This is a genomic window from Streptomyces sp. SP17BM10 (assembly GCF_036322405.1).
GTDB lineage: Bacteria > Actinomycetota > Actinomycetes > Streptomycetales > Streptomycetaceae > Kitasatospora.
Genome location: NZ_JAQYXB010000422.1, coordinates 1 through 47594, shown reverse-complemented (window position 1 = coordinate 47594; position 47594 = coordinate 1). Strand labels below are relative to the sequence as shown.

Sequence of the window (47594 nt, the reverse complement as noted above, 5' to 3'; positions counted from 1 at the left end):
TCTGGAGCGACTCGCCGCGGTCGTCCGCAACCGCCTCAAACGGCTCCAGTACCGATCCGACGTCCTCGACGGCTTCCTCACCGGGACCGGACTCTCCCTCGACCTCCCACCGCCATCACCTTGAAGCGCCGAAGTCAGTAATCGCCAACCCCCGGCCCCGCGCGCCGGGCGGCCCGAACGGCTCACGCGCCCCCCGGCCCGCGGGCGTCACGCCGCCTGCCGCACCAGCCCCGCCCGCGCGCCCGGCCGCAGCCAGACGAGCCAGGTGAGCGCCGAGCACGCCAGGTAGGCCGCCAGGAAGCCGACGTACGCGGCGTCCCCGTTGTGGCTGGCCTGGAACGACTGCCGGAAGGCGAGGTTGACGAGCACCCCGCCGAACGCCCCGATCGCGCCCGCGAGCCCGATGAGCGCGGCGGAGCGCCGCCGTGCGGCGGCCTCCGCCACCGCCGGGTCGGCGCCCGCGGCGACGGCGGCGCGGGCCCGGCCCTGGTAGTGCGCGGGGATCATCTTGTACGTCGAGCCGTTGCCGATCCCGCTGAGCACGAACAGCGCGACGAACCCGGCCAGGAACAGCGGCAGCGAGCCCGCCCGGGAGGCGGCGAGCACGACGGCCGTCCCGGCGCCCATGGCGGCGAACGTCGCGAGCGTGACGCGCGCCCCGCCCCAGCGGTCGGCCAGCCGCCCGCCGACGGGCCGCAGCAACGAGCCGAGCAGCGGACCGAGGAAGGTGAGCGCGGCGGCCTTGACCGGGGTGTCGAAGCGGTCGTGGAACTGCACCTGGAGCACCTGCCCGAAGGCGAAGCCGAACCCGATGAACGAGCCGAACGTGCCGATGTACAGCACGGACACGGCCCAGCCGTACGGGTCCCGCGCCACCTCGCGCAGCGACCGGCCCTCCTTCCCGCCGGAAGACGGCACCGCCAGGTTGTCCATCTTCCACCACGCCCCCGCCGCCGCGAGCACGATCAGCGGCAGGTAGATCAGCGGCAGCAGCCGCGGGTGGGCCGCCCCCGCCGTGGCGAGGACGAGCAACCCGAGCAGTTGCACGGCCGGCACGCCGAGGTTGCCGCCGCCCGCGTTGATGCCGAGCGCCCAGCCCTTGAGCCGGTGCGGGTAGAAGGCGTTGATGTTGGCCATGGACGAGGCGAAGTTGCCGCCGCCGACGCCGGCCACGCAGGCCACCGCGAGCAGCGTCCCGTACGGGACGCCGGGCCGCAGGACGAGGGCCGCGAGCGCCGTCGGCACGAGCAGCAGCAGGGCGCTGATCACCGTCCAGTTCCGCCCGCCGAACCGCGCGACGGCGAAGGTGTACGGCAGGCGCAGCAGCGCGCCGAGCGCCGTGGGGAGCGCGGTGAGCGTGAACTTGCCCGCCGTGTCGATGTGGTACTCGGGCCCGAGGAAGAGCACGAGGACCGACCACAGGCTCCACACCGAGAAGCCGATGTGCTCGGAGAGGACGGAGAAGACGAGGTTGCGCCGGGCGATGCGGGCGCCGGAGCGCTGCCAGAACTCCTCGTCCTCCGGGTCCCAGGCGTGCGGTCCGGTCGCTCTGGTGTCCACCGCAGTCGTCACCGCGCACCTCCCGCGACCCGGACCGGCCACAGCTTCAGGACGGCCGGGCTGCCGTCGGGGGCGGTCTCCTCGTCGAGGCAGCGGCCGTCGGTGAGGTCGAAGACGTGCTTGTACATGGGCGAGGCGAGGGTCGGGCGGTCGCCGCGGCTGCCGAGCAGGCCGCGGGAGAGCACCTGGGCGCCGCTGAACGGGTCGAGGTTGTCGACGGCGTACAGCGTCCCGGCGCGGTCGACGAACACCGCCACCTGCTGGGCCTCGCCGATCAGCGCGGCGACGCCGCGTCCGGGCTGCAGGTCGTCGAGGGTGCAGACGGCGTGCCAATGGGTGCCGTCGTGGATCTGAACGGTCACGGGGTGAGCACCTCCAGTCGGGCTCCGGCGACGAGCACCGGGGCGTTGGGGCCGGTGAGGGCGGCGAGGGGGTGTCCGTCCTCACCCGGGCGGGCGGGGCGGATCTGGCCGCGTTCGGGGACGAAGGTCACGGTCGGGTCGGGGGTCCCGGGGGCGTTGACGAACGAGGAGAAGCGCCGCAGCCGGTCGGGGTCGGCCAGGGTCTCGGCCCATTCGTCGCGGTAGCCGCCGATGTGACGGGCCATCAGGTCGTCGAGCTCGGCGGCGATGCCGAGCGAGTCGTCGAGGACGACGGCCCGCAGGTGGTCGAGGCCGCCCTCCAGGCGCTCCAGCCAGACCGAGGTGCGTTCGAGGCGGTCGGCGGTGCGGATGTAGAACATCAGGAAGCGGTCGATGGTGCGGATGAGCGTCTCACGGTCGAGGTCGGCGGCGAGCAGGTCGGCATGGCGTGGCGTCATGCCGCCGTTGCCGCCGACGTAGAGGTTCCAGCCGGCCGAGGTGGCGATGATGCCGAAGTCCTTGCTCTGCGCCTCCGCGCACTCGCGGGCGCAGCCGGAGACGGCGGACTTGAGCTTGTGCGGGGAGCGCAACCCCCGGTAGCGGAGCTCCAGTTCGATGGCGAGCGTGGTGGAGTCCTGGACGCCGTAGCGGCACCAGGTCTCGCCGACGCAGGACTTCACGGTGCGCAGTGACTTGCCGTAGGCGTGGCCGGACTCGAAGCCGGCGTCGACCAGCTTGCGCCAGATCACCGGGAGCTCGTCGACGGTGGCGCCGAACATGTCGATCCGCTGGCCGCCGGTGAGCTTGGTGTAGAGGCCGTGGTCGCGGGCGATCTCGCCGATCGCGATGAGGCCCTCGGGGGTGATCTCGCCGCCGGGCACCCGCGGGACGACGGAGTAGGAGCCGTTGCGCTGGAGGTTGGCGAGGAAGTGGTCGTTGGAGTCCTGGAGGGCGGCCTGCTCGCCGTCGAGGATGTGGCCGTTGCCGAGGCTGGCCAGGATGGAGGCGACGGTGGGCTTGCAGACCTCGCAGCCCTCGCCGCTGCCGTGCCGGTCGAGCAGGTCGGAGAAGGCGGTGATGCCGGTGACGCGGACGATCTCGTACAGCTCGGCGCGGGTGTGGGCGAAGTGCTCGCACAGGCCCTTGGCGGTGCTGACCCCGGCCGCCTCCAGCTCCTCGGTGACGACGGCGGCGAGCATCGTGACGCAGCTGCCGCAGCCGGTGCCGGCCCGGGTGCACTTCTTGACGGCGGCGACGCTGTCGCAGCCCTGGTCGCGGACGGCGGTGCGGACGGCGCCCTGCGTCACGTTGTGGCAGGAGCAGAGCACCGCGTCGTCGGGCAGCGCGACCGGCCCCGCGTTCGCGAACCCGGCGGGCAGCACGAGCTGTTCGGGCGGGACGGTGAGCGGCTTGCCGGCCACCGCGAGCGGACGCAGCGTGCCGTAGGCGTCGGTGTCGCCGACCAGGACGCCGCCGAGCAGGGCGCCGTCCGGGCCGATGACGAGCTTGCGGTAGACGCCGCCGCGGCTGTCGCTGTAGAGCACGTCGAGCGCGCCCTCGGCGGTGCCGTGCGGGTCGCCGAAGCTGGCCACGTCGACGCCGAGGAGCTTGAGCTTGGTGGAGGTGTCGGCGCCGGTGAAGCCCTCTCCCGGCAGCTGCGCCAGGGTGCGGGCGGCGGTCTCGGCCATCTGGTAGCCGGGGGCGACGAGGCCGTAGACGCGGCCGTCGGCGGCCTGGGCGCACTCGCCGATGGCGAGGATCGCCGGGTCGGCGGTGCGGCAGTGCTCGTCGACGACGACGCCGCCGCGGGCGCCGACCGGCAGGTCGCAGTCGCGGGCGAGCTGGTCGCGGGCGCGCACGCCGGCCGAGAACACCACGAGGTCGGCGGCGAGTTCGCGGCCGTCGGAGAGCGCGAGCCCGGTGACCCGGCCGTCCTCGCCGGTGACGACACCGCTCGCGCCGGCGCTGGTGTGCACCGTCACGCCGAGATCCTCGATCTTGCGGCGGAGCACGGCGCCGCCGCCGTCGTCGACCTGGACGGCCATCAGGCGGGGCGCGAACTCGACGACGTGGGTGGCCAGTCCGCCGGCCCGCAGCGCGCCGGCGGCCTCCAGGCCGAGCAGTCCGCCGCCGACGACGACGCCGGTGCGGGCCTTCGCCGCGTCCGCGCGGATCGCCTCGACGTCCTCGATGGTGCGGTAGACGTGGCAGCCGGGCGCGTCCTTGCCGGGCACCGGCGGGACGAACGGGACGGAGCCGGTGGCCAGCACGAGGGCGTCGTAGCGGACGTCGGCACCGGACCGGGTGGTGACGGTCCGCCCGGCCCGGTCGATCGCGGTGACCGGGTCGCCGAGGCGCAGGTCGATGCCGTGCTCGGCGGGGAAGCCGGGCGGGCACAGCGAGAGGTCCTCGGCGGTGCGGCCGTCGAACAGCGCGCTCAGGTGGACCCGGTCGTACGCGGGCCGGGGCTCCTCGGCGAGCACGGTGACCCGCCAGCCGGCCGCGGCGGGGTGCGCGGTGAACGCCTCCAGGAAGCGCTGGCCGACCATGCCGTGGCCGACCACGACCAGGTCCCGGATGCTGCGGGGGTCAGGGGTCATCGCGGTACTCCTCGGGTGAGCAGGTGCAGGGGGTGGCCGCCGAGCGGTCCTTCGCTCTCGAAGGCGCCGGCCAGCGCGTCCACGGTGGCCAGGTCGCCGAGCAGGATCGCGCCGACCAGGCGGTCGCCGCGCAGGACGAGCTTCTTGTAGCTGCCGCGGGTCGCGTCGGCGATCCGCAGCACGTCGAGGCCGGGGTCGAGGGTCTCGTCCACGGCTCCGAAGGCCGCGTACTCCAGGTCGCCGGTGCTGAGCCGGGCGCGCTGGAGGCTGCCGGTGTAGCGGGCGTCCGGGTCGGCGCCGGACAGTCGCCGGGCGAGCGCGTCGGCCTGTTCCCAGGCGGGGCCGGCGAGGCCGTGGACGGTGCCGCGGTGCTCGGCGCAGTCGCCGATCGCGGACACGTGCGGGGCGGCGGTGGCGAGCCGGTCGTCCACCAGGATCCCGGTGCCGACCGGCAGCCCGGCGCCGTACGCGAGGGCGGTGCGGGGGCGGGTGCCGCAGGCGAGCACGACCAGCTCGCAGTCGAGCCGGTAGCCGTTGGCCAGCTCCACCGCGCCGACGTTCTCGCCGCCGTGGACGGCGCGGGCGCGGTTGCGGGCGTAGGTCTCGACGCCGAGCGCGAGCAGCCGCTCCCGCAGCACCTCGGCCGCCTCCTGATCGAGCTGGCGCTCGATCAGGTGCGGTCCCTGGTGGACGATTTCGGTACGGACGCCGAGGGTGGCGAGCGCCCGGGCGGCGCTCACGCCGAGCACCCCGCCGCCGATCACCACCGCGCGCTTCGCGGTGACGGCCTCCTCGGCGAGGCGCCCGCAGTCCTCCAGCGTGCGCAGGGTGTGCACGCCCTCGGTCAGGCCCAGCCCGTCGGGCCGGCGCAGCCCGCGCACGGGCGGCAGCACCGGGTTGGAGCCGGTCGCCAGGACGAGCTCGTCCCACGGCTCGACGGTGCCGTCGGCCAGGGCCAGCGTGCGGGCGGCCGGGTCGAGGGCCACCACCTCACAGCCGGGCCGGGCCTCGGCGCCGCCGAGCGGCAGCGCGATCGACTCGGCGTCGTAGCGCCCGGCCAGGACGTCCGCGAGCAGCACCCGGTTGTAGGGCGCGCGCGGCTCGGCGCCGTAGACGGTGACGGTGCCGGGCCCGCCGAGCGCGCCGTAGCGCTCGGCGAAGCGGGCGCCGGCCATGCCGCCGCCGACGACGGCGATCCTCGGGTTCATCGGGCGGCCTCCTCTTGGGCCCGTTCCACCCGGACGGCGCACAGCTTGAACTCCGGCATCCGGGAGACGGGGTCGAGCGCCGGGTTGGTCAGGCTGTTCGCCCGGCCCGCGCCCGGCCAGTGGAAGGGCATGAACACGGTGTCCGCCCGGATCGCGTCGGTGATCCGCGCCGGGGCCACCGCCCGTCCGCGCCGGCTGGTCACCGCCACCGGCTCGCCCTCGGCCACCCCGAGCCGCTCGGCGAGCCGGGGGTTCAGCTCGACGAACGGGCCGGGCGCGGCCTTGGTGAGCTCGGCCACCCGGCGGGTCTGCGCACCGCTCTGGTACTGGGCGAGCACCCGGCCGGTGGTCAGGTACAGCGGGTACTCCTCGTCCGGCTCCTCGCCGGCCGGGCGGTGGGTGACGGCCGCGAAGCGGGCCCGTCCGTCCGGCGTCGCGTACCGGTCGAGGAAGAGGCGCCTGGTGCCCGGGTGGTCCTCGGCCGGGCACGGCCAGAACACGCCGTCCTCCGCCACGATCCGCCGGTAGCTGATGCCCGCGTAGTCGGCGTCGCCGCCGGCCGAGGCGCGGCGCAGCTCGTCGAAGGCCTCCTCGGCGTCCGTCGGGAAGCCGGTCGCGACGCCCAGGCGGGCCGCGAGTTCGCGCAGCACCCACAGCTCGCTGCGGACGCCCTCCGGCGGCTCGAAGGCGCGGCGGCGCAGGATGACCCGGCCCTCCAGGTTCGTGGTGGTGCCGTCCTCCTCCGCCCACTGCGTCACGGGCAGGACGACGTCGGCGAGGCGGGCCGTCTCGGAGAGCACCAGGTCGGCGACGACCAGCAGGTCCAGCGCGCGCAGCCGTTCGGTGACGTGCCGGGCGTTCGGCGCGGACACCGCCGGGTTGGAGCCGGCCAGCAGCAGCGCCCGGACGCCGTCCGGCCGGCCGAGGCCGTCCAGCAGCTCGTACGCCGACTTGCCGGGGCCCGGGAGGCTCTCGGCCGGCACGCCCCACACCCGGGCGACGTGCGCCCGGGCGGCCGGGTCCTCGATCGAGCGGTAGCCGGGCAACTGGTCGGCCTTCTGGCCGTGTTCGCGCCCGCCCTGCCCGTTGCCCTGGCCGGTCAGGCAGCCGTAGCCGCTGAACGGGCGGCCGGAGTGGCCGGTCGCCAGGCACAGGTTGATCCACGCGCCGACGGTGTCGGTGCCCTTGCTCTGCTGCTCGGGGCCGCGCGCGGTGAGCACCATGCCGGTCGTGGCGGTGCCGAACAGCCTTGCTGCCTCGCGCAGTCGGTTGGCGGGGACGCCGGTGATCCGCTCGACGCGGTCCGGCCAGTGCGCCATCGCGGCCTCCCGGGCCGCATCGAAGCCGGTCGTCCGCTCGGCGACGAATTCCTTGTCCACCAGGCCGTCGGCGATCACCAGGTGCAGCAGGCCGAGCGCGAGCGCGAGGTCGCCGCCGGGGCGGGGCTGGAGGTGCAGGTCGGCGAGCTCGGCGGTGCGGGTGCGGCGCGGGTCGACGACGATCAACGTGCCGCCGTTCTCGCGCAGTTCGCGGAAGTAGCGGACGGCCGGCGGCATCGTTTCGGCCGGGTTGGCGCCGACCAGGATCAGGCAGCCGGTGTGCGGGACGTCCTCCAGCGGGAACGGCAGGCCGCGGTCCAGGCCGAAGGCCCTGCGGTGCGCGGCCGCCGCCGAGGACATGCAGAAGCGGCCGTTATAGTCGATGTTCGCGGTGCGCAGCACCACTCGGGCGAACTTGCCCAGCAGGTACGCCTTCTCGTTCGTCAGCCCGCCGCCGCCGAACACCCCCACCGCGTCCGGACCGTACTCCTCCCTCGTACGGGTGAGCCCGTCCGCCACGCGGTCCAGCGCCTCCGGCCAGCCCGCCGCGCGCAGCGGGCCGCCGGGCCGGTCGCGCAGCAGCGGGCCGGTGAGCCGGACGTCCCGGGCGAGCACGGCCGCCGCCGAGCGGCCCTTGCCGCACAGCGCGCCGCGGTTCACCGGGAACTCCGGCCGGTCCAGCACCTCGGGCGCGCCGTCGACACCGCTCAGCCGCATGCCGCACTGCAGCGAGCAGTACGGGCAGTGGGTGTCGGTGGTCGGCGGCGGGGCCGGCGGGCCGGTGAGGTTCATGCCGAGGAATGTCCGCCTCCGCCGTTTCGCCACTGCGTCACCCGTGTTGCGGGCGCGGTACGCCTCCCTCACGGCCTCGGGGCCCCAGAGTGCGTGGGAGGGGACACCGGCCGTAACCGGAGCAGCCGTTTCGCTTACCTGGGGGTGACGGGCGGGCAACGCCCCCGTAACGTGCGCGCCGCACGCTGACCCGCATGGCAAGCATGGCAGCTCCCACCACCCGGCCCGGGCCCCTCACCGGCTTCACCGTCGGGGTCACCGCGGCGCGCCGCCGCGAGGAACTCGTCGCCCTCCTCACCCGGCGCGGCGCGCAGGTGGTCGAGGCGCCCGTGCTGCGCATCCTGCCGCTCGCCGACGACCTCGCCCTGCGCGAGGCCACCGAGCGCTGCCTGGCCGCCCCGCTCGACTACGTCGTCGCCACCACCGGCGTCGGCTGGCGCGGCTGGATGAGCGCCGCCGAGGGATGGGGCCGCGGGGCCGCCCTCGCGGAGGCCTGCCGGGGCGCGGTCGTGCTCAGCCGGGGCCCCAAGGCCACCGGCGCGGTCCGGGCCAGCGGCCTCGGCGAGGGGTTCTCCCCCAGCACCGAAGCCACCGACGAACTCCTCACGTGGCTGCTCGCCCGCCCGCTCGACGGTTGCCGGATCGCCGTCCAGGAGCACGGCGTACGGCTCGACGCCTTCGCGGCGGCCCTGCGCGAGCGCGGCGCCGAGGTCATCTCCGTCCCCGTCTACCGCTGGGCACCGCCGGACGACATGGCCCCGGTGCGGCGGCTGGTCGATCAGACCGCCCGGCGCCAGGTGCACGCGCTGACCTTCACCAGCGCGCCCGCCGTCGCCGCCTTCCTCGCCACGGCGGAGGCCGAGGGCCTGCGCTCACAGGTGCTCGACGCCCTGCGCGGGGACGTCCTGCCGGTGTGCGTGGGCGCGTTGTGCGCCCGCCCGTTCGCGGACCTCGGCCTGCCGACGGTCCATCCGGAACGCGGTCGCCTCGGCTCGCTCGTCCGGCTGCTGGCGGAGACCCTTCCCACCCTCGGCCGCCGCGAAATCCCTCTGGCTGACGCGGTGTTGACCCTCCAGGGCAACGCGGCCCTGGTCGACGGCGAGAGCCACCTCCTCAGCCCCCGCGGCGCCGCCGTCCTCCGCGCCCTCGCCGAACGCCCCGGCCGGGTACTGAGCCGCGCCGAACTCCTGCGCGCGGCCTGGCCGGACGCGAGCGCGGACGAACACGCGGTGGAGGCGGCCGTCGGGCGGCTGCGGGCGGCGCTCGGGCCGCACGCGGGGCTCATCCGGACGGTACCCAAGCGGGGCTACCGATTGGCGGCGGGCTGATGCTGCTGGCCGTGGCCCACGGGAGCCGGGACGTCTCCTCCTCCGCCACAATTCACGCCCTGCTACGCCGTGTTCGTCTCCTGCGTCCCGAACTTCCCATCCGCTGTTGCTTCCTGGACCTGAACAGCCCGTCCCTCGCGGACGCCCTGGTCCGACTGCGCCGCGAGAGGCCCGTCCTGGTCCCCCTGCTCCTGAGCACCGGCTACCACGTGCGCGTCGACATCCCGGCCGCGGTGGCCGCGGCCGGCCTCCCCACCTCCCGGATCGCCCGCGCACTCGGCCCGCACCCCCTGCTCGCCGAAGCCCTGGCAGCGAGGCTGGCGGAAACCGGCGCCGCCCCCGAAGCCCCGGTGGTCCTGGCCGGCGCGGGATCCTGCGACCCGACAGCCATCGCCGAGACGACCCGGATGGCACACCTCCTGGCCACCCGCCTGGGCCGCCCGGTCACCCCGGCCCACCTGTCCGCCGCGGCCCCCACCCCGCACGAGGCCGTGTCCGCCCTCCGCAAGGCCGGCCACCCCGACGTCGCCGTGGCCACCTACCTCCTGGCCCCCGGCTTCTTCGCCCGCCGAGCCGCCACGACGGAGGCGCGGTGGACGAGCCCCCCACTGGCAGCCCACGACGCCCTGGCCCGCCTGATCCTCCACCGCCACGACGAGGCACGCGCGGCGACGGCACTCCCCCTGGCCGCCTGAACCAGAGAGCGTCCGTGTTGTACCCGAACACCCTCAGGGATCTCCTCATGCGCGTCTCACTAGGGGGACTTGCGCGCGCGGTGGCCGCCTCGCGCCTCGGACGGGTCACCGAAGAGACCTGGAGCGGGGTTCTTCACCCCAGAGGGCGACGAGCCCGCCGCGCGGCACGGGCGGCGGGCCCTCGCCAGTGCGTTACCGCCTCCCGGCGGCCGCTCGGCGGGCGGCGTGGTCGTCCTCGTCCTGGGAGTCGTCGTCGCCCCAGCCGTCGCTGCGGTCGCGGTACAGCGTGAACCGGTCGTACAGCGCCGGGGTCGGGAGCGGGTCGGCCGCGGTGGCCGGGGCGGAGTGGTAGTAGCTCACGGTGATGCTGGTGCGGCCGCCCGGCAGCAGGCCCGGGTCGACGTCGAAGACCGCCACGCCGTAGGGGTACTTGGTGTCGGGGTCGGTCACCGCCGACCAGCGGGCCTTCTCCTTGGCGTCCGGGTCGGCCTTGAAGGTGAGGCGCTGGGCGCGGACGAAGGCCTCCCGGACGCCGTCGCCGCCGGCCGGGAGGTAGACGTCGTCGTGGCCCGCGGTGCCGCCGCCACCCAGGATGAGGTGGACGGTGCCCTGGGAGGTGTCGATCTGCCGCAGGTCGTCGTCGGCGACGGCCGGGGTGAGGAGGCCGCCCGGTTCGGTGCCGCGGACGGGGTGGGTGCGCTCGTAGTCGTGGTCGTGGCCGGCCAGGACGAGGTCGACGGAGTACCGGTCGAACAGCGGCAGCAGCTTCTCGCGGATGCCCATGTCGCCGCCATGGCTGGCCGAGGACGTGGACATCGCGAACTGGTGCATGCTGACGACGATCCAGTCGACCGCGCTGCCGCTCCGGGCACGGGACAACGTGCGCTCGATCCACCGCAGTTGGGCGCCGTCGCTGTAGTCGCTGATGTAGAGGGAATGCCCGGTGGCGGGGTCGATGCTGGCATCGTCCTCGACCGCGATCTCGTTGCCGTCGAGGCTCAGGAAGAGCACCGAACCGACCTGGAACGCGTACCAGTTGCCGCAGTGGTCACGGGTGCCGTTGTCGGGCAGCTCGAAGCGCGTCAGGTAGGAGGCGTAGCCGAGGTCGCCGCCGCCCGCCTCGACCTCGTGGTTGCCGGGCGCGGGCATCCACGGGCGGCCGGCGGCCGACGTGGACATGTTGTTCATGAAGGCGTTCCAGCACTGCGGCTGGAGCTGGTCGTTGTTGTTCGCGTAGGCGAGGTCGCCGTTGAGCAGGTGGAAGAGCGGGGCGAACTGCTCGACCTGGTGGACGGCGGCGGCGCCGTGGATCGAGGACTTCTTGAAGACGTTGTCGCCGGTGCCGAGGTCGCCGAAGCTGGTGAAGCGGAACGCGGCCCGGCCGCGCCCGGGGGCCGTGCGGAAGGTGCCGCGCACGGGCTGGGCGCCGTCGTGCAGGACGTCGTAGACGTACGTGGTGTCGGGCTTCAGGCCGCGCAGGCGGACGTGGTGGGTGAAGGTCTCGACCTTGTTCAGCCCGTCGACGTACGTCCGCGTCTCGGCGTCGACGCTGTGCCCGGCCCCGCCGCGCGGCATCCCGAGCCGTACGCGTGGGCGGCTCACGCTCGCGGCCGTCGCCCAGGAGACGGTCATCTCGGTGGACGGCTCGTGGCCCCACTGGAGGTGGACCTGCTCGGGGCCGGGCGTGCCGGCGACGGCGGGCTGCGTCCAGAGCAGCGTGGACGCCGGGATCGCCGCGAGGGCGCCGACGGCCGTACCCGTCCGAAGGACCGTTCTGCGCGAGGGATGTGACACTGCCGCCTCCATGGGCTCCGAGAAACGCCCAGGAGACTCCCACGGCGGGCGGTACCGGCGAACCACTTCGGACAGTGCGTCCGGCGAACGCCAGGTGAACGAACCGGTTACCGTGGCCCTCGTCCGACGGCGGCAACGCGATCGAGAGGTCCCGCACGTGTCCACAGCACCGGATTCCCCCGCAGCACCGGCCTGGTACGCCGTCCGGTGCTTCTTCCGCTGGACCAACTGGAGCGACGCGCCCTACGAGGAACGGATCACCCTCTGGCGCGCCGGCTCCTTCGACGAGGCGACGGCCCTCGGCGAGCGCGAGGCGGCGGCGTACGCGGAGGACGGCGGCTTCGAACTGCTGCCGCTCACCCAGGTGTTCGTCCTCGACGCGGACGGCGGCCCGGCGCACGGCAGCGAGGTGTTCTCCCTGCTGCACCGTACGGACATGGCACCGGAGACGTACCTGGACCAGTTCGACCGCGACGGCGGCACCGACCAGCCGTGAGCCGGCGGGCTCCTACACGCCGTAACGGTGGGCGAACGGACGCCCGGGGCAGCTGCGGCACTCGAACAGGCGTATGCCGTCCAGGTCGCCGAGGCTCAGGCCGGCGCCCTCCCCCGTGACGTCGCGGTCCTCGACCGGGGTCCACGCCTGCCGGTCGTCGTGCTCCTCGGTGCTGTCCACCGTCAGCAGGTGGTCCATCGGCGTCGAGCAGCGTGGGCAGACCGGCCACCTCGGCTCCTGCGACCAGCCGGGGTAGCCGCCCAGCTTGGTGCCCGGCGCGGTGGACAGGTGGTACTGGTAGTCCCAGCCCGTCTCCTCCGCCACCTGGTCGAAGCGGGCGTCCAGGGCGTCCCAGAGCTCGTCCGGCAGATCCCAGCTCGGGTACTCCGTCACCGTCTCCGGATGCACGACACAAGGACGCGGCACCCGTCCGTACGGGACGTCCGCAGGCGCCGGCGGGGCCTCCCGCACCTCCCCCACCTCCTCCGCGGACCGCCAGCGGACCAGCGGGACGACCCACTGGCGCGCGTGGCGGCGCGGACACCACAGCACCTGGAGCAGGTCCCGCCCCGCGGGGAAGCCGACGGTGTCCGGCACGTCGGCGTGGTGGATCTGGACGACCGCGACCATCGGCGACCCCGGGTGCTCGGGGCACTGCGGCCACGGCTCCCGCGCCGGCCAGAGCAGCGGCCCGCCGACCGAGCTGTCACGGCACGTCGGCCGGCCCGAGCGCGGGTGCAGCCGCACGGTCTCCCTGCGGAAGGGGGCGAGCTCGGGAAACAGCTCTTCGACGTCCAAGGGGCGCGGTGGAGTTCGACGGGTCACCCGCGGAATGTACCGGCGGCCGAGGCCCGGGCGCACCAGGGATTCGGCCGGAGCCGCACAGGAAGTCGGACCCGCCGAGTTCCTGCACACGGAGGCCTCACCCGAACGGATTACCGAATCCTGACGTCCCCTCCCTGTCCGCCCACCTCGCCGGGCTGCCCGGTTAGCGTCGGCGGCATGGAGATTCTCGTCACCGGCGGTGCCGGGTTCATCGGCTCCGCCGTCGTGCACGCCCTCGTCGCGGCGGGCCACGGCGTGCGGGTGCTGGACGCGCTGCTGCCCGCCGTCCACCCGTCCGGTCTGGCGCCCCGGCTGCCGCCCGGCGTGCCCTTCCTGCACGGGGACGTCCGCGATGCCGTCGTCGTGGAGCAGGCGCTCGACGGAGTGGACGCCGTCTGTCACCAGGCCGCGATGGTCGGTCTCGGCCTGGACCTCGACGACGCGCCCGCCTACGCCGGTTGCAACGACCTCGGCACCGCCGTCCTGCTCGCCGCGATGGCCCGCACCGGCGTCCACCGCCTCGTGCTGGCCGGTTCGATGGTCGTCTACGGCGAGGGCCGCTACCGCTGCCCGGTCCACGGCGACGTCGCACCGGGCCCGCGCCGGCCGGCCGACCTGGACGCGGGCCGGTTCGAGCCGCCGTGCCCGGCCTGCGGCACCTCCCTCGTGCCGGGCCTGGTCGGCGAGGACGCCCCCGCCGACCCGCGCAACGTCTACGCCGCCACCAAGCTCGCCCAGGAGCACCTCGCCTCGGCATGGGCCCGCGCCTGCGGGGGCCGCGTCCTGACGCTCCGCTACCACAACGTGTACGGCCCCGGGATGCCGCGCGACACCCCGTACGCGGGGGTCGCGTCGCTGTTCCGGTCGGCCCTCGCGCGGGGCGAGGCGCCGCGCGTGTTCGAGGACGGCGGCCAGCGACGGGACTTCGTCCACGTCGAGGACGTGGCGGCGGCCAACCTGGCGGCCCTGACCGCGCTCGACGGACGCCCGCCGGGCAGCGCCCGCGCGTACAACGTGGGCAGCGGCGACGTGCGGACGGTCGGCGAGATGGCCCACGCACTGGCGCAGGCCCACGGCGGCCCGGCCCCGGTGGTGACGGGCGACTACCGTCTGGGCGACGTCCGCCACATCACCGCCGACTCCACCCGTCTGCGCGGCGAACTCGGCTGGCGCCCACGGGTGCCGTTCGCCGACGGGATGGCCGAGTTCGCCGCGGCACCGCTGCGGGTCTAGAGCCCCCGCGCGGCCGGGGCCGGGAGGGCGATCTCGAAGCAGCAGCCCCCGTCGACGTTGCGCACGCCCGCCCTCCCGGCGTGGGCCTCGACGATGCCGCGCACGATGGCGAGCCCCAGGCCGCCGCCGCTGTCGCCGCCCTCGCCGGGGTCGCGGCGCGGGGTGCGGGCGGCGCCGCCGCGCCAGCCGGTCTCGAAGACGCGCGACAGGTCCTGCTCCGGGATGCCGCCGCAGCCGTCGGTGACGGAGAGCACGACCTCGTCCGCCTCGCGCCGAGCGGCGACCGCGACGAGGCCGTCCTCGGGGGTGGCCCGGATCGCGTTGACCAGCAGGTTGCCGAGGACGCGGGTGATCTCCCGGCTGTCCACCTCGACGGGCTCGGCGAGCACCTCCCGGCCCTCCAGGCGCACGCCGCGGCGGCGGGCCAGCGGGTAGGCGCCCGCGAGCGCGTCGTCGACCAGGTCGTAGACGCAGACGCGGTCGATGGAGAGCGAGAGGGCGCCGGCCTGGATCCGCGACAGCTCGAACAGGTCGTCGACCATGCCGGTGAGCCGCTCGACCTCGGTGCGGATCCGGACGAGGTAACGCTCCGGCTCGTCGGCGACGCCGTCCTCCAGCGCCTCGGCCATGGCCCGCAGGCCGGCCAGCGGGGTGCGCAGGTCGTGCGAGATCCAGGCGATGAGCTCCCGGCGGGAGCGTTCCAAGGCCTGCTCGCGCGTCCTGGACTCGGCGAGCCGGGCACTGGTAGCGGCCAACTCCTCGCTCAGTGCGGCCAGTTCGGCGCCGAGCGGACGGTCCGGCGCGGCGAACCCGGCGTCGCTGCCGACCGTCCGGGCCGCGGCGGCCAGCGCCCGGCTTCCGGCCACCACCTGGCGCCCGAGCAGGGCGGCGGTGAGGAGCGAGACGACGGCGGCCATGCCGAGCACGGTGATGACGACGCCGAAGTCGTGACGGGAGAGGAACATCTTCCATGCCACCGCGAAGGTGCCCGAGGTCACGGCGACGACGGTCACCACGGCGACCGCGAACAGCGACAGGGCGACGGAGCGCCGGCGCAGCAGCCGGATCGCGGCCCAGCCGAGCAGTCCGGCGCCGCCCGCGCCGAGGGCGGCGTACAGGGCGATCAGCAGGAGGTCCTTCACGCCGCCGCACCCCCGGCCGGGTCGTAGCGGTAGCCGACGCCCCACACGGTGGTGATGAGTGCGGGCGCGGCGGGGTCGTCCTCGATCTTCTCGCGCAGGCGCCGGACGTGAACGGTGACGGTGGAGAGGTCGCCGAAGTCCCAGCCCCAGACGCGCCGCATGAGGTCCTGCCGGGAGAAGACCGTGCCGGGGTGCCGGAGCAGGAACGCGAGCAGGTCGAACTCCCGCAGGGTCAAGGAGAGTTCGCACTCACCGCGCTGCGCCCTCCGGGCCTTGGGGTCGAGGGCGATGTCCCCCGACCGGAGCAGGCCACCGCCCGAGGACGTGGAGCCCGCCCGGGCGCGGCGCAGCACCGACTGCACCCGCAGCACCAGTTCGCGCGGACTGAACGGCTTGGTGACGTAGTCGTCCGCGCCGAGCTCCAGGCCGAGGATCCGGTCGGCCTCGTCCCCCTTGGCGGTGAGCAGCACGACCGGCAGCCCGGCGCCCTCGGCGCAGGCGCGCAGGCGGCGCAGCACCTCCAGGCCGTCGAGGCCGGGGAGCATGAGGTCCAGCACCAGGAGGTCCGGCGGCGCGCTGCGGGCGAGGGCGAGCCCCTCGGCGCCGTCGGCGGCGCGGTCCACACGGTGGCCGGCGCGGGTGAGGTAGCCGGCGACGACCTCGGCCACGGTCGGGTCGTCGTCGATCACCAGGATGCGGGAGGCACCGTTCGCCCCGCCGAGGATGTCGTTCACCCCGCCGAGGATAGGAGGTGGCGGCGCCGGGCGCGGACCGCACGGCCAGACGTTCACCTTCCGTAAGATCCCCCGTCCGGCTCACCCGTAGGGAGCACGTCCGCCACGACGTCCGCGTTCCGTAAGGCGCCGGTGCCCCCGCACGCGGCCCGTCCGCGCCTAGCGTGGCCCGCGTGACCTCACCCACCCCCCATTCCCTTCCCGCCGTCGTCGACGTCGTCCTGCCCTGCCTGGACGAGGCCGCCGCGCTGCCCTGGGTGCTCGGGCGGATCCCGTCCGGCTGGCGCGCGATCGTCGTCGACAACGGCTCCACGGACGGCTCGGCCGAGCTGGCCCGCTCGCTCGGCGCGACGGTGGTGGCCGAGCCGCGGCGCGGCTTCGGCGCCGCCTGCCACGCCGGGCTGCTCGCGGCCACCGCCGAGCTGGTGTGCTTCCTGGACTGCGACGGCTCGCTGGATCCGGCCCAGTTGCCGCGCGTCACCGGCCCGGTGCTGGCGGGCGCGGCGGACCTCGTCCTCGGGCGGCGTCGCCCGTCGACGGCCGGGGCCTGGCCGGTGCACGCCCGGCTCGCCAACGCCGTCCTCGCCCGCCGCCTGCGCGCCCGCACGGGGGCGGCGCTGCACGACCTCGGCCCGATGCGGGCCGCCCGCCGGGAGCGGCTGCTCGCGCTCGGGCTGGGCGACCGGCGCTCCGGCTACCCGCTGGAGATGGTGCTCACGGCCGCCGCGGCCGGGATGCGGATCGCCGAGACGCCCGTCGACTACCTGCCGCGCGCGGGCCGCTCCAAGGTGACGGGCACCTTGCGCGGGACCCGCCAAGCCGTCCTCGACATGCGGGCGGTGCTGGCCGCGCCGCCGCCCACGCTGCTGGTGATCGCCAAGGCGCCGGTTCCGGGCCGGGTGAAGACGCGGCTCACGCCGCCGTTCACGCCCCAGCAGGCCGCCGGCCTGGCCGAGGCGGCGCTCGGCGACACCCTGCACACCCTGTCCACCGTCCCGGCCGGGCTGCGCCTGCTGGTGCTGGACGGCGAGCCGGGCGACTGGCTGCCGCCGGGCTGGCAGGTCGTGCCGCAGTCCGGCGTCGGGCTGGACGAGCGGCTGGCGGCGGCCTTCGCCCACGCCGCCCGCCTCGCCCCGGGCGCGCCCGCGCTGCTCGTCGGCATGGACACCCCGCAGCTGAGCGCGGCCGCGCTGGCCGAGCCGCTGTCCGCCGCCCGGCGCGCGGGCGTCGACGCGTGGTACGGCCCGGCGGCGGACGGCGGCTTCTGGGCCCTCGGCCTGGCCCGGCCGACGCCCGAACTCGCCGCCCGACTCCTGCACGGCGTACCGATGTCCACGCCGCACACCGGCCGGAGCCTCCTCGAACGCATCACCGAAGCGGGTCTGACGATTCATCAGCTCGACGAACTCGCGGACGTGGACACCGCCGAGGACGCCCGCCGCGTCGCCGCCGAAGCCCCGCACAGCCGCTTCGCGGCCCGCCTCCACGGCGCCGAACTCGCCCCGGGGGTGACGGGTTGACGATCACCGCCACCACCCCCTGGGTCGACGACCCCTTCGCCGAGGCCGTCCGCACCGGCCGCGGCCCGCTCTGGCTCCGCCGCGCCGACGGCCACCGCCAACGGCTCGACGTCGAACGCTGGTGCGCGCCGGCCGCCGGGGCCGACCACAGCCTGCTGCTGCGCTGCACCCCGCTCTCCGCCCCCGTGCTCGACCTCGGCTGCGGGCCCGGCCGCCTGGTCGCCGCGCTGCTCGAACTCGGCGTCCCGGCACTCGGGGTGGACGTGACCGGCGCGGCCGTCGCCCGCACGCTCGGCCTCGGCGGCCCGGCGCTGTGCCGCTCGGTCTTCGACCGGCTGCCCGCCGAGGGCCGCTGGGGCGCCGCGCTGCTGGCCGACGGCAACCTCGGGATCGGCGGCGACCCGGTCGCCCTGCTCCGCCGGGGTGCCGAACTCATCGCGCCGGACGGCCTGTTGCTCGTCGAAGTGGAGGCGGCGGAGACGGACGAGCGCACCGTCGTCCGGGTCGAGGGGCCGGACGGCCGGCTCGGCCCGCCGTTCCCGTGGGCCCGACTCGGCACCCGGGCCGCCCTGCACCGCGCCCGCGCGGCCGGCCTCGCCGAGGCCGAGCGCTGGACCTCGCACGGCCGGCGCTTCCTCGCCCTGCGCAAGGCCTGACCGCGCAGGGGCGTACGTTTGGGCCGGGGTCCAGGGAGCCTTGCAGGACGCCGTTCGTGCGTCACGCGTGCGGCTGTCGCCCAACCGCCTCTCGGCCCCTCGGTCAGGGGTGCCCCGGCGGCACCCTTCGCGGCGTCGCGGCCGAGCCTGCCAGATGCCCAGGGCGGGGACAAGACCCTCGGAGCGACGCCTACCCGGCGTCCCCCGCCCGCCACGGCGGGTGCCCGGACCTGCACGTCAAGGGCACCCGCCCCCTGCCGTCCGCGCACCGGATCCACCGGACGGACACCCTCTTCACACCGCCCGCGCGACCGCCCACCGAACACCCCACCGCCGTACGGCAGCACCCGCCACGACGCACACCAGTGCGGCCCCGTACGCGGTCTGCTGCGCCTCGATCCCGCCCGTCAGGTAGAGCACCTGCCCGGCCGCCGGGACGGCCAGCCACTCCCACCGCCCGTCCAGCGCCACGAGCGCCACCACCAGCAGCCCGTACCACGGGTAGGACGGCGCCACGACGAGCAGCGCCGTCCCGGTGACCAGCAGCGCGCCCGACCACGGCCGCGCCGGGTCCCCGCGCCGCAGCACCCACAGCGCCACCCCGGCCAGCACGGCCCCCGCCGCCCACGGCAGCAGCGCCTCCGGCAGAACCAGCGCCAGCAGGCCGAACCGGTCGATGTGCCCCTGCTCGTAGCCCTCCTCCCGCAGGTATCCCGGCAGGTAGCCGAGCACCCCGGCCCCGGAGGCCGCGACGTACGGGAGGTACGAGAGCGCGAACGAGCCGACCGTCCACGCCACCAGCACCGCGCTCTCCCGGACGGACCGGCGGGCGAGCGCCCCGGGCAGCGCCAGACCCGGCAGCAGCTTCACCGCGATGGCCGCGCCCAGCAACGCGCCGCCTCCCGCCGTCCGCCGCCGCGCCACACACCCCAGTCCGGCCACGAGGAGCAGCGCACCCAGCGTGTCCACGTGTGCGTCGTTGACGGCCCACAGGGAGACACCCGGACACCACCCCCACAGCGCCGCACGCCGCCTCCCCCGCCCGACCACGAGCAGCGCCCCCGTCGTCGCGACCGCGAGGAGCGCTCCGGCCGCCTGCGCCCCGCGCACGCCGCCGCCGAACGGGTGCACGGCGAGGAACCAGGCCTCCGCGACGGGCGGGTAAATCGTGTGCACGGCAGGCCGGTTGATGTGGGTGCAGTCCCCGGCCGCCGACCGCCGCTCGTCCCAGCCGGCGCACTCCCCGCCCGTCGGCCAGAGCCCCGGATCACGCAGCCGCGCGAGCGCCGGGTCGTCCGGGGTGTGCGCGTACGGGGAGATTCCGGCGGCCTGCACCCGGCCGTCCCACACGTACCGGTAGGCGTCGTCGCTGGTGCGCGGCGGCGCGAGGAGGCCGACGGCGGCGACGGCGATGCTGCCCGCGAGCACCAGCGGAACCACCTGGCGATCAGTCACCTTGCGCAGCAGCACGAGCGCCAGTGCGAACACCCCGACGTCGACGGCGTACCAGACGAACAGGGGCGCGCGGTGGCCGAGCGTCCCGCCGCCCGTGACGGTCACGGCGAGGGCTCCGACCAGGGAGGCGAGGGCGAGGAGGGCACGAGTGAGCACGGCGCCCACCCTCCCACCGCCCGGCCGCGCCGGGCCCCCGCGACGTGGCGCCGTTCGGATTCCGTAAGCACGTCGGAGCGCCTCACCGGCCCCTCGAAACGGTTCCATGGGCACGTGACCCCGAACTCCGCCGACACACCCGACGCCCCGAACTCCCCCGGCGCACCTCGCAGCTACGACCTCCCGCTCCCACCACCCCCCGACGCCCTGCGCCGCGGCCCCTTCCGCGAGGGGACGTTCCGCTCACGGCTGCACGAACCGCGCACCGCCGTCGTGCTCGGCCGGTGGCTCGGCGCCGCGCTGCTGGTCTGCTTCCTCACCGGCCTGGTCAGCCACGCCCTCCAGAACCCGCCCGGCTGGCTCGTCCCGTACCTCCAGAGCCGGCCGGTGAACGGCTACCGGTTCACCCAGGGGCTGCACGTCATCAGCGGCCTGGCCGCGATCCCGCTGCTCGGGGCGAAGCTGTGGACGGTCTACCCGAGGCTCTTCGAGTGGCCGCCGGCGCGCAGCGTGCTGCACGCGCTGGAGCGGCTCGGCATCCTCGTCCTCGTGGCGGCGATGCTGCTGGAGGTGTTCACCGGCCTGTTCAACACCCTCCAGTGGTACCCGTGGCCGTTCCCCTTCCGTCAAACCCACTTCTGGCTGGCCTGGTTGGCCACCGGCGGCCTCCTCGTCCACATCGCCGCCAAGGGCACGCTCATCGCCCGGCACTGGCGTCGCCCGACCGTCGGGCTCCCGCAGCGCCGCGCCTTCCTGACCGCGGTGACGGCCGCCGCCGGCGTCGTCACGCTGACCACCGCCGGCCAGAGCGTGCCGTTCCTCGGCCGCCTGGACCTGCTCGCCCCGCGCCGCCCGGACCTCGGCTCGCAGGGCCTGCCGGTCAACCGGACCGCCGCCCAGGCCGGCGCCGTCACCGCCCCCGCCGGCTGGCGACTGCGCGTGGACGGCCCCCGCCCGTACACCCTCACCCTCGCCGAACTCGAGCAACTCCCGCAACAGGAGGTCGAGTTGCCGATCGCCTGCGTCGAGGGCTGGAGCGCGTCGGCCCGCTGGGGCGGGGTCCGGATCGCCGACCTGATGGAGCGCGCCGGGGCACCGGCCGGGTCCGCGCTGCGCTTCACGTCCTTCGAGGCCGACGGGCCCTACCGGGTCATGGAGATGCCCGCCGAGTACGCCGTAGACCCGCTCTCGCTGCTCGCCCTGCGCGTCAACGGCCACATCCTGGACGCCGATCACGGGTACCCGGCGAGGGTCATCGCGCCCAACCGGCCCGGCGTCCTGCAAACCAAGTGGGTCCAGCGGATCGAGGTCGTCTGATGCCCCGTTGGCTACGCGCCGTCCTCCTGCTCGGCGGCCTCGCCCTGCTCGGCTTCGGCCTCAGCGGCCTGCTCGCCGACTCCTACATCACCGACCCGCTCGACGTCCTGGTCTGGGCGGTCGGAGCGGTCGTCCTGCACGACGGCCTGTGGCTGCCGCTGCTCTGCCTGGTCGGCGCCCGCTACGCCCGCGGCCCGGTGCTGCGCGCGTGGCTGGTCGTCGCGGCGGCGGTGACGGCCGTCGGGCTCCCGGCCGTCTTGCGGGACGGCACGAACCACGGCAACCCCTCGGTGCTGCCGCTGCCTTACGGCCGCAACCTGCTGCTCGTCCTGACCGCCACCGCCGCCGTGGCGCTGCTGGTCGCGCTCGTCAGGCGGTGGCGCACCCAGGGACTCAGCCTGCGGAGGAGACGCCCGGCAGACCCGTCGTGAGCCCGTCCAGCGCGTGCGAGCAGCAGCAGTCGCGATCGGCCGGCAGGCTCTCCAGCGCCTTGAACAACACCGTGCGCAGCCGGTCGACGTTCCCCGCGAAGGCCTTCAGCACGTCGGCGTGGGTGACGCCCTCACCCGCCTCCACCCCGGCGTCGAGGTCGGTCACCAGGGCCAACGACGTGTAGCAGAGGCCGAGTTCGCGCGCCAGCACGGCCTCGGGGTGGCCGGTCATGCCGACCACCGACCAGCCGTTCGCGGAGAACCAGCGCGACTCGGCGCGGGTGGAGAATCGCGGGCCCTCGATCACCACGAGCGTCCCGCCGTCCACCGGCTCCCAGGCCGCATCGCGCGCCGCCTCCACCGCGGCCCGGCGCCCAGCGGGGCAGTACGGGTCGGCCATCGAGACGTGCACGACCTCGGGGAGCGAACCGTCCGGCAGCGCCAGCCCGTCGTAGTAGGTCTGCACCCGGCCGGAGGTGCGGTCGACGAACTGGTCCGGCACCAGCAGCGTGCCCGGCCCGTACTCCGCCCGCAGCCCGCCCACCGCGCACGGCCCGAGCACCTGGCGCACGCCGAGCGCGTGCAGCGCCCACAGGTTGGCCCGGTAGTTGATCCGGTGAGGTGGCAGCCCGTGGCCGCGCCCGTGCCGGGGCACGAACGCCACCCGGCGGCCGGCCACCTCACCGAGGAACAGCGCGTCGCTCGGCGGTCCGTAGGGCGTGTCGACGCGCACCTCGGTCACGTCGTCCAGCAGCGCGTACAGCCCCGATCCGCCGATCACGCCCAGTTCGGCGCGCGGGAGTTCCTGATCGATCGTCATCGTTCGTGCCCTTCCTCGGAGACGTCCCGGCCACTGTAGGAGGCGGCACACGGGGTCGAGAGGGGAACCCGGCTTACGTCGGTCTTACGGACGGCGAGGGCCGGAAGGCCGCTGCGGCCGAATGGCCGCGGGCCGCCGGGGTGGCACCGGGCGGCCAGGCGGGTGACTTCCCGGACGCGTCGGCAACCGTCCGCCCCACCCGGCTTGCGTGGGTGGAAGGGCGCCGTCCGCGGACGGCGCACGCCTTGTCCCCGAACCTGAGAGCCGCCCATGCCTCCCACCGCGCATCTCCGACGTCTCGTCCCCACCGCCCTCTGCGCCCTGGCCGTCGCCCTCGCGGCCCCCGCGGCGCAGGCCGCGCCCCCGGGCGGCGGCCACGGCGCCGACCCCGGCGGGAGGTACGACTGGGAGAACGTGGCGGCCTGCGAGAGCGGCGGCGACTGGCACGTCAACACCGGCAACGGCTACTTCGGCGGCCTCCAGTTCGACAACCCCACCTGGCGTGAGAACGGCGGCCTGCGCTACGCCCCGCGCGCCGACCTCGCCACCCGCGACCAGCAGATCGCCGTCGCCACCGTGCTCGCCGAACACCGGGGCCTCAGCCCCTGGCCGGTCTGCGGCGCCCGCGCGACCCGCGGCCGCGAGCGGGGGCACGAGCACGGCACCGCCCTCCCGCCGCCGGCCGCCCCGGCTCCCCCGGCCGCCCCGGCTACCCCGCTCTCGGCGGGCGAGCGGCGGGTCAGCAGGGGCGACACCCTGGCCGACCTCGCCGACACCCTCCGCATCCCCGGCGGCTGGCCCGCTCTCTACGAGGCCAACCGCGACGTCGTGGGCGACGACCCCGACCTCATCCAGCCCGGCATGGTCCTGCGCCTGCCGTCCTGAGTGCCCACGCACCGCCGCCCACACGCACCGCCGCCCACGCCCCCGCCGAGGGGGACGTGGGCGGCGGTGTTCTCGGGCGGTGTTCTCATGCCCGCTCGACGGGCCGACGGACGGCGCGTTACCCGACGTGGACGCGCGGGCGGCGGGTCCGGTCCGGCTCCGCCTCGCGCAGCACCTCGCGGGTGACCGGGGCCACCTCGCCCTGGCCGAACAGGAAGAACCGCAGGAACTGGGCGAACGGATTGCCCTCGGTCCACTCGAAGTACAGGTGCGGCCGCTGGCCCGTGCGGTCCCGGACGGTGAGCGCCAGGGCGGCGATCGCGTTCGGGACGCTGGAGCTCTCCAGCGTCAGCACCCGGTAGCGCCCGTGCAGGACCTCGCCGCGGACGGTCAGCTCGGACTCGAAGTCCGAGGCGTCGCGGACCGTCACCTCGACGAAGACCAGGTCGTCCTCGCCCGGGATGTCGTTGTCGGCGCGGATCTGGCGGATCTTGTCGCGGTACTCGGCGACGTCCCGGCGGGTCGGCTCGTTGGCGATCAGGCGCAGCGGGCGGTGCGCGTAGTCGCGGATGAAGCGCTCGGCGACGTCGTCCAGGGCGACGTTGGTGACGCGCAGCTCGAAGGCGCGCTTGAGCCGGGAGAGCAGCGACACCAGGATGATGCCGGCGATGAAGCAGGCACCGATCTTGACGCCGTCCGGACGCTCCATCGTGTTGATCACGGTGGTGTACAGGAAGACGGCCGAGATGATCCCGAAGGCCGTCGTCCAGCCGCGCTGGCGCTTCTTGTACGCGGCGATGGTCACCGCGATGGCCGCCGAGCTGATCAGCACGAGCACGCCGGTCGCGTAGGCGCCGCCCTGGGCGTCGACGTTGGCGTCGAAGAGCCAGGTGATCAGGAAGCCGACGAGGGTCAGGACGATCACCATCGGGCGGACGGCGCGCGCCCAGTGCGGGGCCATGCCGTAGCGCGGCAGGTAGCGGGGCAGCAGGTTGAGCATGCCCGCCATGGCCGAGGCGCCGGCGAACCACAGGATCGCGATCGTGGACAGGTCGTAGACGCTGCCGAAGGCGCCGCCAAGGTACTGGTGCGCGAGGAAGGCCAGGGCGCGGCCGTTGGCCTCGCCGCCGGCCTCGAACTCCTTGGCCGGGATGAGCAGCGTGCAGATGAAGCTGGTGGCGATCAGGAAGCTGCTCATGATCACGGCGGCGGTGGTCAGCAGCTTGCGGGTGCCGCGGATCCGGCCGGTCGGCTTCTCCTCGGTGTCGTCCGGGTCGCCCTCGATGTGGGGCATGACGGCGACGCCCGTCTCGAAGCCGGACATGCCGAGCGCGAGCTTGGGGAACACGACCAGCGCGACGCCGATCATGACGAACACGTTGCCGTGCTGGACGGTCAGCGCGTTCGACCAGTCGGTGACGACGTGCGGGGCCTGGATGATCTTCCAGACGCCGACCGCGACGACCACCACGTTGAGCGCCAGGTAGACCACGACCAGGCCGACGGCCAGGCCGATCGCCTCGCTGAAGCCCTTCAGGAACACCGCGCCGAGCAGCGCCACCAGGATCAGCGTGATCAGCATCTGCTTGCCGCCGAGGACGCTGCTCAGGTGCGGGTTCTCGACCAGGTGCGCGCTGGCGTCGGCGGCCGAGAGCGTGATGGTGATGATGAAGTCCGTGGCCGCGAAGCCGAGCAGGGCGAGCACGAAGAGCTTGCCCTTCCAGAACGACAGCAGCCGCTCCAGCATCGCGATCGAGCCCTCGCCGCGCGGGCTCTCCTGGGCCACCCGCCGGTAGACCGGCAGCGCGCCCAGCAGGGTCACGATCACCAGCACGATCGTCGCGATCGGCGACAGCAGGCCGGCCGCGAGGGCGGCGATGCCCGGCTGGTAGCCGAGCGTCGAGAAGTAGTCCAGGCCGGTCAGGCACATCACCCGCCACCAGCGCTGGCCCTGGTGACCGCCGTGCGCGTCCCCGCCGCCGTGCCCGCTCTCGTCACCCTGCGTGTCCTTGGCCACCGACGCGTCGGCCAGCAGCCAGTTGCGGAGGCGTATTCGCGCCGACGGCGCGGCCACCGCCGGGGGCGCCGCCACCTCCGCCGTCCCCGTCTCCGTCGAACCCGACGAAACCACCTTGCACCTCTTGTTTAAAGACCCCGTAAAAGCGCCGTCGGGCGACGGCAGTGCGCCAGGCTATTCGACCGTCGTTAAGGAGTCGTCATCGGCCCGCGTTAAGAAAACGTCATGGTGGTGGACGTCTCGGCACCGTCGGGGGCGCGCCGGACCGGGGAGCGCGCCCCGGCCCGGCGCCCCGCAGGCGTTACGCCTGGTAACCGAGGACCGTCATCATGCCCGTCTCGGCGTGGTAGACGTTGTGGCAGTGGACCATCCACAGACCCGGGTTGTCGGCGTCGAAGTCCACGGCGAGCGTCGTGCCGGGCAGCACGATCGCGGTGTCCTTGCGCGCGCCGCCGCTCGCGCCGACTCCGCTCGCCAGGGCGAAGCTGTGCCCGTGCAGGTGGACCGGGTGCCACATGCCCGTCGAGTTCCGCAACTCCAGCCGCACCCGCTCCCCCGCCGTCACCGGGTAGCGCTGCGAGGAGTCGTACCGGCGGCCGTTGAAGGCCCAGTCGGCCTTCGCCATGCCGCCGGTCAGCTCCAGCCGCACCGTCCGGTCCGGCACCTTCGCCGGCAGCCGGACGCCCGCGGCGGCCGTGAGCTGCGCGGCGGTCACCAGCCGGCCGTCCAGCTCGGCCGGGCGCACCGAGGCGTCGGGCGCGGCGCCGCCGCCGGTGCGCAGCAGCGCGAGCGCGGAGGCGCCCTTGCCCTCGGCGAGGGCGGTGAGCGGGAAGACGCCGTCCTTGACGGTCACCAGGACGTCATAGCGCTCGCCCATGCCGAGCAGCAGGGCCTGGGTGGCGGCCGGCTCGACCGGGAAGCCGTCGGTGTGGGTGACGGTCAGCTCGTGACCGCCGAGGGCGACCCGGTAGGCGGTGTCGCCGCCCGCGTTGATCAGCCGGATCCGGACCCGGTCGCCGGGCTTGGCGCTGAACGTCTCGGGCGCGGTCGCGAGCCGGCCGTTGACCAGGTGGAACGGGTACGCGACGTCGCCCGCGTCGCCGCCGAGCAGGTCGCTGCGGGCGCCCATGAGCATGCGCGAGGGGCCGGTGGAGCCGGCGGTCATCCCGGACATGTCGTGGCCGCCCGTGCCGCCCGTGCCCCCCATGCCGCCCATGCCCTTGGACAGTTCGGCCAGGACGGCATCGGGGGTGCTCCCGTCCACCCCGTCCACCCAGTCGTCCAGGACGACGACCCACTCCTTGTCGTAGGCCAGCGGCTCCTTCGGGTCATCGACGATCAGCGGCGCGTACAGCCCGCGGTCCTGCTGGACACCCGAGTGCGGGTGGAGCCAGTACGTGCCCGGCCGGGTGAGCGCGAACCGGTAGTCGAACGCGGCCCCGGGCCGGACCGGTTCCTGCGTCACCCCCGGGACACCGTCCATGTCGTTGCGCAGCGCGAGGCCGTGCCAGTGCAACGACGTCGGCTGCGGGAGGTGGTTGGCGAAGGTGAGCGCGAGCGTCTCGCCCGCGGTGGCGCGGACCTCGCGGCCGGGCAGCGCGTCGCCGTACGCCCAGCTGCGGACGGTGCGCCCGCCGAGGTCGAGGGTGGTCTCGGTGGCGGTGAGCGCGACCTCGCGCTCCGCCCCCGGGCTGCGCCGCGCCTCGGCGGCGGCGACCTCGGGGCCGTCGGGACGGACGAAGCCGGCCGGCGCCGGGGCCTGCTTGCCGTGGTCCATGCCGTTCATGGAGTCCGAACAGGCGGCCAGGAGCCCGGTCCCGGCAGCGGCGAGCGCCGCGCCGAGCACGGCGCGTCGAGAGGGTGTGCGCATGACGAAGTGCACCTCGTGTGTGGGTGGGGGTCGGTGGACGTGCGAGGCAACCGCCGCACGTCTACTGACGCAGCACCGACACTTCGGCGAGGACGGACCGCCCGCCCCTGGGCGGCGGAAGCCCTCGGGCTGCGGCCGGCAACAACGCCCGTGCGGCAGCGGCCGCATCCCCGGCCCGCCGCAGCAGGTACCCGCCGACGGCGAGCAGCACGAGCCCCCAACTCGCGGGCACGGCAAGGCAGACCGCCATGGGGTCCATCCCGCCCGGCATGGCGGGGTCGGCCGTCACGTCGTGCACGTCATGCACGTCATGCACGCCGTGCACCCGGGCGGCGACGTGCTCAGCCGCCGGATGGCCGCCCGAAGGATGCCCGAGCGTGTGCATGGTCAGCACACCGAGCAGCAGACCGGCGAGCACGACCCCGCGCAGGATCCGCACCACGCCGTCCCGCACCGCCCACCTCCACTCCCGCCTTTTACCCCCACAGGGTATACCGCCTCACAGCCCCCGGCCCCGGACCGGCCCCTGAGGTCCACCCCTTAGGGGCGTAGACACGCGGGCGCCCGGGCATGGCAGGTCGTAGAACCGACCGGTACGCCATGAGAAGGTGCCCCCCATGAAGGTGATCGATCTCGTCCTGAACGTCCTATGGCTGATCTTCTGCGGCATCTGGATGGCGATCGGCTATGTCATCGCCGGAATCATCTGCTGCGTACTGATCATCACGATCCCATTCGGCATCGCCTCGTTCCGCATCGCCGGGTACGTGCTGTGGCCCTTCGGGCGGACGACGGTCGAGCGGCGGGACGCCGGGGCGGGATCGTGCGTGGGGAACGTGATCTGGCTGGTGTTCGCGGGGTGGTGGCTGGCCGTCGCGCACTTCCTCACCAGCATCCCGCTGTTCCTGTCGATCATCGGAATCCCCTTCGGGTGGGCCAACCTGAAGATGATCCCGATCTCCCTCACCCCGCTCGGGCGCGAGATCGTGTCGACGGACCAGCGCTTCGCCGGCTGGTGAAGCCGCCGGAGACGGACGTGCGACGGCCGACGAGGAGAGATCCCCGTCGGCCGTCGCGTGTTTCTAGAGGTCCAGGATGCCGATGGCCATCTCGCGCATCTCGACCTTACGGATCTTGCCGGTGACGGTCATCGGGAACTCGTCGACGACGTGGACGTAGCGCGGGATCTTGAAGTGGGCCAGGCGGCCGGTGCAGTAGGCGCGGACGGCATCGGGGGTGAGGGGTGCGGCGCCCTCGCGCATGCGGATCCAGGCCATCAACTCCTCGCCGTACTTGGGATCGGGGACGCCGATCACCTGGACGTCGAGGATGTCGGGGTGGGTGTAGAGGAACTCCTCGATCTCGCGCGGGTAGAGGTTCTCGCCGCCGCGGATGACCATGTCCTTGATGCGGCCGGTGATGGCGAGGTAGCCGTCCTCGTCCATGACGGCGAGGTCGCCGGTGTGCATCCAGCGGGCGGCGTCGACGGCCTCGGCGGTGCGCTCGGGCTCGCCCCAGTAGCCGAGCATGACGGAGTAGCCGCGGGTGCAGAGCTCGCCGGGTTCGCCGCGCGGGACGGTGCGGCCGGTGACGGGGTCGATGACCTTGACCTCCAGGTGCGGGCCGACCCGGCCGACGGTGGAGACGCGGCGCTCGACGGAGTCGTCGGCGCGGGTCTGGGTGGAGACGGGCGAGGTCTCGGTCATGCCGTAGCAGATGGAGACCTCCGCCATGCCCATCCGGTCGATGACGTCCTTCATGACCTCGGTCGGGCAGGGGGCCCCGGCCATGATGCCGGTGCGCAGGCTGGAGAGGTCGTGGCGCTCGAAGTCGGGGTCGGCGAGCTCGGCGATGAACATCGTGGGCACCCCGTAGAGGGAGGTGCAGCGTTCGGCGGCGACGGCGGCGAGGGTCGCGCCGGGCTCGAAGGAGGGGGCCGGGATGACCATGCAGGCGCCGTGGGAGGTGGCGGCGAGGTTGCCCATGACCATGCCGAAGCAGTGGTAGAAGGGCACCGGGATGCAGATCCGGTCCTGCTCGGTGTAGTCGAGCAACTCGCCGACGAAGTACCCGTTGTTGAGGATGTTGTGGTGCGACAGGGTCGCGCCCTTGGGGAAGCCGGTCGTGCCGGAGGTGTACTGGATGTTGATCGGGTCGTCCGGCGCCAGTTCGGCCTGGCGGGCGGCGAGCGGCGCGGGGTCGGCCTCGCGGCCGACGGCCAGCAGGTCGTCCCAGGCGGCGCTGCCGGTGAGCACGACGCGCTCCAACTCCGGGCAGCGCGGCCGGACTTCGTCGATCATCGCCGCGTAGTCCGAGGTCTTGAAGGACGGCGCCGCCACCAGGAGCCGGATGCCGGCCTGGTTGAGCACGTACTCCAACTCGTGCGAGCGGTACGCCGGGTTGACGGTCACCAGGATCGCGCCGAGCCTGGCGGTGGCGTACTGGGTGAGCGTCCACTCCGCGCAGTTGGGGGCCCAGATGCCGACGCGGTCACCCTTGGCGATGCCGAGGGCGAGCAGGCCGAGGGCCAGCGCGTCGACGTCGGCGGCGAGTTCGGCGTAGGTCCAGCGGCGGGCGGTGGCGCGGTCCACCAGGGCGTCGCGGCCGGGGAAGGCGCGGACGGCGCGGTCGAGGTTCTCGCCGATCGTGTCGCCGAGCAGCGGCACCTCCGCGGTGCCGGACGAGTAGCTGCGACTGGTCGACGTGGTCCGCACGTGCTGCCTCCTGGCTGGGGATCGCGAGGGTCGGGGACCATGGTCCCGATCCGGTGCGCCCGCATCAAGGGCCGGACACGGCGAAGGGCCGCCCGCCGGAGTCGACGGACGGCCCGGGGCCGCTATCAGGCGTTGATGCAGGTGTTGCCGAACGCCGGGTTGAGGATCGAGATCACGCCGATCGAGTTGCCACAGACGTTGGCCTCGATGTTCACCGGGATCTGGATCTGGTTGCCGGACAGCACACCCGGCGAGCCGAAGGCGACACCGTTGGCGGTGGCGTCGCCGGCCGCAGCGGTGCCGGCCCCGGCGACGACGCACATCGCGGCGAGGCCGGTGGCGGCGAGGGCGGTGCGAATACGCATTGCGTCACTCCTTGTGAGGGTGGCGAAAAACCGTGTGACGATCACACTCGCACCCGATCTCACTCGATCCCATGCCCGGAATGCCGGTATTGCTCGCTACGACGGCGTGTCGCCCGACCACACCGCGTCACCGCTGCCCAGAGCCACGCGGACGCGCGGGAGCATCGGCCCGTCCCCGCGCCGGGAGAGCAGCGTCAGCTCTCCGACCTGCGCGGACAGGCTGCCGAGCCGGGCCGCGCACTCGGCGGCGAGCTCCTTCGGATGCCGCGTGCGGCCGAGCGACAGGTGCGGCGTGAAGCCGCCGGCGCGGCCCCGGCAGCGCGGGAAGCGCTCCAGGAGGTCCGCGTACAACCGGGCCCAGGGGGCGGGCCCGGCGGCCGCCGGATCCAGCCAGACGGTCGCGTACGCGCGGTGCCGGAAGCTGCGCACCCCGCTCAGGCGGGCCGGGAACGGCGGGGTACGGGCCGCGGCGGCCGAGAGCAGCGGGAGGGCGCGGGCGAATTCACTCTCCGGGACGAATCCGAAGAGCACATTGACATGTGGCGGCCAACGTCGGACCTGCGGGTCGTGCACCAGCCGGATCGCCTGGACCGCCGGCCACAGCTCCGGAGGCAGCAGCCAGGCGACGGCCGTGCGCGGCGTCGGCGGGACGTCGAGCAGGGCCGCCGCGGCGGCGGGCCCCGGCTCCCCCGGGCCCGCCGCCGTACCGTCCGTCCTGCCGTCCACGGGACCAGGCTACGGACCCAGCCGCGCCTCCACCGCGTCCAGCAGCTCCCTGGCCGGGTGCAGGCCCGGCTCGGCCCGCAGGGCCCGGCGCAGCAGCACACGCGCCGTCGGGTCGTCGCCCTCGCGGACGGCGTCGAGCGCCTCGTTGTAGTCGATCCGGCCCGCGTAGCGCAGCCGGACCAGGGCGACCAGGTCCTCCCGGCAGGACGGGCAGCGCAGGCTCTGCGGGTCCGCCGGGACGGCGCACTGCGGGCAGGGCACCTCGATCGGCGGAACGGCGTCGTCGGGGGTCATCGGGGACCGGCCTCCTCGGGGCGCACCGGGCCGAGCGCCTCCGGCGTCGGGTCGTTGCCCAGCTCCCGCTGCGCCTGGGCGTAGAGCACCAGGAGCGCCGAGTTGTGCCGGTTGGCGGCCTCCATGTTGGCGGACTCGACGGCCGCGTCCAGGCCGCGCAGCTCGGCGATGATCTGCTGGGCGAGGCCGGGCGAGACCAGGTTCTGGCTGACGTAGACGTTGCACATGGTGAGCATGCGGAAGGTGTGCCCGAGCGAGTCGCACAGCTCGTCGGCGCGCTGGGCGGCGCGCATCGCGCCCTCCCAGTCGGCCGCCTCGCGGCGCAGCCTCAGGTCGGCGGCGACCGCGCGCAGGCGGTCGAGGTCGCTCGGGTCGAGGTGCTTCTCGCAGTAGTGGATGAACAGGCTCAGGTACGCCTCCGAACCGCGCACCCAGCGCTGGGCCTTGAGCTGGCGCTGGGCCCGCTCCAGGGCCTCGTCGACCGAGCGGCCCTTGGTCTGGCCGGCCGCGAGGTCGTCGAGGGTGTCCATGAGGCGCTGGGCCTCGCGGAGTTCGGCTTCGGTGAGCTCGCCGCCCCAGCGGTCGGTGAAGGTCTCGATCTGCCGCTGCTGCTCCTCCACCTGGACCTTCAACTCGGGGTCGAGGGTGACCCGTTCGAGCTTGACGGTCTTCTCCCCGCCGCCCTGGACGCGCACCGACAGGGTGATGGTGCGGTCCCGGTCGAGGCCGAAGGAGACCTCCACGGGGATGCGGCCGCCGAGGCCGGCGGGCAGGCGCAGGGTGAGGTGGCCGATCAGCTCGTTCTGCTGGGCGATCTCGTGTTCGCCCTCGTAGACGGCGACCTCGAGGCGCTGGCGGCCGCTGCCGGAGACGACGAACTCCCGGCTGACCGGCGAACTCGTCGGGTAACTGGTGTTCTTGGGGATGATGACGGCGAGCCGGCCGTCGTTGAGCTCGATACCGAGGTTCTTCGGGGTGATGTCGAACGGGTTGGTGACCTGCATCAACTCGCCGCAGCCGGGGCAGACTTCGCTGCCCGGCGGATTGACCACCCCGCAGGAGGCGCAGCGCAGGCCGACGTCCTCGGCGGCGTTGGAGGCGACCCTGGTCTGCCCGGGGGCGGCCGAGTTGAGCCGTTCGCCGCACAGTTCGCAGGCGGTGACGCCGGGGGCGGCCGGGGTGCCGCAGCGCGGGCAGTTGTCGGCGTGGGCGACGGTGGGCGCCTGGGACGGGGGCGTCACGGCGCCCGACCCGTCCAGCGCCTGGCTGCACTTGGGGCACGCGGAGGCCTCGGCTTCGACCGGGACGTGGCACGTGGGGCAGGAGACCCGGGGGCCGCCGAGCAGCGAGGTGGCGCAGTTGGCGCAGGCCGAGGCGGAGAGGTCGCCGGGCGCCCGGCACTCGGGGCACTCCACCTCGCCGACCAGGGCGGACTGCACGGCCGCGCCGAGCGCGACACACTGCATCGGGTTGACGCCGCGGCGGATCCGGCGCGGCCCGAAGACCTCACCCAGGCGCCGCGCCACCAGCGGGATCGCGGTGGATCCGCCGACCAGCACGACCTCGTCGATGTCCCCGACGGTGAGGTTGGCCTGCATGATGGCCTTGTGCGTCAGCTCGATGGTGCGCTCGATGTGGCCCTCGATGAGCTCCTCGAAGCGGGTGCGCTCGAACTCCGTCTCCAGCACCAGCTGGCCGGCGCCGAGGCCGGGGAGGATGACCTCGGAGGACTCCTGGTGGGAGAGCTCGATCTTGACGGTCTCGGCGGTGGAGGCGATCTTCGGGCGGTCGCGCAGGTCGGGCTGGTAGTCCGAGCCGTACTCCTCGCGGATGTCGTCGAGCAGCGCGGTGGTGATCGCCCGGTCGAAGTCGTCGCCGCCGAGCAGGTTGTCGCCCTCGATGCCCAGCACCGAGACCGAGCCGGGCACCAGCAGCAGGATCGAGATGTCGAAGGTGCCGCCGCCGAGGTCGTAGACCAGGACGGTGCGGCCCTCCTCGCCCGCCTCCGAGGTGATGCCGTAGGCGAGGGCGGCGGCGGTCGGCTCGTTGATGATCCGCAGCACGTGCAGGCCGGCCATCCGGCCCGCCTCCTGGGTGGCCGCGACCTGCCGCTCGCCGAAGTACGCCGGGACGGTGATGACGGCCCGGTGGAACGGCTCGCCGAAGCGCTGCTCGGCGTCCTCCTTGAGGCGGTGCAGAATGATCGCGGAGATCTCGATCGGGGTGTAGGAACGGCCGTTGAACCAGACGTTGACGTCGCCGTCGGTGCCGGCGGTGACCTTGTAGTCGACCTCCTTGAGGGCCGCCTGGACCTGCGGGTCCTTGAACTTGCGGCCCATGAAGCGCTTGACGGAGCGGATCACGTTCGCGCCGTCGATCGCGGTGCGGCTGCGCGCGGTGGAGCCGACCAGCAGCTCGCCCTTGCGGCCGGTGCCGACGACGGAGGGCGTGGCCTCCTGGTTCTGCCGGTTGAAGACGATCTCCGGCTCGCCCCGGCGCAGGTGGGCCACCACCGAGTTGGTGGTGCCCAGGTCGATGCCGAGTGTGCGGTACATGGCGTTCCCCTCTAGTTCTTTTTCCGCTTGCGGCGCGTACCGGAGCCCGTGCGGGCCCGCCGGGGCCTGGTGGGCGGCGTCTTCGGGCGGCCCGCGGCCGGGCCGGGGGCGGGTTCGACGGGCTCCGCGGCGTCCACGGGCTCGACTGCGGCGTCCCCGGTGCCCTCGGCCTCGACGCCCCCCTCGGGCTTCGCTTCCGGGGCGAGCACCGCCTCCACGTACCCCGCGCCGAGCTCGTACACGGACTCCTCCTCCGGCTCCGGCGCCGACTCCTGGACGGGCACGGGCACCGGCTCGGGCTCCGGTGCCGCGACCACGACCTGGGCCCGGCGCAGCACCTCGTCCCCCCAGAAGAACCCGGTGACGACCGTCTGCACGACCGTCTCCGGCGCCACCCCCCGCCTCGGCTCGGTGCCGACGATCTCGGCCAGCACCGGGTCCGCCGTCAGCCCTTCGAGCCGCATCGGCCGCACCCCGGCCTTGGCCAGCCGCCCGAGCAGGCGCCGCCGGGTGGCTTCGATGCCGGCGCCGCGGCCGAGGTGGACGAGCTCCGGGTCGAGGCCGAGCGAGGCGAGCGCGTCGTCCACCTCGACGAGCGCGCCGAGCAGTTCCTGCTGCGCGGCCCGGGCGGCCTGCGCCTCCTCCTCGCGCTTGCGCGTCAGCATCGAGGCGCGGAAGAGCAGTTGGGTGAAGCTCTGCCCGAGGTCGAGCGCCCGGGCGCGCTCCGGCACCGGCAGCGGCGCCGGCAGGGACGCGGACGGTTCGGGGCTCGGGGCGTGGTGGGTGGTCATTCGGGGACCTCGATCTGCGGCAGCACGGACAGGTCGGCGGCGAAGCGGGCCGGGACGGGCGGTTCGGGGGCGGTGCCGGACGGGGCCGGCTCGGCGAAGTCGGCGGCCAGCTCGGCCCGATGGAGCGCGAGGAAGGAGGCGGCGGGCGGCGGCTGGGGCCGCTCGACGACGAGCAGCGGGTCGGCGAGGGCCGGCGCCAGCAGCCCGGCGGCGCGGTCGACCGGCTCCGGCGGGAGGGGCTGCTGGAGGTCCAGTTCCAGCCGCTTGTCCGGGTTGCGCAGCAGGGCCGCGGCCTCCTGGACCTCCACCCGGGTGTACCGGCCGGCCCGCATCGCCGGGCCGACGGCGAGGAGGATCTCGCGCGCGCTCGCGGTCGGCGGGACGCCCAGGATCTCGTACGGCGACGGTTCTTCCAGTGGCATGGCGCGGGCTGTTCTCCTTCGACTGCGGGGTCCGGCCGTCGCCGGAACGGCGGCCCGGGGCGACGGCCGGGTCAGTACAGCGAGTTGATCTTGCGCTGGAGAGCGCGCAGCTCGGCATCCTGCGGGCTGTGCTCGACGGCCTGTTTGATCAGTTGCCGGGCCTCCCGGTAGGCGCGGGCGTTGGCCCTGGCCACCGCGTGGGCGCTGAGGACGATCCCGAGCTCGGTGTGCAGCTTCGCCGTGTCCTGCGCCGAGGCGGACAGCCGCAGCGCCTCCTCCAGCAGCCGGACGGCCTCGGGGTAGCGCCGCGCCTCGTACTGCTCGACGGCCTCGCTGCGCCACACGCTGACGGCCAGCTTGCGGACGTCGGCGCCCTCGCCGTCGTACTCCATCGCCTTGCGCAGCATCGCGGCGCGCTCGGCGAAGGGGGCGTCCTGGAGGGTGTCCAGCATGTGGTTGGCCAGCATGACGGCGACCCTGCGCGAGGCCTCGGTCTCGGGCCGGCCGGTGAACTCCGGGTCGGCACGCAGGGCTTCGGCCATCCGGGACACCGCCACCGCGCTGCGGCCGGCCAGCGCGGCGAGGAGCGCGAGGCGGCGCAGCGCGAAGGCGAGGCCGAGCCGGTGGTCCGGGTCGGGGCTGAGGTCGATCAGCTCGCGCCACTGCTCCACGGCCTCTTCCAGGTCGCGGGCCGGGGCGTCGGGCTGGGTGAGCTGGCTGGCCCGGTTGCCGAGCGCGGCGGAGAGGAACTGCTTGGCGGTCTGGTCACCGGGGTTGAGGGCGAGGCTCTTGCGCAGCAGGGTGAGGGCGCGGGGGTAGTCCTTGGTCTCGTTGTTGATCTTCCGGGCCCACTGGGCGTAGGTCGCGCCGAGGTCACTGCGCACGTCGGCGTGGTCGGGGGCCAGCACCAGGGCGCGTTCGAGGAGTTCGGCCGCGCCCTGCTGGTCGTCGTCGCTGCTCTTGAGCAGGGCGCGGGCCGCGCGCAGACCGGACTCGGCAGCGATGCCGGACGCGTCGGCGGGCAGCGCGGCCCCGGGGACGGCGTGGGCCCGGGTGAGGCAGTCGAGGGCCTCGCGCCAGTTCTGGTTGCGCCGGTGCCCGCGGGCCTCGTCGACCAGGGTCGTCACGAGCAGGCCGCGCCAGGCGTCATCGCGCTGCGCCTCGGGGACGGCGTCCAGCGCCTCGACGGCGGCGGACTGGCGGCCCTGGATGAGGAGGAAGTGCTGCGGCCCGAGGGGTCCGAACAGGTCGAGGGCCCGGTCGAGCGGGTGCGGCTCGGGGCGCGACGCCCGCTGCCAGCCCTGCACCGCCCGGTCGAACTGGTCGCCCCACCAGGGGAGTTCCGGTGCGGAGCGGAGGAGCCCGGCCAGCGTCGGACCGTGCACGAGGCGGCCGGCGGTGGCCCGTCCGGGCTGCCGGAGCGTCAGGTCGGCCCGGACGAAAGCGTCGGCGCAGTACGACTCCATGGCGAGGCGGAGCGTCCAGCTCGCCACGTCCTCGCCGGTGCGGCCCTCGGCCTCGTCGAGCGCGCGCAGGTCGACGCGCAGCCGGTCGACGAGCGCGGCGCGGGCGGCGGCGACGCGCGCCGGCTCGGCCGGGCGGCCGGTGATCCGGGCGGACTCGGCCCACAGCGCGGGCAGGTGCAGGGCTGCGGCCAGGCAGCCGATCGTCCAGCGCCAGACCTGCGGGTCGGCCGTCCCGCCCTCCGCCCCGCCCTCCGCACCGGGCGCGGTCGCCAGCCGGTAGCCGGCGAGGCCGGCGGCGTGCAGGAGGCGGGCGTCGGTCGGGTCGGCGAGCAGCAGCGCGTGGTAGGCCTGCCACGCCTCCCGGCGCCGGCCCTCCAGGGCGTGCCGGTGGGCCTCGTGCTCGGCCAGCATGCCGAGGGTGGCGGCGGCCTGCGAGTGGCCCGGCGACAGCCGCAGGACCTCGCGGAGGTCACCGGCGGCCGCACCGGGCTCGCCCGCATCCAGGCGGCCCGCGGCCCGGCGGACCAGGACGGCGGCGCGCTCCCGGGCGGCCGTCTCCGGCAGCTCGGCCAACGCCTCGTCCAGGCGGCCCAGTTCGGCGCGGAGCAGGGCGAGGTCGAGCCGCACGGGCGCGGCGGGGGCGCCGTCGCCGAACGCGTCGGCCCAGGCGGCGAGCACCGGCTCGGCCTGCTCGGGCACACCGGCGCGGCGCGCGCAGTCCAGGACGGCCCGCAGGGCGGGTCCGGCGCAGCGGACGCAGCGCGGCGAGGCGGCGTCGGCGGGCCGGTGGAGGTGTGCGCCGCACGCCTCGCGACCGCAGCCGCCGCACGAGCCGGTGGCGGGGGCGGTGGTGCAGAAGGCGCACACGGTGTCGGCGGGCGGGGCGGCGACGGGCGCCGGCCCGGAGGCGGGCATGGGTGCGGGTGCGGAGGCGGAGGCGGAAGCGGGTGCCGGCACCGGGCCGGTGGTGTACGGGTTCGGCGACGCATCCTGCGCCGGGCCACCGGCACCGACCGGCCCGGTGACGTAGGGGTGCGGAGGGGCGCCAGGCACCGGGCCCGGAACGACGGGCCCCGTGACCGCGCCGCGTGCGGCACCCGCCGCCGGGACCGCGCCCCGTGCGGCTCCCGACGCCGGTGGCGCGTCCGGGCCCGCACAGCCCGTGCACCGGGGCGCCTCGGCCGCGCCCGCGCGCTCGGAGTGGACGCCGCACGTCTCCCGCCCGCAGCCGCCGCACACCCCGGACGCCGGACGCCCGCAGACCGCGCACCCGACGGACGGCACCACCGGGACGGCTCCCGAAGCGGCGCGCGGCACCGGGACGGCTCCCGCACCGGCGGCGGGCGCGGCAACACGCGGCGCCGGCGCCGCCAGGAAGTGCCGGTGCCACTCCAGCGCCGTCGCCCAGTTCCCGGCGCGCTCGGCGAGGGCGGCCCGCAGACGGGCGACGGCCGGGTCTCCCGCCGGGTCCGGCTCCAGCGGCGCGAGCAGGGCGACGGTCTGCACCGGGCGGCCGGCCAGGAGCGCCGCGGCGGCCAGGTGGTAGCGGTCGCGCGGGCCCGCGTGGGCGTCGAGCAGGCCGGGCAGGCCCTCCGTCGAGCCCCCGGCCAGGGCGAGCGCGGCCCGCAGCCGCCCCTGCCGGGCGCCGACCGTGCCCGGCAGGCCGTCCGCGAGGGCGAGCGCCTCGGCCGCGCGCGTCCGCGCCTCGGGGCGGTCGCGGCCGGTGACGAGCAGGTGGGCCGCCTCGCGCAGCGCGGCCTCCCGCAGGGCGGGCCGGTAGCCGGGCGCGTGCGGGTCGTCGGCGGCGGCCCGCTGCCACAGCTCGCGCGCCTCAGCGGGGTCGGTGGCCAGGCTCTTCCGGGCCAGCCGGTCGCGGACGACGGCGAGCCACGTGCGCAGGTCGTCGTCACGCAACCGCTCGAAGGCGGTCAGCGCACCCGTCGGGTCGCCCGACCGGAAGCAGGCCAGCCCGTGGTGGAAGCCGGCGATCCGTCCCCACCGGGAGTCGTCGCCCGTCTCGGCGCGCAGCAACGGCTCGGCCTCGGCCGTCCGCCCGGCGGCGAGCAGAGCGGCGCCGAGCCGGACCCGGGCCGGGCGCCAGTCGGGGGCGAGGTCGAGGCCGGCGCGGTAGTCGGCGGCGGCCTCGGCGGCGCGGGCGGCCCGCTCGTGAACCAGGGCCAGGCCGAACCGGGCCGGGGCGAAGGCGGGTTGGGCGGCGAGCGCGGCGCCGAACTGCTCCTGGGCCTGGTCGTCGGCGCCGAGCAGCAGCGCGAGGCGGCCGAGCGCGTAGCGGGGGCGCGGGTCCCAGGAGGCCTCGCCCGCGGCGGCCTGGAAGTCGGCCCACGCGGCGTCGGTCTCGCCGAGCCGCTGGCGGGCCAGGCCGCGGAACAGCAGGCTCTCGGCCCGCAGGGCGGGCCCGCGCGACCACCGGTACGCCTCGCCCGGCGCGCGCCGCAGCGCCTCGTCGAAGGCGGCCACGGCCGGGGCGTCCCGGCGCAGGGCGAAGAGCTGCGCGCCCCAGCGGAACCACAGTTCACCGCCGCCGCCCGGCGCAGCCGCCGCGAGCAGGGACTCGGCCTCCTCGGCGCGCTCGGTGCCGCGCAGGACGGCCGCCCGGGCCAGCACCGGCCAGTCCCGGCCCGGCAGGGCGGCGAGGGCCTCCGTGGTCGCGGTGTCGCGCTGCTCGGGCGGGCCGTCGTGGCACAGGCGCTGGAGCCAGTCCAGGGCGCGGGCCGCCGCCTGGGCCTCGGTGCCCGCCTCGGCGCCGCCGGCCGTCGCCCGCAGGAAGGCGAGCAGCGGCGCGAGGGGCCCGGCCGGTGCCGCCATCCGCTCCTCGGCGAGGCGTTGCAGGCTCCACCGGGGCAACTGCCGGGCCGGGTCGGCGAGCAGCGGGAAGGCCTCGTGGTGCAGGGCGAGGGCGGCCTGCGGGTCACCGGCGGCGACCGTGGCCTCCGCCTGGCCGAGCAGGGCGAGGCCGCGCTGCTCGGCGAGCGCCCCGGTCGCCCCGGCGAGCCGGCCGGCCAGCTTCGCGTAGCGGCGCCGGGCCTGCTGGGCCTTGCCCGCCGCGAGCCGCTCGGCCGCCCCGGCCAGGGCCTTCGCCACCGCCTGCGGGTCGAGCGCCCGCCTGTGGCGGACCACCAGGGCGCCCGCCACAGCGGCCAGTGCCACCACGATCAGCACCACCGCGAGCTGCGCCATGCACCGTCCCCCTGTGCTTCCGAACCGCCCCCATCATGATCAAATACGCATGGTCGATCATGAGTTGACGCTATTTCATGATGTTGCTCGGCGAGCATCAGGATAGGCCCTCCGCGGGGCCGCCGAACAGGAACGAGCACTATCCTGGGCACCGCGAACAGCCGGGCCGTCGTCGACGGCCCGGCGTCAGGCAGCAGACGGGGGTGGCGTGTCCGAGTCGCGTTGGGTACCCGGGCTGCGGTTCGGGCCGGAGTTCGACCCCGAGCAGTACGAACTCCTCGCCTTCCACCACCGGGGCGGGGAGGCCGAGGTGTGGCGGGCCGTTCGTACCGGCCACAACGGGCGCAAGGAGCTCGTCGCCGCCAAGATCATGCTCGAACGGGACCCGTCCGAGGTCCGCCGCTGGCTCGGCCGCTGGGACGACGTCTCGCACAACGCCCACCGGCTCGGCATCACCGACCTCGTCGTGCCGAGCTTCCTCCTCGGCCCCTCCCCGCACCGGCCCGGCGCCGCGCCCACCGGCGGGCTGCTCGGCTACCAGATCTCCCCCTGGGTCGACGGCGTCCCGCTGCACACCTGGGCCCGCGCCAACCGGTCCGGGCCCGCGGCGGCGGCCGAGGTGCTGCTGCGGCTGTGCCGCATCGTCGACGAACTGCACCGCAAGCGCTGGGTGCACCGCGACATCTCCCCCGCCAACGTCCTCGTCGACGCGGGTGGCCAGGTCAAGCTCATCGACCTCACCTTCCTCGCCCCGCTCGACCACACCCTCACCGTCGCCGTGTTCACCCCCGGGCACGTGCCGCCCGAGGCCGAGCAGGTCGGCGGCTTCCCGACCACCGCCAAGGACCTGTTCGCCGTCGGCACCCTGGCCCGCGCCCTCCTGCTGCCCGAACACGGCCGCCTCGACCACCGGCTGGCCGTCGAGCAGGCCCGCGCCGAACTCCTCGCCGCCGGCTACGGCGAGGAACTCGCCGACTGGGCCTGCGAACCGCTCGCCCGCGACCCCGACCGCCGGCCCGCCCCGCTCGGCCCCTGGGCCGCCCGCGGCCGCGAACTCCTGCGCGCGCACCGCCCCTTGCCCCGCACGACCGGCCTCGCCGTCCTCCCGGACGCGGGCGGCACACCGCTGGTCGCCGCGGCCGCGCCGGACGGCGGCGTCGTCCTGGCCGGCACCGCGGGGCGCCGGCCGCCCGGACAGGGGCCCGGCGCGGTAAGGGAGTTGGTGTGCGGACGGGCCGGGCGGCACGGCGAGATCGTGCTCTGCGCCGAGGACGGCACCGGCACCCTGTGGGTCGGCACCACGACCGGCTGGTGGGAGGCCGCGCGCGGCGTCACCGGCCTCGCGGGCGGCGTCGACGCCACCGGCGAACTGACCGTCTGGACGGCCGCCGGCGGCACGCTGCACTCCTTCCGCTGGGCCCCCGGGCGCACCCTCACCGGCCGCGAACTGCCCGACTGCCCCGCCGACCGCGTCCTCGCCGCCGTCGAGGAGCGGCCCGGCGCGTGGCTCGTCCTCGTCCAGCACCGGGACCGCGTCCTGTGGTGGCGGACCGGCAGCACCCCCACCCCGCTCGGCCCGCCCGGACCGCTCCGCGCCGCCGCCCTCGCCCGCACCTCGGCGGGACCGCAGGCCGCCACGCTGCGCACCGACGGCTCCGTCCAGTTGCACACCCTCGGCGCGGCCGGCCCCGCCCCCGAGGTCGGCGACGGCGAACCCGCCCACGCGCTCGCCCTGGCCGGCCACCGCGGCGGCCCGACCCTCGCCCTGGCCGGCGAGGGCGGCGTCCGGCTGCGCACGGCCACCCCGGCCCGCCACCCGCGCTGGTGGCGCCCCACCCTGCGCCCGGCCACCCGCGTCGCGCTGGCCGTCGGGGACGACTGGCGGCTGTGCCTGGCGGCCGTCGTCGAGGGCGAGTTGCAGTGCTGGCAGGAGGACACGGCCTACCGCTGGCAGGCGGTGGCGCTGCCGCCTCAGTGACTCCCGCGGGCCACGGCGGGGGGTGGAATCCCGGCCGTCGAGACGCCGTGCGCCCGCAGTTCCTCGACCACGACCCGGAGCACGGCGGCCCCCGGGCGCGAACGCCGACTCGGCACCGTTGGTCTCCATGCCGGACGTTCTGTCACGCCCCGCCGACACCAACGGCAGACGTCGAACAGACCGTGGCCCCGGAGTCACGCCGCGAAAGCCGTGGGAGGCAGATCCCGGCCAGGACCGTCCTCACTCTTCCACCACGCACGTTGCTTCTCCGGGGAGAGGGTGAGTCCGAACTCGTCGCGGGCCGGAGCGGCACGGAACCGGCAGTCGGAGCACAAGCTCACGGGTGCGCAGGAGGCTCGGGGTGGAGTGGCAGACCTATGGCCGGCGCCAAATCTACGCCTACTGCCTCGGCCCGTACCGGCTCTCCAGGAGTCAGCCGTCGGCCGGGAGCACGTGGACCGGGCCCGATGTGGTCACGTAGGCCTCGCCCTGGCGCCAGGGGCGGGTGGTGTAGGCGATCAGGGTGGGCGGGAGAGTGTCGGACTCGGGACGGAGTTCCACGCGGTGATCGTGGCCGCGGAAGTCCGAGCCGAGCACGTGGGCGCGCACCGCGCCGGGAGCGGGCTCGGCGGTGAGGTGGAGTTGGTGGGGGCGCACGAGGGCCAGACCGCGGGAGGCCGTAGGGGCGGACTCGGCCAGCGGGAGCGCGCCGAAGGGCGTGTCGGCGCGGCCGTCGACGAGAGTGGCGGGCACGAGGTTGGCCTCGCCGAGGACGCGGGCCACGGCGGCGTCGGCCGGGCGGTGGTAGAGGGTGTCGGGCGGGCCGGCCTGGGCGATGCGGCCGTCGCGCAGCACGGCGACGGTGTCGGCGAAGGCCAGGGCCTCGTCCTGGTCGTGGGTGACCAGGATCGCCGTGGTCCCGGCCTTCCGCAGGGTCGCGGCGACCTCCCGGCGAAGTTCGGCCCGCAGAGCCGCGTCGAGCGCCGCGAACGGCTCGTCCAGCAGGAGCAGCCCCGGCCGGGGCGCCAGGGCGCGCGCGAGCGCGACGCGCTGCTGCTGGCCGCCCGAGAGCTGGTGCGGGCGGCGGTCGCCGAACCCGGCCAGGCCGACCAGCTCCAGCAGTTCGGCGACCCGCGCCCGCCGCTCCGCGCGCGGCAGCCCGAAGCCGATGTTGCCGGCCACCGTGAGGTGCGGGAACAGCGCGCCGTCCTGCGGGACGAGGCCGATGTTGCGGCGCTCGGCGGCGACCCGGGCCCGCCCGTCGTCCAGCGTCCGCCCGTGCAGCACGACGCTGCCGGAGGCGGCCGGGTGGAAGCCTGCGACGACCCGCAGCAACGTCGACTTGCCGCAGCCCGAGGGCCCGAGGATGCAGGCGAGCGCACCCTCCTCGACGGTCAGGTCGATACCGGAGAGGACGGGGCTGCGCCCGTGGGTGGCGTGCAGATCGACAACAGAGAGACCGGTCATGAGTTCTTCCCTGGGCGGCCGAGGGTGCGGTGGGTCAGCAGGAGCACGGACGGGACGGACAGCACCACCATGAGGGCCGCGTACGGCGCGGCGGCCCCGTACGCGAGTCCGCTGGTGTACACCCAGAACTGGGTGGCCAGGGTCTGGGTACCGGTGGGGCGCAGCAGCAGGGTCGCGGTCAGCTCGGTGGAGGCGGTGAGGCCGACCATCGCGACGGCCGCGCCGAGTCCGGGCAGGACGAGCGGCAGGGTGACGCGCCCGAGCACGGCGAGCGGCCGGGTGCCGAGCGAACGGGCGGCCTCCTCCACTCCGGGCGGCACCTGGGCGAGGGCCGCGCGGACGGCGGTGAGGGCGAGCGGGAAGAACAGCACGACGTACCCGGCCACGAGCATCGGCGGCCGCTGGTACAGGGGTTGGGCGTAGCGGACGGCGAAGTACACCACCGACAGGGCCACCGCGATGCCGGGCAGCGCCCGGGTCAGGTAGGCGACCCGCTCGACGGCCCTGGCCGGGCGGCTGCCGCGCCGCCACGCGTACAGGGCGACCGGCACGGCCGCCGCGGTGGCGACGAGGGCGGCGCCGAGCGCGTACCCGAGGGTGGCGAGGGTCGCGCCGAGGACGGAGGCCGAGGGCAGCGTCGTCGAACTGCCCTTGACCAGCCAGTACCCGAGCGCGTACACCGGCACGCCGAGCGCGACCCCGACCAGCGCCGCGAGGCCGGCCAGCGCGGGCGCCGTCCAGTGGCCGAGGCGCACCGGGCGCGCGGCGCGGGCGAGGGCGCCGTGGCGGGTGACGCGGGCGTTGCGTCCGGCCCAGGCCTCCAGGCCGACGAGCAGCAGCGCGAGCGCCACCAGCACGAGGGTGAGCAGGGAGGCGGAGGCGGCGTCGAAGCCGAGCTTGTACTGGGTGAACACGGCGGTGGCGAAGGTGGTGTAGCGCAGCATCGCGAACGCGCCGTACTCGCCGAGCAGGTAGAGCGAGACGAGCAGGACGCCGCCGGCCAGCGCGGGCCGGGTGAGCGGCAGGGTGACGCGCCACAGGGTGGCGAGGCGGCCGCGGCCGAGCGAGCGGGAGACCTCCTCGGCGGCGGCGTCGCCGTGCCGCAGGGCCGCCGCGACGGGCAGGAACACGAGCGGGTAGAGCGAGCAGGTCATCACGAGCACCGCGCCCCAGTAGCCGTGCACGGAGCGGAACAGCGAGACCCACGAGTAGCCGCGGACGAACTCCGGTACGGCGAGCGGCAGGGCGAGCGCGACGGTCCAGGCGCGGCGCCCCGGCAGGGTGGTGCGTTCGACCAGGTAGGCGGCGGCGAAGCCGAGCACGGCGGTGAGCAGGGTGACGGCGGCGGCCAGGGTGACGGTGTGCCACAGCAGCGTCGCGATCAGCGGGCGGCCGAGGAGGCGCCGGGCCTGGTCCCACCCGCCCTGCGCGGCCTGGGCGATGACGAAGCCGAGCGGCGAGGCGACGACGGCGACGACCGCCACCGCGACGGGTGCGAGCAGGCCGGTGGCCCGCCACCGCCGGAGCGGGGACGGGCCTCGGACGAGGTCCGGACTGCTCACTGGAGCAGTCCGGCGTCCTGGAGCAGCCCCAGTGCCTGCTTGCCGTCGCCGAGCCGGGCCGGGTCGGCGACGGTGCCGATGCCGTCCAGGGCGGGCAGTTCGGGCTTGCCCTGGACGCCGGTGACCAGCGGGTACTCGTAGCTCGCGGAGTTCGCGATGACGGTCTGCGCCGGGGCGCTCGCGAGGTAGGCGAGGAGGGCCTGCGCGGCGGCCTGGTGCTTGCCGCTCTTCAGCACGGCGGCGCCGGAGACGTCGACGAGGGAGCCCGGGTCGCCCTTGGGGAAGTAGTGCAGGGTGCTGTGGGTGGCGCCCGCGCCCTTCTCGTCGCGCATCCGGTAGAAGTAGTAGTGGTCGATGACGCCGCCCTCGACCTCGCCGCTGTTGATCGCGGCGGCGAGCGTCTCGTTGCTGTCGTAGACCTTGGCGTTGTCCTTGAGGCCCTTGAGCCACTGCTTGGCGGCGTCCTCGCCCCCGGCCTTGAGGACCTGGGTGACGACCGGCGCGAAGTCGGTCTCGCTGGGGGCGATGCCGAGCCGGCCCTTCCACTCGGGCTTGGCGAGGTCCAGGACGGAGGCGGGCGGCGCGGTGTCGGCGCCCTTGCCGGTGGCGGCCAGGAAGGCGGAGGTGCGGGCCGAGACGCCGACCCAGTCGCCCTTCGGCGAACTGTCCGCGGCCGGGACCGACGTGAGGGTGTCGGCGGCGACCGGGGCGAGCAGGCCCTTGTCGTCGAGGACGGTCAGGGCGGGCGGGTTCTCGGCGTAGAAGACGTCCGCCGGGGAGGCAGCGCCCTCCTGGAGGATCTGGTTGGCGAGCTCGGCCTCGTCGCCGGAGCGCAGCTCGACCTTGATCCCGGTGCGCTTGGTGAAGTCGTCGGTCAGCGCCTTGACGGTCTGCTCGTGCTGACCGCTGTAGAGGGTGACGGTCTGGCCCGCGAGGGCGGCGCCGGAGGGGGCGGGAGAGCCGTCGGTGCCACCGGAGCCGGAGCCGGCGCACGCCGCGAGGGCGAGGGCGCAGGCGGCGACGAGGGACATGGCCGCGAGGGGCCGGACGGTTCCGGGCATGGTGAGGCTCCTCCGAGGTGGCGGGGGTTCGGCCGGCCGAGCGCTCCCGCGACCGCCGTTCGGGCCGTGCGGGCGCGTTTCGGCGGCCTGACGGCACGAGAACTTAGGCCAGGGAAGGCTTGCCTAACAAGTTTCGGAGCGTCACATCTCGACCCGGTCTCGCCCGGGTCGCGCTTCGGTGGACAAACCGCCAAGGCCGGGCAAACCGGCCTTCAAGCGCAGGTCAGAGCGAGGGTGTACGACGGATCGCCGGCCGGGGCTTTCGGAGAGTGACTACTTTGCGTAACCGATGGCGGGTCGTACCAGGACGGCCCGGCACCACCAAGGGCCCCGGAACCGCGTGGCGGTTCCGGGGCCTCTCCTGCGGGCGGGCCGGGTCGGTGCGCGGGTCAGCGGAAGCGGCGGAGCCGGAGGCTGTTGCCGACCACGAAGACCGAGGAGAAGGCCATCGCGGCGCCCGCGATCATCGGGTTGAGCATCCCGGCCGCCGCGAGCGGCAGGGCGGCGACGTTGTAGCCGAAGGCCCAGAACAGGTTGCTCTTGATGGTCGCCAGGGTCCGGCGGGAGAGCCGGATCGCGTCGGCGGCGGCCATCAGGTCCCCGCGGACCAGGGTCAGGTCGCCGGCCTCGATGGCGGCGTCGGTGCCGGTGCCCATCGCGAGGCCGAGGTCGGCCTGGGCCAGCGCGGCCGCGTCGTTGACACCGTCGCCGACCATCGCGACGACCTTGCCCTCGGCCTGGAGCCGCTTGACGGTGTCCACCTTGTCCTGCGGCATGACCTCGGCGATCACGTGCTCCGGCGCTATCCCCACCTCGGCCGCGACGGCCTCGGCCACCGCCCGGTTGTCACCGGTGAGCAGCACCGGGGTCAGCCCCAGGCGGCGCAGCTCCGCGATGGCGGCCGCACTGGTCGGCTTGACCGCGTCGGCGACCTCCAGGACGGCCCGCGCCTCGCCGTCCCAGCCGACCGCGATCGCGGTGCGGCCGGCCGCCTCGGCGCTCCGCTTGGCCTCGGCGAGGCGCTCGGGCAGGTACTGCGCCCACTCGTTGAGCAGCGCCTCCCGCCCGGCGACCACGGCGTGGCCGTCGACGACGCCCTGGACGCCGAGGCCGGGGACGTTCTCGAAGTCCTCGACCGGCGGCAGTCCGCCCGCCTTCGCGGCGGCTGCGGCGATGGCGGCGGCGATCGGGTGCTCGGAGGCGTGCTCCACCGCGCCGGCGAGGCGCAGCGCTTCCGCCTCGGTGACGCCGTCGGCGGTGTGGACGGCGAGCAGGGTCATCCGGCCGGTGGTGACGGTGCCGGTCTTGTCCAGGACGATGGTGTCGACCTTGCGGGTGGACTCCAGCACCTCCGGCCCCTTGATCAGCACGCCGAGCTGGGCGCCGCGGCCGGTGCCGACCAGCAGCGCGGTCGGGGTGGCGAGGCCCAGGGCGCACGGGCAGGCGATGATCAGCACGGCGACGGCGGCGGTGAAGGCGGCGGTCCAGCCCTCGCCGGTGCCCAGCCAGTAGCCGAGCGTGGCGATCGCGAGGGTGATCACGACCGGCACGAAGACCGCCGAGATCCGGTCGGCGAGGCGCTGCGCTGCGGCCTTGCCGTTCTGGGCGTCCTCGACGAGCGCGGCCATGCGGGAGAGCTGGGTGTCGGCGCCGACCCTGGTGGCCTCGACGACGAGCCGGCCGCCCGCGTTGACGGTGGCCCCGGTGACGGCGTCGCCGACGCCGACCTCGACCGGGACGGACTCGCCGGTGAGCATCGAGGCGTCGACGGCGGAGGTGC

Annotated in this window: 37 protein-coding genes and 2 pseudogenes; 13 read left to right on the top strand and 26 right to left on the bottom strand. The window is 75.1% G+C overall.

Going from position 1 to position 47594, the window contains the following annotated elements:
* Window positions 1-124: pseudogene (locus tag PUR71_RS41075) on the top strand (IS630 family transposase); the annotation flags it as partial.
* An 83-nt stretch (window positions 125-207) separates the two neighbouring features.
* Here PUR71_RS41075 and PUR71_RS03960 read toward each other — a convergent pair.
* The 5 genes from PUR71_RS03960 to PUR71_RS03940 are packed head-to-tail and all read right to left on the bottom strand — an operon-like array spanning window position 208 to window position 7841.
* Window positions 208-1572: a nitrate/nitrite transporter gene (locus PUR71_RS03960; RefSeq protein WP_329924901.1), complete on the bottom strand. Its 1365-nt coding sequence runs from the start codon at window positions 1570-1572 to the stop codon at window positions 208-210.
* Entirely contained in the window at window positions 1569-1922 is a 354-nt protein-coding gene (nirD, locus tag PUR71_RS03955) for a nitrite reductase small subunit NirD (protein WP_329924900.1), read from the bottom strand. The genes PUR71_RS03960 and nirD overlap by 4 nt, the downstream gene beginning before the upstream one ends.
* On the bottom strand, window positions 1919-4522 hold the full coding sequence (gene nirB, locus PUR71_RS03950) for a nitrite reductase large subunit NirB (RefSeq protein ID WP_329924899.1): 2604 nt from the start codon (window positions 4520-4522) through the stop codon (window positions 1919-1921). Before nirB ends, nirD begins: the two co-directional genes overlap by 4 nt.
* Window positions 4519-5730 (bottom strand): NAD(P)/FAD-dependent oxidoreductase, encoded by a 1212-nt coding sequence (locus PUR71_RS03945; protein WP_329924898.1) that lies wholly within the window; start codon window positions 5728-5730, stop codon window positions 4519-4521. The genes nirB and PUR71_RS03945 overlap by 4 nt, the downstream gene beginning before the upstream one ends.
* The gene (locus PUR71_RS03940) at window positions 5727-7841 is read right to left on the bottom strand and encodes a molybdopterin oxidoreductase family protein (RefSeq protein ID WP_329924897.1); all 2115 of its coding nucleotides are present in this window, start codon (window positions 7839-7841) and stop codon (window positions 5727-5729) included. Before PUR71_RS03940 ends, PUR71_RS03945 begins: the two co-directional genes overlap by 4 nt.
* A gap of 203 nt (window positions 7842-8044) precedes the next feature.
* Here PUR71_RS03940 and PUR71_RS03935 point away from each other — a divergent pair, with 203 nt between their 5' ends.
* Window positions 8045-9169, top strand: coding sequence for a uroporphyrinogen-III synthase (locus PUR71_RS03935; RefSeq protein WP_443077339.1), 1125 nt, complete (start codon window positions 8045-8047; stop codon window positions 9167-9169).
* A complete protein-coding gene (locus tag PUR71_RS03930; protein WP_329924895.1) occupies window positions 9169-9864 on the top strand; it encodes a sirohydrochlorin chelatase in 696 nt (231 codons plus the stop codon). Before PUR71_RS03935 ends, PUR71_RS03930 begins: the two co-directional genes overlap by 1 nt.
* Window positions 9865-10056: 192 nt before the next feature.
* On the opposite strand, the gene PUR71_RS03925 is transcribed toward PUR71_RS03930, so the two are convergent.
* Window positions 10057-11658, bottom strand: a complete 1602-nt coding sequence (locus tag PUR71_RS03925; RefSeq protein ID WP_329924894.1) for a purple acid phosphatase family protein — start codon at window positions 11656-11658, stop codon at window positions 10057-10059.
* 157 nt (window positions 11659-11815) lie between these two features.
* On the opposite strand from PUR71_RS03925, the gene PUR71_RS03920 reads away from it, so the two are divergent.
* Window positions 11816-12154 carry a hypothetical protein gene (locus PUR71_RS03920; protein ID WP_329924893.1) on the top strand — a complete coding sequence of 113 codons (339 nt, stop codon included), beginning with the start codon at window positions 11816-11818 and terminating at the stop codon, window positions 12152-12154.
* Between the two features lie 12 nt (window positions 12155-12166).
* On the opposite strand, the gene PUR71_RS03915 is transcribed toward PUR71_RS03920, so the two are convergent.
* Window positions 12167-12952, bottom strand: coding sequence for a DUF1963 domain-containing protein (locus PUR71_RS03915; protein WP_329924892.1), 786 nt, complete (start codon window positions 12950-12952; stop codon window positions 12167-12169).
* A gap of 204 nt (window positions 12953-13156) precedes the next feature.
* Here PUR71_RS03915 and PUR71_RS03910 point away from each other — a divergent pair, with 204 nt between their 5' ends.
* Complete coding sequence (locus tag PUR71_RS03910) at window positions 13157-14212, top strand: NAD-dependent epimerase/dehydratase family protein (protein ID WP_329924891.1); 1056 nt, start codon at window positions 13157-13159, stop codon at window positions 14210-14212.
* On the opposite strand, the gene PUR71_RS03905 is transcribed toward PUR71_RS03910, so the two are convergent.
* On the bottom strand, window positions 14209-15354 hold the full coding sequence (locus tag PUR71_RS03905) for a sensor histidine kinase (protein WP_329924890.1): 1146 nt from the start codon (window positions 15352-15354) through the stop codon (window positions 14209-14211). The two genes, PUR71_RS03910 and PUR71_RS03905, sit on opposite strands and share 4 nt — an antisense overlap.
* Window positions 15351-16088, bottom strand: coding sequence for a response regulator transcription factor (locus PUR71_RS03900; RefSeq protein WP_329924889.1), 738 nt, complete (start codon window positions 16086-16088; stop codon window positions 15351-15353). The genes PUR71_RS03905 and PUR71_RS03900 overlap by 4 nt, the downstream gene beginning before the upstream one ends.
* 164 nt (window positions 16089-16252) lie before the next feature.
* Here PUR71_RS03900 and PUR71_RS03895 point away from each other — a divergent pair.
* From PUR71_RS03895 to PUR71_RS03885, 3 genes and pseudogenes are all read left to right on the top strand, one after another.
* Window positions 16253-16978: pseudogene (locus PUR71_RS03895) on the top strand (glycosyltransferase family 2 protein); the annotation flags it as partial.
* Window positions 16958-17608, top strand: coding sequence for a TIGR04282 family arsenosugar biosynthesis glycosyltransferase (locus PUR71_RS03890; protein ID WP_443077338.1), 651 nt, complete (start codon window positions 16958-16960; stop codon window positions 17606-17608). The pseudogene PUR71_RS03895 and the gene PUR71_RS03890, both read left to right, overlap by 21 nt.
* Window positions 17605-18264, top strand: coding sequence for a class I SAM-dependent methyltransferase (locus PUR71_RS03885; RefSeq protein WP_329924888.1), 660 nt, complete (start codon window positions 17605-17607; stop codon window positions 18262-18264). The genes PUR71_RS03890 and PUR71_RS03885 overlap by 4 nt, the downstream gene beginning before the upstream one ends.
* 294 nt (window positions 18265-18558) lie before the next feature.
* On the opposite strand, the gene PUR71_RS03880 is transcribed toward PUR71_RS03885, so the two are convergent.
* The gene (locus PUR71_RS03880; RefSeq protein ID WP_329924887.1) at window positions 18559-19875 is read right to left on the bottom strand and encodes a glycosyltransferase 87 family protein; all 1317 of its coding nucleotides are present in this window, start codon (window positions 19873-19875) and stop codon (window positions 18559-18561) included.
* A gap of 207 nt (window positions 19876-20082) precedes the next feature.
* Here PUR71_RS03880 and PUR71_RS03875 point away from each other — a divergent pair, with 207 nt between their 5' ends.
* On the top strand, window positions 20083-21192 hold the full coding sequence (locus PUR71_RS03875) for a molybdopterin-dependent oxidoreductase (protein WP_329924903.1): 1110 nt from the start codon (window positions 20083-20085) through the stop codon (window positions 21190-21192).
* Window positions 21192-21623 carry a hypothetical protein gene (locus PUR71_RS03870; RefSeq protein ID WP_329924886.1) on the top strand — a complete coding sequence of 144 codons (432 nt, stop codon included), beginning with the start codon at window positions 21192-21194 and terminating at the stop codon, window positions 21621-21623. The genes PUR71_RS03875 and PUR71_RS03870 overlap by 1 nt, the downstream gene beginning before the upstream one ends.
* Here PUR71_RS03870 and PUR71_RS03865 read toward each other — a convergent pair.
* Window positions 21586-22443, bottom strand: coding sequence for an S-methyl-5'-thioadenosine phosphorylase (locus PUR71_RS03865; RefSeq protein WP_329924885.1), 858 nt, complete (start codon window positions 22441-22443; stop codon window positions 21586-21588). The genes PUR71_RS03870 and PUR71_RS03865 overlap by 38 nt on opposite strands.
* A 270-nt stretch (window positions 22444-22713) precedes the next feature.
* Between PUR71_RS03865 and PUR71_RS03860 the strand changes: the two genes are divergently transcribed.
* Window positions 22714-23328 (top strand): transglycosylase family protein, encoded by a 615-nt coding sequence (locus PUR71_RS03860; protein WP_329924884.1) that lies wholly within the window; start codon window positions 22714-22716, stop codon window positions 23326-23328.
* Window positions 23329-23446: 118 nt separating this feature from the next.
* Here the strand turns inward: PUR71_RS03860 and PUR71_RS03855 are convergent, their stop codons facing one another.
* The 3 genes from PUR71_RS03855 to PUR71_RS03845 form a co-directional block, all read right to left on the bottom strand.
* Window positions 23447-25345, bottom strand: a complete 1899-nt coding sequence (locus tag PUR71_RS03855; RefSeq protein ID WP_329924902.1) for an amino acid transporter — start codon at window positions 25343-25345, stop codon at window positions 23447-23449.
* A gap of 301 nt (window positions 25346-25646) precedes the next feature.
* Window positions 25647-27215 carry a multicopper oxidase family protein gene (locus PUR71_RS03850; RefSeq protein WP_329924883.1) on the bottom strand — a complete coding sequence of 523 codons (1569 nt, stop codon included), beginning with the start codon at window positions 27213-27215 and terminating at the stop codon, window positions 25647-25649.
* Between the two features lie 61 nt (window positions 27216-27276).
* Window positions 27277-27669 (bottom strand): DUF6153 family protein, encoded by a 393-nt coding sequence (locus PUR71_RS03845; RefSeq protein WP_329924882.1) that lies wholly within the window; start codon window positions 27667-27669, stop codon window positions 27277-27279.
* Between the two features lie 163 nt (window positions 27670-27832).
* On the opposite strand from PUR71_RS03845, the gene PUR71_RS03840 reads away from it, so the two are divergent.
* A complete protein-coding gene (locus tag PUR71_RS03840; RefSeq protein ID WP_329924881.1) occupies window positions 27833-28234 on the top strand; it encodes a YccF domain-containing protein in 402 nt (133 codons plus the stop codon).
* A 63-nt stretch (window positions 28235-28297) separates the two neighbouring features.
* Here PUR71_RS03840 and PUR71_RS03835 read toward each other — a convergent pair whose 3' ends face one another.
* From PUR71_RS03835 to PUR71_RS03800, 8 genes are all read right to left on the bottom strand, one after another.
* Complete coding sequence (locus PUR71_RS03835; protein WP_329924880.1) at window positions 28298-29929, bottom strand: AMP-binding protein; 1632 nt, start codon at window positions 29927-29929, stop codon at window positions 28298-28300.
* Between the two features lie 125 nt (window positions 29930-30054).
* Window positions 30055-30294 (bottom strand): chaplin, encoded by a 240-nt coding sequence (locus tag PUR71_RS03830; RefSeq protein ID WP_329924879.1) that lies wholly within the window; start codon window positions 30292-30294, stop codon window positions 30055-30057.
* A gap of 96 nt (window positions 30295-30390) precedes the next feature.
* Window positions 30391-31020, bottom strand: coding sequence for a 2'-5' RNA ligase family protein (locus tag PUR71_RS03825; protein ID WP_329924878.1), 630 nt, complete (start codon window positions 31018-31020; stop codon window positions 30391-30393).
* 9 nt (window positions 31021-31029) lie between these two features.
* Window positions 31030-31314 (bottom strand): hypothetical protein, encoded by a 285-nt coding sequence (locus PUR71_RS03820; RefSeq protein ID WP_329924877.1) that lies wholly within the window; start codon window positions 31312-31314, stop codon window positions 31030-31032.
* Window positions 31311-33869, bottom strand: a complete 2559-nt coding sequence (locus tag PUR71_RS03815; RefSeq protein WP_329924876.1) for an Hsp70 family protein — start codon at window positions 33867-33869, stop codon at window positions 31311-31313. The genes PUR71_RS03820 and PUR71_RS03815 overlap by 4 nt, the downstream gene beginning before the upstream one ends.
* Before the next feature lie 11 nt (window positions 33870-33880).
* Window positions 33881-34660, bottom strand: a complete 780-nt coding sequence (locus PUR71_RS03810; RefSeq protein WP_329924875.1) for a nucleotide exchange factor GrpE — start codon at window positions 34658-34660, stop codon at window positions 33881-33883.
* Window positions 34657-35082, bottom strand: coding sequence for a hypothetical protein (locus PUR71_RS03805; RefSeq protein WP_329924874.1), 426 nt, complete (start codon window positions 35080-35082; stop codon window positions 34657-34659). Before PUR71_RS03805 ends, PUR71_RS03810 begins: the two co-directional genes overlap by 4 nt.
* 71 nt (window positions 35083-35153) lie before the next feature.
* Window positions 35154-39746: a tetratricopeptide repeat protein gene (locus tag PUR71_RS03800; RefSeq protein WP_329924873.1), complete on the bottom strand. Its 4593-nt coding sequence runs from the start codon at window positions 39744-39746 to the stop codon at window positions 35154-35156.
* A gap of 208 nt (window positions 39747-39954) precedes the next feature.
* On the opposite strand from PUR71_RS03800, the gene PUR71_RS03795 reads away from it, so the two are divergent.
* A complete protein-coding gene (locus PUR71_RS03795) occupies window positions 39955-41724 on the top strand; it encodes a protein kinase domain-containing protein (protein ID WP_329924872.1) in 1770 nt (589 codons plus the stop codon).
* A gap of 432 nt (window positions 41725-42156) precedes the next feature.
* Here the strand turns inward: PUR71_RS03795 and PUR71_RS03790 are convergent, their stop codons facing one another.
* From PUR71_RS03790 to PUR71_RS03775, 4 genes are all read right to left on the bottom strand, one after another.
* On the bottom strand, window positions 42157-43191 hold the full coding sequence (locus tag PUR71_RS03790) for an ABC transporter ATP-binding protein (RefSeq protein ID WP_329924871.1): 1035 nt from the start codon (window positions 43189-43191) through the stop codon (window positions 42157-42159).
* On the bottom strand, window positions 43188-44753 hold the full coding sequence (locus PUR71_RS03785) for an ABC transporter permease (protein ID WP_329924870.1): 1566 nt from the start codon (window positions 44751-44753) through the stop codon (window positions 43188-43190). The genes PUR71_RS03790 and PUR71_RS03785 overlap by 4 nt, the downstream gene beginning before the upstream one ends.
* The gene (locus PUR71_RS03780; protein WP_329924869.1) at window positions 44750-45814 is read right to left on the bottom strand and encodes an extracellular solute-binding protein; all 1065 of its coding nucleotides are present in this window, start codon (window positions 45812-45814) and stop codon (window positions 44750-44752) included. The genes PUR71_RS03785 and PUR71_RS03780 overlap by 4 nt, the downstream gene beginning before the upstream one ends.
* 389 nt (window positions 45815-46203) lie before the next feature.
* Window positions 46204-47594 (bottom strand): heavy metal translocating P-type ATPase (locus PUR71_RS03775; RefSeq protein WP_329924868.1); only part of this gene is annotated, 1391 nt, incomplete at its 5' end.

Bases quoted from the DNA above. Each gene is read 5' to 3' on its own strand.
- PUR71_RS03935 (WP_443077339.1), top strand. From the start codon at position 8,045: ATGGCAGCTCCCACCACCCGGCCCGGGCCCCTCACCGGCTTCACCGTC.
- PUR71_RS03815 (WP_329924876.1), bottom strand. From the start codon at position 33,869: ATGTACCGCACACTCGGCATCGACCTGGGCACCACCAACTCGGTGGTG.
- PUR71_RS03790 (WP_329924871.1), bottom strand. From the start codon at position 43,191: ATGACCGGTCTCTCTGTTGTCGATCTGCACGCCACCCACGGGCGCAGC.
- PUR71_RS03805 (WP_329924874.1), bottom strand. From the start codon at position 35,082: ATGCCACTGGAAGAACCGTCGCCGTACGAGATCCTGGGCGTCCCGCCG.
- PUR71_RS03910 (WP_329924891.1), top strand. From the start codon at position 13,157: ATGGAGATTCTCGTCACCGGCGGTGCCGGGTTCATCGGCTCCGCCGTC.
- PUR71_RS03810 (WP_329924875.1), bottom strand. From the start codon at position 34,660: ATGACCACCCACCACGCCCCGAGCCCCGAACCGTCCGCGTCCCTGCCG.
- PUR71_RS03830 (WP_329924879.1), bottom strand. From the start codon at position 30,294: ATGCGTATTCGCACCGCCCTCGCCGCCACCGGCCTCGCCGCGATGTGC.
- PUR71_RS03945 (WP_329924898.1), bottom strand. From the start codon at position 5,730: ATGAACCCGAGGATCGCCGTCGTCGGCGGCGGCATGGCCGGCGCCCGC.
- nirB (WP_329924899.1), bottom strand. From the start codon at position 4,522: ATGACCCCTGACCCCCGCAGCATCCGGGACCTGGTCGTGGTCGGCCAC.
- PUR71_RS03800 (WP_329924873.1), bottom strand. From the start codon at position 39,746: ATGGCGCAGCTCGCGGTGGTGCTGATCGTGGTGGCACTGGCCGCTGTG.
- PUR71_RS03930 (WP_329924895.1), top strand. From the start codon at position 9,169: ATGCTGCTGGCCGTGGCCCACGGGAGCCGGGACGTCTCCTCCTCCGCC.
- PUR71_RS03870 (WP_329924886.1), top strand. From the start codon at position 21,192: ATGCCCCGTTGGCTACGCGCCGTCCTCCTGCTCGGCGGCCTCGCCCTG.
- PUR71_RS03940 (WP_329924897.1), bottom strand. From the start codon at position 7,841: ATGAACCTCACCGGCCCGCCGGCCCCGCCGCCGACCACCGACACCCAC.
- PUR71_RS03840 (WP_329924881.1), top strand. From the start codon at position 27,833: ATGAAGGTGATCGATCTCGTCCTGAACGTCCTATGGCTGATCTTCTGC.
- PUR71_RS03865 (WP_329924885.1), bottom strand. From the start codon at position 22,443: ATGACGATCGATCAGGAACTCCCGCGCGCCGAACTGGGCGTGATCGGC.
- PUR71_RS03850 (WP_329924883.1), bottom strand. From the start codon at position 27,215: ATGCGCACACCCTCTCGACGCGCCGTGCTCGGCGCGGCGCTCGCCGCT.
- PUR71_RS03780 (WP_329924869.1), bottom strand. From the start codon at position 45,814: ATGCCCGGAACCGTCCGGCCCCTCGCGGCCATGTCCCTCGTCGCCGCC.
- PUR71_RS03820 (WP_329924877.1), bottom strand. From the start codon at position 31,314: ATGACCCCCGACGACGCCGTTCCGCCGATCGAGGTGCCCTGCCCGCAG.
- PUR71_RS03860 (WP_329924884.1), top strand. From the start codon at position 22,714: ATGCCTCCCACCGCGCATCTCCGACGTCTCGTCCCCACCGCCCTCTGC.